This is a genomic window from Pseudoxanthomonas sp. P4_B2, assembly GCF_056402315.1.
On sequence record NZ_JBFUHQ010000002.1, the window covers coordinates 707,134 to 763,710 of the forward strand.

Consider the following 56,577-nt stretch of genomic DNA (forward strand, 5'->3'; position numbering starts at 1 on the left):
GGGCCAGTCGGCGGCGCTGATGGATGTACAGCAGCAGGAAGGTCACCGCCAGCAGGCCGGCGGCCACCGCGAGGGCGACCGTACGCGCCGCGATCATCGAGGATCGGGTGCTGTGCAACAGGTGCAACGTCCAGCCTTGTTCGGGCAGGTTCTGCGAGAGCCAGATCTGTTCGCCCTGGCCGGGCATGCGCACGCGGCGCACGTCCGGGGCGAATGCCTGCAGTTCGCGATAGTGCAGCAAGCGCTGCGGCACGTCGCCGTACTGACGGGTGCGCGCCAGTTCGCTGCGTTCGTTTTCGCGGAGGGGACGCAGGTCGAGATAACGCCAGCGGTCGCGGCCGGATAGAAAGATCACGCCATGCGCGTCGCTGACGAAGACCGGGTCGGGCAATGCGCGCCAGGCCGCTTCCAATTCCGAGAACACCAGCTTCACCACCAGCACGCCCAGCGCCCGGCCCTGCGCATCGCGGACCGCTTGCGACAGGAAGTAGCCGGGCACGCCGGTGGTATAGCCCAGCGCATAGAAATCGCCGGTGCCCTCGGTCATGGCCCGCTGGAAATACGGACGGAAACCGTAGTCGGTGCCGACGTTGCTGTTGGGCGAGCGCCAGTTGCTGGCCGCCACCGCCTTGCCGTTGCGGTCGAGCAGGGTCAGGGTCGAAGTGGTGGCGACGCCGTTGACCTGTTCCAGCTTGCGATTGAGCCGTTCGACGACGGCCGCGTCGGGAGTCTCGGCGGCCAGCGCGTCGCGCACTTCCGGATCCAGCGCCAGCACCGCCGGCAGCATGCGATAGCGTTCGACGATGGCGTCCAGGGTGTCGCGATGCAGGCGCAGCTGTTCGCGGGCCTGGTCGGCGCTGGTTTGCAGGCTGCGCCGTTCGGCCTGCCAGGCGGCAAGCCCGCTCAGCAGGCCGATCGCTAACGCGATGGCCAGCCCGGCCAGCAACTGGCGCAAACGGGGGCGGAAGGACGGAACCATGACGGGCATCTTCACGCGGGGCGCGGCTTTTCTCCAGCGCGGGAAGGCCATTCTGCGGGCTTGCGCCAGACCCTAGTACCAATGCGTTATTGGTGCGGAACCCAGACGCTGCCATTGTCGGCAGCGTCATCGCCACCGGAGCGTTCCGCCATGCTTGCCAAATCCTCGCGGCTGTATCTGTGGGTCCTCTGCGCCATCGTGATCGGCGGGCTGATCGGCCACTTCGCGCCGGCGACCGGCGTTGCGCTCAAACCGCTGGGCGACGGCTTCATCTCGCTGATCAAGATGCTGATCGCGCCGATCATCTTCCTGACTGTGGTCATCGGCATCGCCGGCGTGGCCGACGTGAAGAAAGTGGGGCGGGTCGGCGCCAAGGCGATCCTCTACTTCGAAGTGATCTCCACCTTCGCCCTGGCCATCGGCTTGCTGGTGGTCAATCTGTGGAAGCCCGGCGCCGGTTTCAACGTCGATCCGGCCACCCTGGACGCCGAAGCGGTATCCAAGTACGCGGAAAAAGCGCACGAGCAGAGCACTACCGACTTCCTGCTGCACATCATTCCCAAGACCTTCACCGAAGCCTTCACCGGCAATGGCGACTTGCTGCAGGTGCTGTTGCTCGCCTGCCTGTTCGGCTTCGCCCTGATGGCGGTGGGCGAGAAGGCCAAGCCGGTGCTGGGCTTCTTCGACTCCATGTCGCAAGTGTTCTTCCGCATGATGGGCATGATCATGCGGCTGGCGCCGATCGGCGCCGGCGCCGCTATGGCCTTCACCATCGGCAAGTACGGTGTGGACGCCCTGGGCCCGCTGATGAAGCTGATGGGCGGCTTCTACGCCACCTGCGCCATCTTCGTGCTGGTGGTGCTGGGCACGGTGGCGCGGATCACCGGTTTCTCCATCCTCAAGTTCCTGGCTTACATCCGCGGCGAACTGCTGCTGGTACTGGGCACGTCCTCGTCCGAATCGGCGCTGGTGCCGCTGATGCAGAAGCTTGAAAAGCTGGGCTGCCCGAAATCGGTGGTCGGCCTGGTGGTCCCCAGCGGTTATTCGTTCAATCTGGACGGCACCAACATCTATCTGACCATGGCCGCGCTGTTCATCGCCCAGGCCATGAACATCGATCTGAGCCTGCCGCAACAACTGACGCTGCTGCTGGTCGCCATGCTCACCTCCAAGGGCGCTTCGGGCGTGACCGGCGCCGGCTTCATCACCCTGGCGGCCACCCTGGCAGTGGTGCCCTCGGTGCCGGTGGCGGGATTGGCGCTGATCCTGGGCATCGATCGCTTCATGAGCGAAGCGCGCGCCATCACCAACATCATCGGCAATGGCGTGGCCACGCTGGTGGTGTCGAAGTGGGAAGGCGAGCTGGACGTGGCGCGGCTGCGCGCCGAACTCGATGCCGGTCCAGGCGGCTTGATCGAAGCGCCGGAAACCGTGGTGCCGGGACCTTTCGCCGGACCGGGCCAGGCGGTATTGGGCGACGCGGACTGAACCTTGCGCCACGCGGCCTCAGCCTCAGGTCGGGTGCGATCCCGTAGAATCCTGGTCCAGTCCACGGATGATGTGTCGATGTCGAACGAAGATCAGAAGAACTCGGATTTCAAACAGGCCGCGCTGGAATACCACCGCATTTCGCCGCCGGGCAAGATCAAGATCGCGCCGACCAAGCCGATGGTCACCCAGCGCGATCTGGCTCTGGCCTATTCGCCGGGCGTCGCCTACGCCTGCGAGGCCATCGTCGAGGACCCCAACGCGGCCAGCGAGATGACCGCGCGCGGCAATCTGGTCGCCGTGGTCACCAACGGCACCGCGGTGCTGGGCTTGGGCAACATCGGACCGTTGGCCGGTAAACCGGTCATGGAAGGCAAGGGCGTGCTGTTCCAGAAGTTCGCAGGCATCGACGTGTTCGACCTGGAGATCGACGAGAACGATCCCGACAAACTGGTCGACATCATCGCCTCGCTGGAACCGACCTTCGGCGGCATCAATCTGGAAGACATCAAGGCGCCGGAGTGCTTCATCGTCGAGCGCAAGCTGCGCGAGCGGATGAAGATCCCGGTGTTCCACGACGACCAGCACGGCACCGCGATCATCGTCGGCGCGGCGATATACAACGCGCTGGAAGTGGTGGGCAAGAAGATCGGCGAAGTGAAGCTGGCCACCAGCGGCGCCGGCGCCGCCGGTATCGCCTGCCTGGACATGTTGGTGGCGCTGGGCCTGAAGCCGGAGAACATCCTGGCCGTCGATCGCGACGGCGTGCTCTACACCGGCCGTGCCCATCTGGATCCGGACAAGGCGCGTTACGCGCGCGACACCGACAAACGCACGCTGGCCGACATCGTCGATGGCGCCGACATCTTCCTGGGCTTGTCCGCCGCCGGCGTGCTCAAGCCGGAAATGGTCGCGACCATGGCCGAGCGGCCGATCATCCTGGCCCTGGCCAACCCCAACCCGGAAATCCTGCCGGAACACGCCAAGCTCGTGCGCCCGGACTGCATCATCGCCACCGGCCGTTCGGACTACCCGAACCAGGTCAACAACGCGCTGTGCTTCCCCTACATCTTCCGCGGCGCGCTGGACGTGGGCGCCACGGTGATCAACGAGGCGATGAAGACCGCCTGCGTCAAAGCCATCGCCGCGCTTGCGCGTCGCGAAGCCTCGGACCTGGGCGCGGCCTATGGCGACGAGATTCCCTGCTTCGGTCCCGAATACCTGATCCCGCGCCCGTTCGACCCGCGTCTGTTGGTGGAGCTGGCCGGCGCAGTGGCGCAGGCGGCGATGGATTCGGGCGTAGCCCTGCGCCCGATCGCGGACATGGATGCATATCGCGAGAAACTCGGCCAGTTCGTCTATCGCACCAGCCTGATGATGAAGCCGGTCTACGACCGCGCCCGCGCCGACAAGCAGCGCGTGGTCTATGCCGAAGGCGAAGAGGAAGTAGTACTGCGCGCGGTGCAGACGGTGATCGACGAAGGCCTTGCCTTCCCGATCCTGATCGGCCGCCCGGACGTGATCCAGACCCGCATCGATCGCTTGGGCCTGCGCATGCGCGAGGGCGTGGACTTCGAACTCACTAACCAGGACGACGATCCGCGCTTCAACGACTACTGGCAGTACTACCACGCGCTGACCGAACGTCGCGGCGTGACTCCGGCGGCGGCCAAGAACCTGATGCGTTCGCGACCCACCCTGATCGCAGCGGTGATGGTGGCGCGCGGCGAAGCCGATGCTCTGATCAGCGGCATGGTCGGCCGCTTCCACAAGAAGCTGGGCTACGTGCGCAGCGTGATTCCGCTGGATCCGGGCGTGCAGTCGACCTCGGCCATGACCGGGGTGATCAACAACCAGGGCGCGTACTTCTTCCTCGACACCCACGTGCAGGACGACCCGACCGCCGAGCAGATCGCCGAAGCCACCCTGCAGGCGACCTACCGGCTCAAGCTGTTCGGCATCGAACCGAAGGTGGCGCTGCTGTCGCACTCCAACTTCGGCAGCCACGACACCCCCGGTGCGCAGAAGATGCGCAAGGTGCGCGAACTGCTGCGCCAGCGCATGCCCAAGCTGGAGATGGACGGCGAGATGCAGGGCGACACCGCTTGGGACGAAGTGCTGCGCAAGCGGATGATGCCCAACACCACGCTCAGCGGTCGCGCCAATCTGTTCGTATTGCCGAACATCGATGCGGCCAACATCACCTACAACATGGTGCGGGTGATGACCGACGGCGTGGCCATCGGCCCGATCCTGATGGGCATCTCCAAGCCGGTGCACATCCTCACCAGCTCGGCGACGCCACGCCGTGTAGTGAACATGACCGCGATCGCGGCGGTGGATGCGCAGATTAGGGCGCAGCAAAAATAGCGCTTTGCTTCCCTTCTCCTTCGGGAGAAGAGCCTGCCCCGTACTTGATACGGGGTGCCCGAAGGGCGGATGAGGGCATGGATCGTCCGCTTGTAGTGAACGTTGGAAGGGCTGGGGATTTCCATTTGAAGGTGTGGCGAAGTCATGGTGGTTCACCTTTCATGACTTCGCCGTACCCTCACCCCAACCCCTCTCCCGATGGGAGAGGGGCTCCAAATCACCCCGCATCGCTCCCCTGCAACATCTCCCGCTGCAACTTATCGATATAAGCATCAGCCTCCGCAGTAGTGGCGAAAATTTCGCCCAGCGGCAACGCCTGCACCATGTCCAGCACTTTGCGGATCTGCGCCTGCGGATGGACCGCCAAGACCTTCCCCCCCGGGGCCAGGGCCTTGCGCGCTTGCAGGATCGAGCGGATGCCGGCGCTGCTGATGTATTCCAGCCGGGCCAGGTCCATCACCAGCACCATGGTAGGTTTGGCCGAGGCGAGCAACGGCTCCAGCGTGTCGTCGAGTTGTTCGTAAGTCTGGGTGTCCAGGCGACCGGACAGCACCACGTACTGGTTGCCGTTGACCGGCGGATAGATCTCGATCTCCAGACTCATCGCAGCCGTCCCATGTCCGCATGAGGGTGGGAGCGGCGTCCCGCTGCGAGCTTTTGGGGCGGTCGCGAAAGTGTAGAGCTCGCGGCGGGACGCCGCTCCCACGACCGCTCCCACGGGTGTGCAGTGAGAGCCGGCATCAGTCTTCCTCATCGCCTTGCAGCACTTTGCGCTGCATCGCATCCAGATAAGCGTCGGCTTCGGCGGTGGAGGAGAAGATCTCGTTCATCGGCACCGCCTTGACCACGTCGAATACTTTCTGGATTTGCGCCTGCGGGTTCACCACCAGCACCTTACCGCCATGCCCGCCCAGCGCCTTGCGCGCCTTGAAGATGGAGCGGATGCCGGCGCTGCTGATGTATTCCAGTCCCGCCAGATCCAGTACCAGCGTTTGCAGGTTGTGGGTCAGCACCGGCGCCAGCTTTTCGTCCAGGTCTTCATAGGTATTGGTATCCAGGCGGCCAGCCAACACCACGCGCTGGCTGCCCTTGGCGGGAGGAAGGATCTGGATGTCCAGGCTCATGACAGTGTCTCCGGAGTAGCGATGCGCAGACAGACGCGCAGCAGATTAGCGTCGTCGACGCGGCGGTAGTGGGTTTCCTCGGCGATCTGCCGGATCAGGTACAGGCCCAGCCCGCCGATGGGTCGGTCCATGATGTCGGCTTCCAGGTCGGGTGGAGCGGTGGAAAGCGGATCGAAGGGCGCGCCCTCGTCGCGGAATTCCAAGGTCAGCAGGTCGCCGTCGATGGCGATGTTGACCGACAGTTCGTGCTGGCCCATGCCGTTGCCTTCAACGCCTCCGTAGGCGATCGCGTTGCTGGCCAGTTCTTCCACGATCAGGCGCACGTCGCCGCGCACGCCCGCGTCGATGCCGTGCCGGGTCAGCACCGCTTCCAGCGAGGTGTTGAGGTCTTCCACGCGGGCGTGTTCACCCGGGACGATCAGACGTATCAGCATGCGCGCTCTCCTCGATGGTGGCGGACTGCGTGGTTTCCGGCAGCGTGGTTCTCGGTAATTCCACTTGCTGGCCCAGGCGTATCGCCAGCACAGTGATGTCGTCCGATTGCGGCGCGCTACCGGCGAAGCGGTGCACATCGGCGATCAGCTGCTGGCAATTGTCCTCGGCACTGTAACCGGGACGCAGCGCTGCCAGCAGGCGTTCGCCGCCGAAAGCCTGGTTGTCGGCATCGAAGGCCTCGGTGACGCCGTCGGTGTAAGCCAGCAGGGTGTCGCCGGGCTGCAGACGCCCGTGCCACAGGGGGAAATCAGTGCTGACTTCGAATCCGACCGGCGGGCCGGCGTCGGCCGCGATCGTTTCCACCCGACCGTCGGCATGCAGCAGCAGCGGCGAATCGTGGCCTGCGTTGGCCAGCGTGCACTGTCCGCTGCGCACGTCGATGCGGCCGCACAGCACGGTGGCGAACATGCAGGTGTCGTTGCCTTCCACCAGGCGCCGCGAGGCTTCGGCCAGCACCTGGTCCGGAGAAGAAGACGAACGGGCGGCCACTTCCAGCACGGTCACGGTGCGGGCCATGAACAACGCCGCCGGCACGCCCTTGTCGGAGACATCGCCGATCGCGAACCACAGTTCGTCGCCGCGTTCGATGAAGCTGTAGAAATCCCCGCCCACCGCCTTGGCCGCTTCCAGCATCGCGTGGGCTTCCAGGCGCGCGTCGCCGCGCTCGATCACCCGTGCGGGCGAGAGCATCGCCAGCTGGATATCGCGGGCGATGGAAAGCTCGCTCTCCAGTTTCTGCCGCGCCGCACCCATCTCGCCGATTTCCACCAGCTGCTGCTGGATGGAAACGCGCGCGTGTTCCAGGGTGCGCGCCATGCGCCCGACTTCGTCGCTGCGTCCGGTATGCGGCACCGGCCAGTCGTACTCGCCCTGGGCCAGGCGCGTGGTGGATTCGGCCAGGTGCTCCACCGGCCGGCTGATGCGCTTGGCCAGGCGCCGCAGCACCAGCATAGAGATCAGCGCCAGCAGCAAGCCGACGGCGGCCAACTGCCACAGCGCCTCGTTCAAGCGGGCCACGATCAGCTGGTAGGACTGCGCCACCAGCAGCGACCAGCCGCTGTCACCGATCGGTTCGACCACCGTGTAGCGCCGTTCGCCGCTGCGCGTGTCCCGATGGCTGAACTGTCCCGCCTGGCGCAGTCGCACCGCGTTCGCTGCGCCGGCCAGGTCGGTGCGGCCGCTGCGCCGGATGTAGTCGTCCAGGGTCGTCGTCAACGCCACCCCGGGCTCGGGATTGGCGGCCAGGGTGCCGGCCGGCGCCACCAGCGATACTCGCCAGCCGGGCAGGTTGGCCAGTGATTCGAAATGGTCGGTCAGCGTTGTCAGCGGCAGGTCCAGGCTGACCATGCCGCGGGCGCTGCCGCCGCGGGCGGTCGGGCGCAAGGGCAGGTTGTAGGTGACCATCCACACGCCGCCGGCGGTTTGGTTGCGGTACGGCTCGGACCACCAGCCGCCGGGCGAAGCCAGGGTGCGCTGGTACCAGGCCTTGCTGCGGTAGTCGTAACCGTCGGCCAGCAGGTCGCGGTCCTTGCCGTTGGCGGCGATGTAGCGCGCGTAACCCTGTTCCTGCCGTGGCCCATGCACCGGCTCCAGCACCAGCAGTCCGCCATTGGCGCCGGGGGTGGCCCTGACCATGGCGCGCAGGGTGGTGGTCAGTTCGTCGTGGTCCAGGGTGGAGGCGGCGACCAGGTCGGACAGGCCAGCGGTGGTGATGGTCACCGAACGCATCGCCACGGCCAGGCGCTGCGCGGCTTCCTGCGCACTGGCGCGGGTGTTGCGCTTGGCGTCGTCCAGGATCATGTCGCGCGCGACCCAGGCGATGGCGACGGTGATCAGCAGCAGCAGAATCACGTTGAGCGCCCCGGACCACAGGGCGATACGCGTGCGCAGGCTGCCGCGCCAACGCACAGCGTCGGCAGGCGCTGTGCCGCTGCGCTGCTGTGGAACTGCTCCGGGCATGCCGGTATCCCAATGAATCCCCCGGCCCGATCATATGCTCCCGCTCGCGACTAATGTGAGACGGGACGCGGGCGTTTCCGCGACGGCCGGTGGGCCTGCCTCAGCCAAGGGTGTCGGGCTGTGCCGGCTCCATACGCAGGCGTAGCGAGGCCGAATAACGGGCCCTGCGTTACACTCGCGGGCTCACAAAAAAACGATTACCGCCATGCCCGGCATGGCCCCCACGGGAGTGGCAATGAACTGGTTGAACGACATGTTGCAAAGCGATCCGGATCCGGCGGAAACCCGGGAATGGGTCGATTCCATCAAGGCGGTGATCGAGGCCGAAGGCCCGCTGCGGGCCCACCAGCTGCTGGAAGGCATGGTGGAGCTGACCCGGCGTTCGGGCGCGTTCCTGCCGTTCTCGCCCACCACCGAATACGTCAACACCATCGCTCCGGCGCTGGAAGCCAAATCCCCCGGCGATGCCGCCATCGAATGGCGTTTGCGCTCGATCATCCGCTGGAACGCGATGGCCACCGTGGTCCGCGCCAACCGCAAGCCCGGCGACCTGGGCGGTCACATCGCCAGCTTCGCCAGCTCGGCCACCTTGTATGACGTGGGCTTCAACCACTTCTGGCGCGCGCCCAGCGAAAACCACCCCGGCGACCTGCTGTTCGTGCAGGGCCACTCCTCGCCCGGCATCTACGCCCGTTCGTTCCTGGAAGGCCGCATCAGCGAAGCCCAGCTGGACAACTTCCGCATGGAAGTCGACGGCCACGGCATCTCTTCCTATCCGCATCCCTGGCTGATGCCCGATTACTGGCAGACGCCCACCGTGTCGATGGGTCTGGGCCCGCTCGCCGCGATCTATCAAGCGCAGTTCATGAAGTACCTGGAGCACCGCGGCCTGATCGAGAAGTCCGATCGCAAGGTCTGGTGCTTCATGGGCGACGGCGAATCGGACGAACCCGAAAGTCTCGGCGCGATCGCGCTGGCCGGCCGCGAAGGCCTGGATAACCTGGTGTTCGTGGTCAACTGCAACCTGCAGCGTCTGGACGGTCCGGTGCGCGGCAACGGCAAGATCATCCAGGAGCTGGAAGGCGTGTTCCGCGGCGGCGGCTGGAACGTGATCAAGCTGCTGTGGGGCAGCTATTGGGATCCGCTCCTGGCCCGCGATACCGACGGCGTGCTGAAGAAGCTGATGATGGAAACCGTCGACGGCGAATACCAGAACTGCAAGGCGTTCGGCGGCAAGTACACGCGCGAGAACTTCTTCAACAAGTATCCGGAAACGGCGGCCATGGTGGCCAATCTTTCCGACGACGACATCTGGCGTTTGAACCGCGGTGGCCACGATCCGCACAAGGTCTATGCGGCCTACCACCAGGCGGTCAACACCAAGGGCATGCCGACCGTAATCCTGGCCAAGACGGTGAAGGGCTACGGCATGGGCGCGGCGGGCGAATCGCTCAATCCCACCCACCAGACCAAGAAACTGGACGACGAAACGATCAAGATCTTCCGCGACCGTTTCAACATCCCGGTCACCGACGCGCAACTGGCCGACGGCCAGATTCCGTTCTACCACCCAGGCGAAGACTCGGTGGAAGTGCAGTATCTCAAGGAGCGCCGCGCCGCCCTGGGCGGTTATCTGCCGCAGCGCCGTCGCAAGGCCAGCGAGTCGTTCGAAACGCCCAAGTTGGAAGTGTTCGACCGTCTGTTGAAGTCCTCCGGCGAGCGCGAAATCTCCACCACCATGGCCTTCGTGCAGACCCTCAACATCGCCCTGCGCGACAAGCAGATGGGTCCGCGCATCGTGCCGATTGTTGCGGATGAAGCGCGTACGTTCGGTATGGAAGGCATGTTCCGCCAGATCGGCATCTATGCGCCGTTCGGGCAGAAGTACAAGCCGGTCGATGCCGACCAGCTGATGTACTACCGCGAGGACCAATCCGGCCAGGTGCTGCAGCAGGGCATCAGCGAACCGGGAGCGATCTCTTCGTGGATGGCGGCGGGCACCAGTTATTCGGTCAGCAACGTGCCCATGCTGCCGTTCTACATCTACTACTCCATGTTCGGCTTCCAGCGCGTGGGCGACATCGCCTGGCAGGCGGCGGACATGCGCACGCGCGGTTTCCTGCTGGGCGGCACCGCCGGGCGCACCACGCTCAACGGCGAGGGCTTGCAGCACGAGGACGGCTTCAGCCACGTGATCGCAGGTTCCATTCCCAACTGCCGCAGTTACGACCCGACGTTCGGTTTCGAGGTCACGGTCGTCCTGCAGCACGGCATGCAGAAGATGATGCAGGAGCAGGTGGATGAGTATTACTACCTGACGCTGATGAACGAAAACTACACCCATCCGGACATGCCGGAAGGTGCGGCCGAGGGCATCATCAAGGGTATGTATCTGTTGAAGGATGCGGGCAAGCCGAAGAAGGGCGAGCTGCGGGTGCAGTTGCTGGGCAGCGGCACCATCCTGCGCGAGGCGATTGCGGCGGCGGAATTGTTGGACAAGGATTTCGGCGTCAGCGCCGACATCTGGTCGTGCCCCAGCTTCAACGAGCTGCGTCGCGATGGTTTCGATGTGGAGCGTTGGAACCGCTTGAATCCGGAAGCCAAGGCGCCGCGCAAGGCCTACGTGACCACGTTGTTGGAAGGTCGCCAGGGCCCGGTCGTTGCCGCCACGGATTACGTGCGCGCCTACGCTGATCAGATCCGCGCGTTCGTGCCGCAGAAGTACACGGTGTTGGGCACGGATGGCTTCGGCCGTTCGGATACGCGCGCCAATCTGCGTCGCTTCTTTGAGGTGGATCGCAACTACATCGCGCATGCGGCCATTGCGGCGTTGGCGGCGGACGGCAAGATGACTGGCAAGGATGTGGCCAGGGCGATCAAGCAGTACAAGATTGATGTGGAGAAGGTGAATCCGGTCGGCGTCTGAGTCCGGATTCAACGCCTATCAATCATGAGCCTCGATTTTTAAACCCCTCTCCCGTTTACGGGAGAGGGTGGTCGAAGACCGGGTGAGGGCGCTCTTCGCAGCAAAACTCTCCATCGCAAGGAATGCGAACCCATGCCATCGAAACTCCACAACCAATTCAAGCAAGGGGTGACCATCGGTCACCCCTTTCTTTTGCGTGAAGAAAACAGGAAGCTTGCAGCGCATCGGTATGCTGCATGCTCGTCATGCGCCCCACCTGACACCATGACGAGGTAGTCGTGCTCATAGCAAACAAAGGAATGCGGATCGCGCTCATGGCCCTGGCCTTGTGCGCAATGACGGGTTGCCCACAGCGGCCGCCACCGCAGCAGGCAAGCGAACCCATCGCCAACAAGGAGCCGAGCGACATGCGAACCGCAGTCCCCCTGGTACGCCGTCTGGACCCCAACGAAACCGGCACCCTCGAACTCGATTTCGATGTGCCCGCGCAGGCGGACGACGACACGCCGCCTTTGTTCATCGGCGTGCGGGTGACGGGCAGCGATCCCACTGCGGTTGCCGATGTGGCCGACGGCTTGAGAAGGACCGACGTCTCGGCCGAAGTGCATCTTTATCGTCTGCAGGACTCGGGTCCGGTCGCGGTAGCGCTTGAAAGCAGTCGACGCGTTGAACGCGGTGAAGAGGAACCGGTCACGCTCACTGCCGAGGGTCTGGTACCCGGATTGATCGCTATAGATGCCGACTTCAGTACGATGCAGGCGGCAGGTTTGCTTGCGGCGGGCGCCGTCTACCAGGAGCTCGCCTTCGCCTACGTCCCCAATCTTCCCGCAGGCCGCTATCGGGCTTCGATTCGCTTGGTCCAGCATCGCGAGGCGTTGCTTGCTGCGAAGTCAGAACTTCTCATCGCTTACACCGCAAAAGGCAAATAGGAGCAAAGAGCTATGGATAAGCAGCAAACGCAGGAACAAGAAAAGCGCTACACCGCTACCGTTTATGTGGCCGCGCCAGGCACGCCCTTGGCGCTGTCGGGAGGCACTTCCCTTCCGGGCCACGTCTACTATTCGATCAACGATGGGAAGGTCACCAACAGCTACGGGTTCGCGCCGGCCACGCATGGCGAATCGAGCGGCCCGGGCATGGTGTACGACAAGGACAATAAGGATTACAAAGATCCCCGCTACTCCCGCACCATGGAGATCAGCAAGGAGCAGTACGACAAGCTGCAGGAATTCGGCAAGGATCCGGCCAAGCACAACTTCGACATGAAGTACGACGGGGCCTCCAACAGCTGCATCGATTTCACTTGGAATGCGTTGAACCATGCGGGGTTGCACCGGGAGTCGGTGCTGGGCAAGGACAAGAACTACGAAGGTGCGCTGAAGCCGCTGGACAACATCCGGGACATCAAGAGCATCGAGGCGCCTTTTCCCAAGAGCGAGCTCAACACGGAACAGAACAACAAGATGCCGGAGCGTTCGCCGCTGCAGTGGTTGCTCTCCGAGCAGGAGCAAGGCGGGCCGGCAGGTCCGGGCCGCGACCAGGCGAGCGTCAGCCGTCCGGATCCGCTGGTCTCTCAGGCGGAGGCGGCGGTGCGTCGTCTGGATGCCAAGGTCGGCCGGGAATACGACGGGCAGAGTGCGTGCATGGCGGCCAGCGCGGCCTGTCTGGCCAAGGCCAATGGTCTGTCGCAGATCGACCACGTGGTGCTCAGCGAGGCGCGCGGGGCGGTGCGCGCGGGCGAGAATATGTTCGTGGTGCAGGGCGAGCCGGGCGATCCGGCGCAGCGGCGGGCGCAGATGAAGACCGACGATGCGATCAAAACGCCGGTCGATCAGTCGGTGGCGCAGTTACAGACGTTGAACGAAACCCAGCGGCCGCAGCCGCAGGTGCATGCGATGGAGGACCCTAGAAGGGAAATCAGTGCTCCGCAGATGCGGATGGGTTGAACCGGGCGGCGCCGAACCACGTAGCGTCGCAGATAGTAAATATTTCACACATGCGAGCGGCTGAAGGCCGCTCGCTTCGTATGTGCAATGATGTAGCCCGGGTAGAGCGCAGCGGCTAACCCGGGACGCCGACATCGGAACGCCACCGCCCTAGAGATGCCTGTCTAAGTGGGCCGGTTACACAAGGCATCAGTACGTCAGATCAAAAGCCCCGGGTTTAGCCATGCTCTACCCGGCTACGTCACTTAGAGGCGTCTCCGCTCTCTGCGATATTCAGCACGCGGGGCAGATGTAGAGACCAAGGCGCCGAGCTGGGCGGTCAGTTTCGGACGGTCTGACTGTCTTCTCCCGGCCAAGTAGCAAAGTCGGGATGGCGAGCTTCAAACTGCCCCTGAGGCGTCCTGAGAGCGTGTCTGGAGCTGACACTGCCCTGTCGAGGTGCGGTCCCTATCTATGGGGCGGATGTCGGGCTAAATGACGCTCCAGCGCGCTTTTAGGGGGTAATTGCCGTTGGTCGTACCGCCTTGAATCGCCTATCTCATATAAGCAATGGAGGGGTTGTCGGGCGTGTACTTTGTGGTACCGTTCGTCCAATCAAGGGCTGTAACGCCTTGACTCATGGGGCCTTTTATGAATCCAGTGAATCTGCGGTGATTGAACTTCACCCTTTGTTTCCTGGTCTCGGAGTACATGTCACGTGTAGCGGCCCCTATGTCGTTCTCCTTACGTTGTCCTTAGTATCCCGCCGCCCCGAGTAGGAAGTGCCATGTCGAACGCCCCCAGTAAACTCAATAACTACGCTCAGTCGCCGTCGCGGACGATCGTTGTGAGCGCTGGTAAGGAATGCGTGAAGCAAGTTGATGGCAACAAGACCACACTTGTCACCCGCAATCCGGCTCCCGAAGCTTCCCCTCCTTCCACCCCATCGCGCTCTGAGAAGCTTTTGGTTGCCTGTTGATCTAATCGGCCTTACTCAGTAGCCATGCCGTATTCGGCCCACGACACGTGGATGAATCGCTGTATCTTTCGTAGTTGCACGTCGTAGGCACGTCCCTGTGTGAAGTGTTCGAGTGTCGGCGGATTAACTGACTCGAGCAACGCCACTGAAAATGTGCCTCCGTCATTGCGGATTCCTACCTCTTCGTGAGTGGCGACATCTCTGAAGAGACATGGGACATGAGTCGCTCCTGCTAGACGCGCTCCCAATGCACGGTGAAAGCCGTTGTGCAGATAGCACCTTCCGTTATGTCGAACGACATGAAGCAGAGGAAGCGAAAGACCAAATTGCACCCCCACAACGCTGGGCGCAATGTGTCCTGCCACGGTAGTGCGAACGTTTAGGCTCTCGGCCTTAAGCAGCACTGAGTTTTCAGTAGCAGCAGCAGTGATGGGCTCGTTGATCTGTACCTTTGGAAGGCAGGCGTCGAGTAGCTCATCCAAGGTAGGCGGCTGAGACAGTGCGGCGCAATGGTGATTTGAACGCGCGTTCGAGATGTTGTGCTGGAACGCGAGTAGAGGATCAATTTCCACGAGCGAGAAGGTCGCTCCAGGGAGTTGTGCAAGGACTGGCGCCACCCACGGGAGCTGCGCCACCTCTGCCACGTGCTGCTGACCCTCCGGAGGGATAGGAAGAATTTCGGGATTGCCGGCGCGTGCACTTGGCCCAGCTAGCTTTGCTCGAGCGGCGTTCCATTCGATGTCCAACGCCGCGTCAGAGTCGTCGGCCACTACACAAGCGCCTCGAAAATGTTGGAGCGCCTCATCGCGATCCATGAATCCTATTAGCGAGAGCCCAGGCACTGGCATACAGTTCTCAATTCAAATGTGATCGCTGAAGTATACCGGCGGGGTTCGTTACGTCGGAATTTTGAGAATTCCATAGAAACAATGACTTAGCCCGCTCGGCTTTGGCAAAGGCATACAAAAGATGCCTGTTGGCTGCGGCTATAGCCAATCGAGAGACCCGTAGGATGGGTCGAGCGTAGCGATACCCATCGCTCCTCCTGTCTGAATCGACAGGCCCTCAAACCAATATGCCCGCCCTCCCAACCCCATGGCGACGTCAGGGCGTCAGGCGCCTGGGTGCGTCGCTGCGCTCGACCCATCCTACGGCCCAGAGCTTTTTCTGCCGCTAGTTGTGAAGTTCAAGAAAGGAAGCCATCGACCACGTATCACCACACTATCGAGAGGATTGTTGTGGTCATAGTTGTCGATTTTTTTTTGCGTCAAAATTCGGACTTTATGCTTAAACCCTTTTGTGCCCGCCCGTCCAAGGGGATCCCCACGCCGAGACCACGATACGAGCGGCATTAATTTCACCCAGGGATCATTTGGAGCCACCTCATTCAAAATGCGGCGAACGCCATGATTGCGTTCACTCCAGACAATCTCCGGATCAAGTATCGATCCAATGAGAATCAGGGCTTCGATCGGGATTGGTGGCGGGTCTCTACCCCATCCGGTGAGGTATCTACCAACTATATAGGTCCCGAACGAATGGGCAATTATGGATATTGGATACGGGTGTTCTTGGTGGATCCTATCCAGCCAGTGTTGGAAGCGTGCGACCTCTTTACGTCTTAAAGTCTTGCTTAGGAGTACGAAAGGCGCGGTGAATCCATAGTCGTATGGCGCGACTACCCAGCCCTGATCACTAGCGAGTCGAGTTACCTCAGCATTCCATTTTGCGTTTGTGAGGATCCCATGCACTGTAATCAGGATGCGCTTGTTCTCGGTGACATGATGCATGCCATAAGAAAGCTGAATTGCTTTAACGACCAGAGGGCTGCTTGCCGGAAGTGCGGGCCTTCCCTCCTCCGTCACTAAACCTATCCGAACTATCCCAACCTTTTGCCCATTCCTGCGTGTGGTGAGAAAATCGAGGAACGACGCCAGTATTTCCGGCTCATCATATGAAGCATATTGGAGATCTATTCTTGTTCGTGCCGTATCGAATGACTCAATGCCTTGAGGGATCGTTTCCTTTGTCTTATGTACTACTAAGAGATCCAAATCATTTGGATCTTTCTTGCTAGTTACAAATGAGCCTGCAATAAATACGTCAACGGCACCAAGTTCTTCCGCTCCTTTTAGTAACGCCGGCAACACTTCTACTGCCTCTGCCCTGATTTTGGAGGCGTTGCCGAATAAGGCAGAGAATGCGCCTATGTCTAAGGTTACTTCGCCAGGCGGAAGAAATCCTTCCGCGGACAATTGAATAGGCATGCGGCATGCGTCCTAGATGGTAAGAGAGCTAGAGCGTTCGGGGAGAAGCGTCCCGCGCATAAAGAAGGCCGTATACGGGTAGTCTCACTTTCTCCGCGTCCAATTAGCGAGATAGGTTGGGATGAACGAAGTGAGCGCCAATGTCGACGCAGGAATTGGTTCGCAACCTTAGCTCAACCTATGCACTCATTTAGCGTCTCGTACACACATCAAGATTAAGCGAGCGTACCACTCCAGTCACTTCTTCTTTGGGGTGACTGGCATAGCGCCAAACGGAGGTGTTTTGAACGGTGTGGTCTGGACAGAGACGTGTATCAATTCTTGTTCGAGCGTTGATCTGATTTTATCGAACTGATCGGCTCGAATGCCTAGCTCTGCGACAAACAAGGACGGCATGTCTTTCATCATGGGGACGATGAAAGCAGCATCCCGCACGCCAATCCGATTTAGAAAATGAACTACTTTGACAGGTGCGGAGACTCGGTCCCCGACGACCTTAATTCCAAGGTCGTCGGGGCTCAAGGTCAGGCGCTTGTCTGCCAAGATCTTCATGGAACCAATACTACTCCCGGGCGAGATCCAACGGCTGAAGCCGTCTAAAAGAATGCGTACTCCCACAGATACTCTTCGACGTAGGTAGCCGATACTTGCCCATAGCCAGGCTCAGGTCCGTGCCCAGTGGCATTGGGAAGCATATGACCCCATCCATTACCAGACCAGCTGTTTCTAATAATGAAGTACCCACCGTTCGGCTCTATTGGGTCAGCTACAAATCCCGTGACCGCCACAGCGTGGCCACCCTTCAGAACAGAGGTCGGAGGTGGGTCAAGCACAATGCCAAAACGGACTCCGACTGCCGTCGCCCAGTTATTAATATGGCTGAGAGGATCCTCGGCGACTGGCAAAGAAATAGCGACAGCTTTGCCGAGCTTCAGAAGGGCAAGAATCCGCGCGGCCGAACCAACTTTTACGTCACTGTAATTTCCTGCACTACGTCTGGGAAGTGCAGCCTGAAGTACTGCCGCTGACGGCGCCCCCGCAGCTCCATGACTTTCGTTGCCCGGGATGACATTTGGGTTGTAGGGCCAGTCGATCTCAACGGGAATGCCGTGCGACTGCAGGGCTTCCAGTGAGTACTCTAACAATGTGCCAGCTTCCCCAGGGCGTTTATCGCCAGTCTGAGTCTTCGTCGCCCAGTAAAGGAACTGCTCGGAGAGGTCGGTGCCCTTTTTGTCTAGCTCACAAGCTTTCAGTTCGCACAGTGCGGTCATGGCAAACGAGACACAAGTTCCGCGATCCCCCTGATTTCTGACGGGCCACGGCATGCAACTGCGCAAATCGATCACTTGGCCTGGAGTAGCAGCCTCCGCCTCGAGTAGGGGCGCACTTGCTGAAGGGACCGAGCCTGAATCGAGTAGAGCAACCTCGTGATTGAGGGCCCATTCTGAATTCGGTGGGGGCAGGGCACCCAGGACTCGATTGAACTGACGAGCGATCACAATTTCACGAGCTTCCATCAACGTGACGTATCTAGCGGACGGCTCCACTGTCTTGACTGCGTTACTTACTTGAGCAGCGTTCAATAGTCCTCTCTCGGAAAGAGAAGGAAAACTCTCTAGGAGGCTCAGGATCGATTCTGGTGTTCTAGCTCCAGATTGATCGAGCACGTTTAGAGGCTCGCGCGAGACGCCCTGGTCGGCTAACTCGCGAATCGTGCCCTTCCATTCGGGTTGGGGCGGAAATCCTATTGGCGATGACATTCTAAGTCTCCATTACTAGCTAAAGAGGTTGGTGGCGCTATACGAGCAATTGGACTTAATCTTTCAGCTTGCCTAACGCCTCGAGCAAAGACTGCACATTAGTAAGCGCGTCGACGAAGTTGTCGGCCGCCAGATCACTCTTTGCGCCCGATGCCACCGCTTCGGCGAATTCATCCTGAGACGTTTTTAGCTTAGGCAGAATTTCGCAATCGACGTCGAGGTCAACAAGCTCGTCTACCCTCTTCAAAGTGTCTGCCGCGTACGCAGCAGACCGGACGGCTGCCGCAAGTTCCTGCGGTTTTGCGGAGGACGCATCCACCGATTTGGCACTTAGGTAATGCAGGTAGGCCGTTCGGACGGCCGTGGTTCGTGAACGCGCAACCAGCTGGCCCAATCTTCCATGAGCTTCAGACAGAGCCACAATTTCCGTCTCACTCAGTTCGCCCTCGTTGTTGGCGGCGCCTTCGCGTGTCGCGCATAGTCTTGTGAGGTCAGGATTCAGGTCGGGGCCCTGCCCGGGACTAAGGAAAGGATCGTCGTGGGGAACGCCAGCCAAATAGCGATGTGCCAAATCAAGATCGGGTTTGACCACTAACGCGGTGTATTCCTTAACAGCTTCTGCGCGCGCGGTTTGTTCCGCAAGCTGCGCGAACGACTTGAACACATTGATATAGATAAGAATTGCGTCTAGTGGGCTGCCGGTGGCCGCAGGCCCGCGCGCAATAGGCGGCCTTAGGTCGTGGCCCACTATTGCGCGGCAGCGTTTGGCAGACGCCGCATTCTCCTTTTTAACCTTTTCCGACTGCTCCTTAAAGGCAGCGACCTGCTCGTCCGGTTCGGGCAATTTTTTTCTGGCGTCGGCAACTTTCTTGAATGAGCCAAACAGAGCTCTGAAGCTATCGTCGGCCGGACCTTCGGCAAGTGCATCCAGCTCCTTGAGCCTGGAAGCGTAAACGCCTAATGCGTGCTCCACGACATGCTCACTTTGCTCACCCATGCATGCAAGCTCGATAAAAGCCTTGTCTACTGGTGCCGGTGGCAGCTTAGGCATTACGCTGAAAACCCGTCGGTCGGATACCGATTGGTCCGAAAGTTCATCAAGACTGGACACGGCTTCTCCGAGCTTTTTCGTCATGATCGCTTCGTTGCGGAGAATCTGCTTATTCGCACATCCAACAATCATTGTCGCCGCAATGGAAAGTGCAGCGATGCGCATAACGTGTGCCATTTGAATCCCCTTATGCTCTCGATCGAATGCGAGAGACTCGGCTCATTCAACGTCACGCTATCGCTCGAGCGGCCACGTACTTCAAAGTTGGATCGTAGGATTGGTCATATCGCTCTCTTGTTATGAGAAGTGTGAAGGATTTACGTTGAAGGACTCCTACGTTTGTGCCTAGATTGATGCATGTGTCTCGAAGTCTCCTTACTTCGCAAGGCTTCGAGCCTAGTGCGCAACCCTTCAGGCTCCGAAGCGGGTGCACTTGTGCTTTGCGCGCAAGCCAAAAAGCCTTGCATGCAAGACTCGGAGCTGCACGCGCAAAGCTATTTTCTTTGCGCGCAAGGCGAATTACCTTGCGATTCCGTTTTTCAGCTACGTCCACCGGGCGTCAGAACCGCTTTCGCAACCCTCGGATCTCGGCGCGCAAGCCTCAGCGCTTCGTGCGCGAGCCTTTTTGCTTTGCGTGCGGAGCTAAATGTGCCGAGGCTGACATGCCGAGCCTTGCTCGCGAGGCTCAGAGCTTTGCGAACGAGGCCCAGAGCCCTGCGATTCGTGTCCTGAGAGCCGCTGACGGCCTTCACTCCCCCGACTCTCGCCCTTACAGCCATGCGCAGCAGTCTCAGCCGGCGGCCATCGAACCTTCGAATAGCACAACCGCACCGTCCAGCTTGTCGGTCAGGGAATGGGCAGACGTAAACCGAACGCCACGCTTTCAGCTTCGTTCGCCGACCACACGGACTTGGCAAGCAACTCCGTGACATCCACGGAGAGCGAAGCCGCCAGCCGATCCAACCCATCGATGGAAATATTGGCGACGCATCGCTCCAGTTGAGAGACGTAAGTGCGATGAAACCCTGCCAGTTCCGCCAGTTGCTCCTGGCTCAGTTCCCGCTCAGTTCTCAGGCGCTTCACGCATCGGGCGACACGTTTCCTTGCTTCGCCAACTTTGCGTGGAGAGGATGACTTCCCGGTCATGACGCATTGTCATGCGCAGCGAGCAGTCGTACTACAGCCTATCGATCTACTGCTTTTAACTCTCGCTCAAACGCGCAAGTGGTTGCTATGCAAGGACATTGATTGGGAAGCGGGATACAAGCTGCAAAGCCAGTTTGCGTCACGCAATACCGGTGACGATGATTGAGACGCCTGCTGGAAATTCAGGCGAGTCCGCTCTCACTACAGGAAGTTGCCAATGAACCAGTCCCTGCACTGCCAAACCCCGCCAGAAGAAACCGAAGCACCAGCACAAAACACCGACACCTTCGCGTTCGCCGAAACGCACACGCCGCTTGAGCGGCTTATCCACCTTCTCTCAGGTAGCGCAGACGCCACCCTGGCCGACACCGGCATCACCCGCCTGTCGCGGGATCGCCTGGATGCCGTGTCCGGCAACGCCCAGGAAGAAAGCGAAACCTGCCTGGACCGCGCCTTCCTGCTCCTGCGCCTCATGCAACACACCCTGGAGAACGGCTGCCCACCCGACCCCAGCGAACTCATGACCCTCGCCCAGCACATCACCCAACTACTGCAAGACCACGAACGCTGGCACACCCTAGCCGACAACGCCGCCTACTACCGCGACCATCCAAAAATCGCCACCCGCATCGCCGCGTTGCAGTTCCCGTAGGAGAGGTCGAGCGCTGCGGCTTTCAGCAGCGAAGCTAGTCTGAAAGGGGGCGGAGGCAGTTTCCCGTTCTTTTCTCAGGCCGTCCTCCGCTGCCCTATATGACGTCTTGCAGTTCAGGCTTCTAGCTTTTTGACATTCTCCAACGAAATTAAGGAACTCGTCGCTCAGCAGGCTTTGTAGGTGGTTTGGGAGCGTCATTTTTCTTTGGCGTCTCCTTCTTAAACAGGGCTTCTGAGTCCTGCGCCCCCTTCTTTTCTATCGCTTTTCGAACGTTCTCTTCAGCAGTGGGCGTGTGCTTAATACCGGCTGCTGTCTCGCCAGCCGTGGCTGCTCGTTCTTGAGACAGTGCTGAACCTGCAATAAGTATCAGCACAAGAAATAACAGTTTCATGTATCACCTCATAATGTTATGACTGGACTAGATCTTTAACAAAGCTATACATCTACCAAATAGCTATCCAAGACTCACTCCCATATTTCCCACGACGCGTTCTGTGCAGCAACACACGTCACAGCGACGTAGTTCACAATTACTTCTGGATAGATCCAGCGCATCACCCATTTGGGTGAAATTTCAGTTGTCGCTAAGGCGATCAAGTAGCCGCAGTAGTCGGGCTTGCGTGTTGACGCCGATCTTGGCAAAGACAGCCTTCAGCTGACTACGTATGGTCTCTTCACTTTTGTTGAGCTGTTTCGCCACCCCGCCCACCGTTTCGGCTGAAAGCAAGGCAATGGCTACCCTGGCTTCTGCCTGGGTCAAGTCAAATAGCTTGATGAGCAAGGTGCCCAAATGTGCAGGTCGGGTCGCCAACAAACGTACGCTGACGATCGTGGTCGCGGGCCGGACGACCAGCCACGACTCAAAAGCCTGAGGTGGGATCGGCCTCACCTCGACGACCGCCCATGGAAATCCATATTGGTCGTGAATCACCAATGTTGATGGATAAGCAGGCGCCAGGGAGGTCGCCGTAATCGCATTGGATAAGTTCGTCCTATCCATTGCCGCAGCTGCTATCAGTTTCCCGCCGCGTAGACAGAGTCTACCGCCAGGGGAGAGCGCCAGTTGCTCCGCTGCGACGTTATAGAAAACTACGCTACCTGCCCGATCCAATAACCAAATAGCGCGCGAGTCACATCTCGCTTCTGATACTGCCGTGGTGCTCAGTTGTATCTGGATTGCATGTACATTGCGGACATGTGGGAGAATCCATTGTGCAAGCATCGACTCTTTTGCGGTGTAGTAACCCGCTGACCTGGAACGGCTTAGAGTCAGAACATTGAATCCGTCGGATTCCGAAGAAATTAGAATTCCGAGGGAATGGAACAGATCGAATGGCCGTAGTACGTATTGGTAGAAGTCCGTCAGCTGCAGTTGCGAGGGAGAAAGCAAGCCCTCGTCATGACCTGTCCCGTACTTGATCAGGTTGGTGGCGGCGTTCGCTGCGAACCAAGGGTTGACGAAGGGAGCTATTGCTGCTGCTTCGGTAATACCATCAAACTGTCTTCCTTCACTATCGAAGTGAAGAATCGGGACATGCATGTGCTCTCGCGAATCTCTCTGCGTAGCTATTAGCTGGGACTTAAAGCTAGCTGCCAGCAGGCGCAGAAACCTTCGGTGCGCATCAGGTTCGCCAAGCGACTCGTATAAGTGGCGCAGCAGCTGGTTCTTAGACGAGGATTGGGTCGCCATACTATTCTCCAAAGGTGACCTCACTGGTGCATTACGCGTAAGCAGCGCTTGACCGGCCAATTGCTCAGTACTCTTCATTTCACGATGTGGGGTCTGGGAATCGGGAACGAGCGTGGGGCTCATATCGCTCTTTCCTCTGGGGATCTCGTACCCGGCGTCACGGGGAGTTTTCTCGAGCTGGGTAGTAGCCAACATGGGCGCCCCGTCCGCGGCCTTTGGTATCAGCGGTGGGTCTGGGCGTCGCGGGATTGGTCGCACAGGAGCCTAGCTCGATGGCTTCGTCTGACGGTAACGGCAGGAACATTTCGTTCTTTTGCAGCGCCCGCGTTTCGAGGCGAGTGAACTATTTACGTTGAAGGCCTCTTGGTTCGGACCTAGAGTCAGTGGACGAGAGGTTCTACATGTGTCTCAGCAATAGGCTAGAGCATTGGCGAACCTGGGGACATACATATCAACTGACCGCGAGAGGACCGCTTTCGTAAGCTCAGCTACGTTGCTTATACAGAGCGACCGCAGACTTAAGTGCCAGCCGTTTTAAAAGAACCGGGCAGATACGAGGAGTGGCCAATGAAGCTGACAACGATAGCGAAGCACACCTTCACTTCATTGATAGGCGTGTCGATTCTTAGCTGTAGCTTCCTCGGCTTCGCAAGCGAGCCGCAGTCCTTGCCGAGCATTGCGCCGCCAGCTTATGCAAAAGACGACTACAAAATTGGTTTGGCCCTCTCAGGCGGAGGCTCTCGATCAGGAATGTTCACGATCGGCGTACTTTCCGCACTGGAAGACAGCGGGGTTCTACCAAGGATAGACGTGATATCAAGCGTATCCGGCGGTGGGTACGCTGCTTATTGGTACATGAATCATCGCGCGCTCGGCCTTGCAGGGCCCGCCCTGTTTGCCGACTGCACCCCCCTATGGTGGGGAGACAACGATACGTTGCGTAAGCTTTTGGACAAGTCACCTGATCCAAAATGTATTCACAACAAGCATTGGACCGAGACCGACCCGTATCGTCACCAATACTATTTGGCCCAGAACGCAGATATTTTTGACGATTCTCCTTCGGAAATTGATGGAAGCGCACAACGAAAGCCATCGGTGAAAATCGCAAAATCATTGCTGACCGGAATACTCGGAGGAAAGGAAAGTCCAAAGATTGTTTACGAGAATGGAATCTACAGAGCGTACGGTATGGTTGCGAACCCGCGTCAGATTGCATCTTATGGGCCATGGAGCTACAGGTATAAAGGCAGTGAGGCGGATGCCAGATCCTCGGGCTGGAACAGCATGGGCAATGGAACCCCCGACGTGGAGTGGCTCGTTTCTGTTACAACCAATGGTGTCGCGGAGGACAAGAAGAACGATATTTTCAGATCCATGGAGATTGGCACTCGTGGCTGGGGGAATGAGCGCGCCGGATACTCTGCGGGGGAAATACCAAAACTGTCAGTCGCAAAAACAGTCAGGCTTTCGGGTGCAGTTGTTGATAGAAACGCAAGCATTGAAGGCATTCCAGGTGGGGTCATTACAAAATCCTTGATGAAACTAAGTCGCGCGGAATTTGGCGATAAGGTATTGCTTATGGAGTCGCCAAGGCTCGAGTTCCGACTAAGCGATGGTGGTATGTCGGAGAATCTCGGACTACTGCCGCTGATTAAAAGACGAGTTCCGCAAATAATCTCGGTAGATGCGGGTTATGACAGAGATGGAAACCTGGATGACCTTTGTCGCCTGCGCAAGAATCTGCATGGGCTTGCGGAGATACACCTGCAAACAATTGACCTGGTTGCCATTTGTGATCATGGCATGGCCATAAATGTTCTTGCGCTACAAAACCGAGTGCATACGGGAGCGATCGTGATCTTGGGTGAAACCAAGCTCGAACTCTTCTATATCAAGTTGGGTTGGAACGAGCAGATGGTTCGCAAGGCCTATAACCAAACAACATCGATGATGGAAACTGATGCGCCCGCCGCCTGTGGGGTCGATAAGAAACCTAGTTGTCTTCTTGTGGCTTTCTACGGGCACAACACCACTATAAGAAGCAGAGCGGATAACCATCTGATTTTTCCTCAATACGAGACATTTGCATCCACCGCAAATTCAAGCACTTACATTTTTTGGGGACTGAGGGAGCTTGGCAAATACACGGCGGAAGGAATTGAATTGGTTGATGGAAAGCTGATTGCAGAACCGTCACCAAGCACTGAGCCACTACTGCCCCATTTATCTCGTCGGGCTCCAGGCGCTTTCACCTACGATTGACTCAGGCCCGCAGGGCGGGTTGAACGCAGCGGCTTTCACCAGTGAAGCGGATCGAGAAGGGTCAGAGTACATAGCTGTTTCAAGTGGATATGTACTCTGACCCCTTTGTTGTGGTGAGCTGTAGGCGCACCACATGGTTCGCAGCCGGCACACGCTCGCCGACAACGCCGCCTACTACCGCGACCACCCACAAGTCGCCACCCGTATTCGCCGTGTTGCACCGCTAACCAATCTGGGAAAACAGCGTCAGAGTCACTTCCACACCCCCCCCGACGATGTCCAGAGATCGACCGGGCTTGGTGGCCGCGCTTTTTTTGCCCGGGACCGAATCCTTTGCAGTCCCTCAATCGTTCTTTGGATCGGAGCCAATCGTGGCCCGATTTCAGGAGCGAACACATGCAGGATTTAGCCGACCAACGAGTCATCGTCACCGGCGGCAGCCGCGGCCTGGGCCTGGGCATCGTCGAGGCGCTGGTGGAGCGCAACGCGCAAGTCACCGTCCTCGCCCGCGATGCCGCACGCCTGGCCGCGCTGCAGGAACGACTTGGCGTATCCGTCATCAGCGGAGACATTACGGATCCCGCACTCGCGAAGCGGCTGCTGCGCGACGTGCGGCCCACGGTGCTCGTGCTGAACGCGGGCACGCAGCTGGAGATGGCGCCGCTGCACGAATTGACCTGGGAAAGTTTCAGCGCGGCTTGGGAAGTGGACGTCAAGGCCGGGCTGCACTGGATGCAGGAAGCGATCCGGATGCCGCTGGATCGGGGCAGCCGCGTCCTCGTCGGCTCCAGCGGCGCCGCCTTGACCGGGTCGCCGCTTTCGGGCGGGTACGCGGGCGCCAAGCGGATGCTCTGGCTGATGGCCCAATACGCCAACATCGCTTCGGACAGGCTCGACCTTGGCATCCGCTTCCAGGCCCTGCTGCCGCTACAGATTATCGGCGAGACCGACTTCGGCAGGAGTGCCGCCGTACCCTATGCGCACTGGAAGGGCACCACGCTGAAGGCCTTCTTCGCGGCGTTCGGTAAGCCGATGCCGCCACGCCAGTACGGCGAATACGTGGCGACGCTGCTGACCGATCCCGCCTATGCCGCCGGGACCGCGTTCGGATTCAAGGGTGACACCGGCATCACTTCGTTGGATGCTGTGAGCGCATGACGCCTCGAGACCCACTGCAGGAAGGCCTGTTTGCCAGCCGCGAGCAATTCCTGGCGCGGGTCGCCGACCTGCGCCCGGAGTTGCACCGTTATTGCGCGCGCATGGTCGGCTCGCTCACCGATGGCGAGGACATCGTGCAGGAAGCGCTGGCCCGAGCCTTCTATGCGCTGCCCGAGTACGAGACGCTGCCGCCACTGCGGCCGTGGCTGTTCCGCATTGCGCACAACCGTGCGCTGGATCACCTGCGCCGGTACGAATACCGGATGGGCCAGCCGCTGGTGGAATCGGACGTCGTGGCGGACGAGGCCCCAGGTCCCGAAGACGCGCTGGCACAGGAGCAAGCGTTGCACGCCGCGGTCTCCCGTTTCGTCGCGCTGGCGCCTGCGCAGCGGAGCTGCGTGATCCTCAAGGATGTCCTGGGCCACTCGCTCGAGGAGATCGCGGCCTTGCTGGAGCTGAGCGTGCCGGCGGTCAAAGCCGCATTGCACCGCGGGCGGACCCGCCTGCGGGATCGGTTGGCGAGTGTCGATGAAGCACCGGCACGGCCGGCGTCCCCGATCGTCGCGCGCTACGCGGCACTCTTCAACGCGCGCGACTGGGAGGGCGTGCGCGCCCTGCTGGCCGACGAGGTACGACTGGATCTGGTTGCGCGCTCGCAGCGGGTGGGCCGGCGCGAGGTAGAGGCCTATTTCACCAACTACGAGCGGTTGTTCGACTACTGGTACTTCGTGCCGGCATGGCTCGATGGCAGCGAAGTGCTGGCCGTCTATCGCAGTCCTGCAGATCCGCGCCCCACCTACTTCGTCGAGTTGACGCACGCTGGCGGGCAGATCACAGGCATCCGTGATTTCCACTTCGTGCCTTACGTGGCCGATGAGGCTTCAATCACGCTGTGTCACCCTAGATAGCCCGCGTAGGGCGGAACCCGCATAGCGGATCGACTCAATGCGTCGGCGGCGGCACCGGCTCCCAATCCCCAAACAGGAAAGTCAGCGCACCGGGCAGTCGCTTTTCCCAGGCGGCTTCGGTGTGCTCGGCGTCCGGCTCAATGACCACCCGAAAATTCGTTTCGTCGTAGCCGGCAGCGTGGAAGTTCGATTCGACCTGACGCACGAACCCGATCATCTTCTGGCTGATCGCCGGATCGGACGCCTCCTTGCCGCCGAACGCCACGAACACCTTCCGTGGCATGGCCGCCAGCGGATTCGTATCGCGCACCAACTGGCCCATGCCCACCCACAGCACCGGGCTTTCGATCAGGCCATAGCCAAACGAGTTCGGCTTGGCCAGCAAGGCGTACAGGCTGGCGACGCCGCCGTAGGACGAACCGCCAATGCCGGTGTTGTGCGGGCCCGACAACGTACGGTACTGGCCGTCGACCAGCGGCATGACCTCCTTGGTCATGAAATCGGGAAACTGCTTGCCGGCCGGTTCGTCCATATCGGGGTTGCCGACGAAATCCTTGTACGGCAGATACTCGCGCGCACGGTCCTTGCCGGCGTGATCCACGCCCACCACGATCAGCGGCGGGATCTTCTTGTCCGCAACCAACTGCCGCACCGCTTCGTCCGCGCCCCACTCGTGGTGGCTGACCTCGCTCAGGCACGCGTCGAACACATTCTGTCCATCGAGCAGGTATAGCACTGGATAGCGGCGATCCTTGTTGGCGGCATCGCCATACCCTTCCGGCAACAACACACGGACCTTCCGCTCATTGCCGAAGATCTCGCTTTTCAAGGTATGCACCTGCAGATCGCCGTTGACCGTCGACTTGCACGGCTTGGCCGTGGCAGTCTGGGCCTGGGCCGCGCAGGCGACCGACAAGCCAGCGCACAGTGCGAGGCAGATCAATATCGTACGCATATCAGTGTTCCCTCCGGTTTCATTCCAATAGCGGGCAGGCACAGCGGCCAGGCGGTACCTGCAGTACATCGCAAGTGCGCGCCTTATCCAACCCATCCTACGGCACATGCCCTGGCGGCGCGGACCGGCTTAAATGGGGGGCGCAATCAATAGCCAGGCCGCCTGCTCACGTTCACCGCGTTGGGCAGGCAAGGCAGCCAGTGGTTCGTTTGCCAATGCCACGACACCCGAACCCATCGAACCTCTTGAGGCTGCTGCCATGATCCGTACCCTGCTCGCGTTTTTCCTCGTCGTCTCCCCCGCGGCCTTGCAAGCCGCCGAACCCGCACGCGTAGTGATCGTGGGTACCTATCATTTCAGCAACCCGGGCCAGGACCAGGCCAACGTGGAGGCCGTGGATGTCACCGTGCCGCAGCGGCAGGCCGAACTGCAGGCCGTTGCCGATGCGCTGGCGAAGTTCGAGCCGACGCTGGTCGGCGTCGAATGGCCGGCCGACACCGCAAGCACCGAATACGCGCAGTATCTGGACGGCAGCCTGCCGCCTTCCACCAATGAAGTAGTGCAGCTCGGCTTCCGACTGGCCAAGCAACGCGGGCTCAAGCAGGTCCACGGCCTGGATGTGTCGGGGGATTTCCCCTTCGAAGCCGTGCAGGCGTGGGCCCAGGCCAATGGCAAGACCGATGCGCTCGGCGCACTCATGACGCAAGCGCAAGCCATCACCGGGCGCATCACCGCACTACAGGCAACGCATTCCATTGGCGGCGTACTGCATGAAATGAATACCTCGCAGGCCATCGACGAGAGCGCGAGCTTCTATGCCGAGTTCCTGCGCTACGGGAAGGGCGAGGAGCAGCCCGGCGTCGCGCTCAACGCGGCCTGGGCGCAACGCAATTTCGCCATCTGCGCGCGCCTGCTGCAGGCGCTGCAACCCGGCGACCGCGCCGTGGTGTTCTACGGCCAAGGCCACGTCCATCTGCTACGCCAGTGCCTCGGCGTGGCGCCGGGCGTCGAACTGGTGGAAGCGAATGCGTTTCTTCCGACGAAGTGAGCAGAGCTGTCGGTCCCGGCGCGCGTAGGACGAAACCCGCGTAGCGGATGAACAGCGAAGCTTGTCATCGCCTGCGGCGGTTCCGCCCTACGAGGCCTGCAGGCAGGACCATAGGCCATGGTCAGCATCACTCACCCACCGTCTCTTACCGGGAGGCGGAAATGCGTCGACGCAAAGGAGCGTGTGCCGTATTGGCGCACCCACCAAGGTCTCCGTTGACAAACTACGAAACTCATCGTATTTGACGGATCAGCGAAAGCGATGCAGCGAAGGGGTTTGTCGATGTCGTTAAAGAATTCCGTGCTAGTCGCTTTGGCCCTGAGCGCATCTTTTGCCGTTCACGCCCAACCCGAAACATCGTGCCCTGCCGGTGACGGCGAGCAGACCGCACTGGCCGGCGAGTTCGGACCTCAAGGCATCGATGTGAGGGATCGGAGCAAGACGGTCAAGCCCGGCGACGACTTCTTCGCTTTCATCAATGAAGGTTGGAATACCTCGACCCCCATACCCGACGGCTACTGGGATTACGGGCAGACCAACATTCTGGCGACTACCGTCGACGGACAAGTCAAAGGTCTGCTCAAGCGCAGCCTGACAAGCCGGTCGCCACGCGGAACCACCGAGCGACAAGTCGGCGACGCCTACGCCAGCTTTCTCGATACGGCGGAAATCGAACGCCGCGGCCTTTCCAGCCTCAAGGCCGACGTCAAAGCTATCCTGAAGAGCACGACGCGCGAAGACATCGCACGCTGGATGGCCAATCCGACTTCCAGCTCGATCATCGCCATCAATGTCTTTCCTGCCGAACGACGATCGCGCGTCCACCTGGATCAGCAGAATCTTAGTCAGCCGATGCTGGGGCTGTCGTCGCCAGATTCCTATTCCAAGACCGATGGTACGTATCCGGCAGGGCGGGAGGCCTATCAAGCGTACGTCGCGGCGGTTCTTGAAAAGGCTGGTGTCGACCAGGCCACCGCCCGTGCGCAGCGAGTGCTGGCGCTTGAGACGCGAATCGCCGGCAACTTCTGGTCGCTCGAAAAACTGCGCGACCGCAAGGCGAACTATCACCCGATGACGGTCCGGCAGCTGGCTACCTATGCGCCCGGTTTCCCCTGGCGCGCGTTTCTCGCGGCCCGAGGGGTGGCCGGGGAATCCGATATCGTGCTTGGCACCGACACCGCGGTGCAGCAACAAGCAAAGTTGTTTGCCGATACGCCGCTCGATGACTGGAAGTCCTACCTAGCCTTCCACTGGGTCCAAAATCAAATGGACGTATTGCCGGAGAATTTCCGGCAGGGGAGTTGGGACCTATACGGCAAGACTCTGTCGCAAGCGAAAACACCGCCCGCGCGCGAAGAGGTCGCATTGCGCTTGGTTAGCAGCGCCCTAGGACAACAGGTGGGGCGCCTGTATGCCGAGCGTTACGTCAGTGAACGAACCAAGACATCGGCGGACGAAATGATCGCCTATCTACGCAAGGCATTTGCCGAGCGGCTGGCAAAGGCAACGTGGATCGATGAAGAGACGCGCAACGAAGCATTGGCCAAGCTAGCGAATTTTTCGTTCAAGGTCGGTTATCCGAAAATCTGGCGCGACTTTTCCGCCCTCGAGATCCGACACGACGATGCGGCGGGAAATCTGCGGCGCATTCGCGAGGCGGACTGGGAGTACCAGCGGCACCGGTTGGACCCCGCGTTCAAGGACGAGCCCTGGTATCAAACGCCGCAGACGGTCGATGCCAGCTACAGCGTACTTCTCAATACTATCGAACTGCCGGGCGCATTCTTGCAGCCGCCTTACTTCGACGCGGACGCCGACCCTGCGGTCAATTTCGGGGCCATAGGCGCCATTATCGGCCATGAAATGGGGCACGGCTTCGACGATCAGGGAATCGTCTACGACAGCCGCGGACGGATGCAGAAATGGTGGTCGGACGAAGCGCTCGAGCGGTTTCACAGCCGCGCCCGCGGGTTGGTCGATCAGTACGACGCGTTCGCCCCGTATCCGGACGTCCACGTCAACGGCCAGCGCACGATCGGCGAGAACATCGCCGATCTCTCCGGCGTGTCGTTGGCCTATAGCGCTTACCGCCTGTATGTCGCCGATCATCCGTGTGCGGGCCGAGTGTCGCTGGATGGGTTGACAGGAGACCAGCGTTTCTTCGCTGCCTGGGCGCAGGCATGGAGATACAAGGCGCCGGAAAGCGCCGTTCGATATGTCATCGACTACAGCTATCACGCACCCACGCCTTATCGGGTCAACGGAGTCGTGCAGAATCTCGACGAGTGGTATTCGGCGTTTGGCGTCATGCCCGGCGACAAGCTCTATCTTCCGCCCGAAAAACGGGTGCGGATCTGGTGAGGCAGGGTAGGACCCGTAGGATGGGTTGAGCCCGCGCAGGGCGGCGTGCGTAGCGACCGTTGCTTACCGGCCACGGAAGTGCGAAGTCTGTAGAAAACGCAACGCCGCAATTATTTGATCCACCCGCTGGTGAGAGAGCGACCCAATGCGCTCTCCCAAGCGATCCTTGCAGAGGCTTGAAACCTGCGATGCAATCACGACACTTTGCCGCTCCAAACCGCCCTCTCCTGCGTCCAGGAGGACAACCCCAGGCTCAGATACCCGCTTAAGATTGGAGCTGAGCGAACAGACCACAACGGTTGAAATCCTGGAATGGTTAAAGACGTCGCCTTGGACCACGACCTGCGGATGTGGCGATCCTGAAAGGGAGCCAATCGATTCGTCTGCCGCAACCCAGAAGATGTCTCCGTAGTTGATCAGCGGCCGTGTTTCTGGTTGTTGCATCTTTGCTTCTCGATCCGCACTCAAGACTGCTTGGACTGGAATGTGCTTGCAATGCCCCACATCAGCCAAAAATTCAGAACAGCCAGCAAAGGAGCTATCGAGATGAAACCGGTAATCCAAGGGTTGCGTCCCTGATACTTAGCTGCCTGAGCCAAGAACCAAACGGCTGGCAAGTTGGCAATCCAAATAAACAGTAGAGCCGGCGCCCGATCTAAGCCGAAAAAGGGGAGCGCGACGCCAAGTAAGATGCCGCCAAAAACCATTAGCAGCAGAGTGACGCCGGCTCTGCGGAGATTTACTTCGAGCTGCGAGAACTTGAGAGACATGAGGCCTATCGCCTGATTAGTTGAGCCGCGAAGCGGATTCGGCTTGAATGAGTTCTTAGGTTGCACCCAGGTGCGTGCCTAACCACCAAAGATTGCCCTGCGGATCACGGATGCCCGCGCTGCGGTCGCCGTAGGGAAGATCTCGAGGCTCAGAAAGGCTTGTGGCACCAGCGCTCAACGCCCGGCGATAGGTCTCATCGACGTCGGGCACATAAACGTGGATAGACGCTGGAAGAGCGGCTGAGGCACGTTCGCCCATCATGAGCACTGAGTCGCCAATGCGTGCCTCCGCGTGCCTTACCGAGCCGTCCTCGTTTGCGACACGCTGGAGCTCGACTGCATCGAATGTGGCTGAGAGAAACGCCAACGTATCGACAACTGAAGGAACGAGCAGATAGGGCGACACCGTGTTGTGGCCTAAGGGTGTGAACTGAGTAGTCATAGTTTGTCCGTACAATCTAAGGCCTTATTTAGCCGACCGGCGAAGCGGGTTCGACTTGAATGAATTGTCAGGTGGCGGCACTTGGGTTGATGTCGAAGTGCATGACGTCTTCCCGAATGCCAAGCTTTGTGTAGAGAGCAACTGCTGGATCGTCACCGTAATCTGCTTGTACATAAATTGCATAAACGCCCAACTCATTTGCCTCTTGTTTGAGCTGATTGATCAGTGCAGTTGCGATTCCTTGGCGCCGATGGTCGCTCGCCACCGCTAGATCATAGATGTAGATCTCGCTGCGCGCCTGCTCAAACTTGGGCAAGAGATAGGCCGCCAGGCCACCCACGACAATTTCATTGTCAAAGGCGGCCAGCGCAATGAAGTGTTGGTTGCGCAACAGGTTTACCAGGTACTCGTCGCTAGGCTGGCGATCGGAGTAGGTGGGGACGTCCTCGAACTCTCTGCCGAATAGATCAAGAACGGACCGCATTGAGGAAACCTGATCCGGATCGAGCCTACATGTTGTGGTGATGGTCATACTTGGGCCGCCTAGCGCCTGAACTAAGCCGACCCGCGAATCGGATTCGACTTGAATGGATTGCTAAGTGCCATCTCTATGTTCCCGAAGGAGCCGAATCGAGCACCCGCTGGGGTTGTTGAATTAGATCCGACTTATGTTTCGTCATGACTGCCATGCCTGGATTTGCCGCGGGCTTGCCACCAAAGCACCCAAGCGATTAACGCATAGAGCCAAATAAGAACAAAGGTAATCGCAGCAGAAGCCGCGGCTATCCGAAAGCCAGATTCCATGGCCCACCAGCCGACAGCCGCCGTAGCGAACCCGGCGAGTAATGCGCCGGCAAAGCGAATCTGATAGTCACGGGACCTGAGTTGCGGCATAGCTCGATGCGTAACCCTACGATTAATCCCAAAGCAGGACGTGGCGCGGATTGTGAGTGTGGTCCGGGAGGCCAGTCAATCGGACTTCGCAAACGCGACAGTCCCGGAGGATGCGGTAAGCCGTAGGAGCACCGCATCGTTCGCGCGGTGGTACTCGCGATTGATGCGGTTCGCCGCGCTCACCACCTCCCGCGAGCTCTACAACCGCCGTAAGCGATTTACCTACCGCGTCTCGGTCGTGTGGTCAATGACCGCGATCGCATCGATCTCGATCAGGTAGCCGGGGGACATCATCGCTATTCCGACCACTACGTTTGCTGGCTTGTGATCTCCGAACAGCGCTATCTGGGCCGCTTCGATGATCGGCACGTGTTCGTCGCGTTTGTAATCGACGACGTAGATTGTGATCTTGCAGACTTGCTCGGGCCGGGCGCCTGCAGCGGCGAGCGCACGGCCGAGATTGCCAAACGCCAGGCGCGCCTGAGCCGCAAAGTCACCCTGACCAACGAGCTTGCCGTGTATGTCTTCTGGCTGCTGGCCCGAGATGAATACCAATTTGCTGCCCGTGGCGATGACGACCTGGCTGTACATTTCTGGAATCGGCAGGTCATCGGGATTGATGCATTGGAGCGTCATTGATTAGGTCTCCGGTTTATGGGTGGCGGCCCGTAGGCTGGGTTAGCTCCAACCCAGCGTTTTAAGCCTGCGACCGCGAGATGCTGGGTTGATGAAGCCACCCCAGCCTACCGTGCTTGAATGAATTGTTAGGCGCAATGCGCGTCATTGTGTAAGCGAGGATTGAATGCAGGGGGAGAATGGCATTGTGGTGTACGTGTGTCCGTCCGAATCCTCAATACGAATCCTAAACATGGTTGCGTAGTCTTTCTGGCTGATCTCATAGACGGCAGCTGAGATTGTTGTGGTATCACCTGGCCCAACCTTGAGTGTATTGGAGGGAACTACACCATGGCCTCCCGGCCCATGATCGTAGTCGACGCCGTCACCGTCGCTCCCATTGAGCACGTCGAAGTCGAGCCAGCTCACTTGGAACGGAGGGCCGACTTTGTCCCGGACGCTGATCTCAAATGCCCCGCGGCTTCTGTTCTCTATGTGCAGGATTACAGGAATCTTGCGATCGTTCTGGCCGCACGGGATCGATGTTGGTTGTACGGACACGCTGATCATCGCCGGATCAACGGGGTAGCTTGCACAGCCTGAAACCAGACCTATGGCTAAGAGGATCTTTCTCATGCGCCTAACTGTGATTAGACCCCAAAGTGGGGTGTAGCGTGGATTGTGTGTATGGCCTGGAAGGCCCGTCAATCGGACTTGCCTACACAACACAAGGGATCACTGCGATATCGCGGGACGGCAGAGCATGCAACATTGTGGGTGCTTACCGGCACGGAAGCCGTCTAATGCTCCTTGGATCGCGGGCGAACGTGCGCCGTGGGTTGCGGATTTAACCGGCCGGTCACAATCGCGAGCGCCGCTCGGCGAGGTTAACGGTAAAAAAACAAGTGACGCCGGAGACCTGAGTGCGTCGATAGTTGCTGATCCATGACTTCTTGCATGCATTGGGCCCGCCATCCAGGAAGGTATAGTACGTTGGCTATGGCGGGTACGTTGCCCGGCCACGAATCACGGAGAGATGTCATGGGTCTTGTTCAAGCAGTGACGGGTGCGGTCGGTGGCATGCTCGGCGACCAGTGGAAGGACTTCTACACGGTGCCGGACGGCCTGCCGTCGACGGCAGCCCTGTTCGCCGCGGTGCCGCGCGGCACCAATGCCGGACGTGGCTCCAACACGCATGGCTCCTCCAACATCATCACCAACGGCTCCAAGATCGTGGTGCCCGAAGGCTACGGGCTGCTGCTGTTCCAGGACGGCAAGATCACCGGCTTCGCTGCGGAACCGGGTGGCTACGAATGGCGCTCGGACGACCTCAACTCGCAGTCGATCTTCGCCGGCGACGGTGTTGTCACGCCGCTGATCAAGCAGAGCTGGGAGCGTTTCAAGTTCGGCGGCCAGCCGGGTTCGCAGCAGGCGGCCTTCTTCGTCTCGCTGAAGGAACTGCCCGACAACCGCTTCGGTACCCAATCCGAAATCTACTGGGACGACGGCTTCCTGAGCACGCAGGTCGGCGCGGTGACGCGCGGCTCCTACACGTTGAAGATCGTCGACCCGATCCTGTTCGTGAAGAACTTCGTACCGGCTAGCTACTTGCAGCCCGGCCAGGTCTTCGACTTCACCGACCTGGACAATGCCGCCGCCGCTCAACTCTTCAACGAAGTCGTCGGTTCGCTGGCGCCGGCCTTCAGCCTGTACTCCAACGATCCGGCCAAGGGCAACCGCATCACCAAACTCCAGCAGGATTCGCTCGGTTTCGCCAAGAGCCTGTCCGATGCGGTGGAGAGCGGCTACCAGTGGAAATCCGAACGTGGCCTGGCCATCGTCAAGACCGCCATCGTGTCGATCGAATACGACGCCAACACGCGCGAGCTGCTCAAGACCGTGCAGCGTGCCGACGCATTGGCGGGTTCGCGCGGCAATTCCAACCTGCAGGCCAGCGTCGCCCAAGGCATCCAGTCGGCGGGCGAGAACGGTGGCGCCGCGGGACTGGTCGGCGTGGGTATGGCTTCAGGCATGCTCGGCGGCATCGGCAACCTGCAGCAGTCGGTTGCGCCGGCCACACCGGCCGCCGAAGATCCGGTCGCCAAACTGAAGAAGGCCAAGGAGATGCTCGACCTGGGCCTGATCACCCAGGGCGATTACGACGCGCTCAAGGCCAAGGCGCTGGGTCTCTAAATCGCGCACCGCGAACCGCACAACTCTTATGTCGAACGCCAATAGTCCTCCCCCGTTGCCGCCCGTCACAGGCCCGGGATCGCCGCAGGACGTGCCACCACTGCCAGGCAGCGTGCCGATCGACCCGGCCACGCTGCCCGAAGCGATCCGCGAGGAATTGCTGGCGCCCGACCCGGTCGCCATCGACACGTCCGCCGCCGAGTTGAAGGACGGCCTCAACCGCTGCCCGAAATGCGGCGCGACCGATATCCGGCACAAGCCCGGCAGCGATCTGCTGGTCTGCCTGTATTGCCGCAACGAATGGCAGGGCGCGCGGGTCGAGGAGGAATTCGGTTTCGGCGAGGGCATCGCACAGCTCAAGGGCACGGTCATCGCGTCCGGTGCGCGCGACATCGCAGCCGACGTCGCCAGCCTGATGAGCTTCAAGTGCACCGGCTGCGGTGCCGAGGTGACGGTCAATACCGACAACGCGATGACGGCGCGCTGCCACTGGTGCCGGCACGTGCTCGGCGTCAACGAACAGGTGGCGAACGGCGCGGTGCCCGACGCGGTGCTGCCCTTCCACATCAAGAAGGACGACGCGGTCGCGCGCATCCGCCAGTTCGTCGACAAGCGGCGTTTGTTCGCGCTGAAGGCATTCAAGGAACAGTTCACGCCCGAGAACGTGGTCGGCGTCTACCTGCCCTACATGATCGTTGACGGCAACGTCAGCGTGGAGGTCGCCGGCCAGGGTGAGATACAAACGCGCGAATACACGCGCGGCACTGGCGACAAGAAGAAGACCTACTACGACGCCGATGTGTACCAGGTGGAACGCCAGGTGGACTTCACCGTGGACGACCTGCCGCTGGAATCCTCCACCGAACGCGGCAACCTGGATACGAAAACCAACACCAACAACATCATCAACACGATCCTGCCCTTCGACACCAAGAACGCGGTGAAGTGGAACGCTTCCTACCTGTCCGGTTTCACTTCGGAGAAGCGCAACACCGATGTCGAACGCCTGCGTCCGCGCCTTGAGGACCAACTGCTGTCGGTCGGTCGCGCCCAGGTCGAAGCCTCGGTGAGCCGCTACGGTCGCGGCGTGCGCTGGGAACAGGAACGCCTCAGTGTCCACGGCACGCGCTGGGTATCGATGTACCTGCCGGTCTGGCTGTATTCCTACCATCAGCCGGGTTCCAATGGCGGCATGCTGCATTACATCGCGGTGAACGGCCGCACCGGCGAGACCATGGGCAGCGTGCCGGTACAGCAGTGGAAGCTGCTCACGGCCGCGCTCACGGTAGGCACGTTCCTTGAAGGCATCGCACTCTGGATCATGGTGGGCACCTCATGAGCGACGACAATGGACTCTGGCTGCTGGCCATCGGCCCGGCCGGCGCAACAGCGCTGTACTGGGCCTTGTACCGGTATTACCGCAACACCGACAAATCGCACGCCTTCGAACGCGAAACGGCAGTCGAGGCACAGCCGGTGACGGGCTCGGACGAGAAAATAGGCGAGAACAACGGGACGCGAGAGACGAGCATCTCCGGCAATAACGTAAGTGCGTATCGCACGCGCGTGGAGCGCATGCGGGACGATGCCGGATAGCGGATCCGCGGAAAGGCCCGACGTAGCCCGGGTAGAGCGCAGCGAAACCCGGGGCGCCAACATCGGAACGCCACGGCTCCAGCGATGCCTGTCGAAAATGGACCGATTACACGAGCTGTACGCAGATCAAAGGCCCCGGGTTTCGCTACGCTCTACCCAGGCTACGTCACTCGCTCGGCGTCGAGTCGCGCGCGCGACTTGGCATCGCCTAGCGCCACCGTGCCCGGACTGTAGGCGATACCTACGACGCTGTGGTGTTGCGGTAGTATCGGAATCCTCACTCAATAGCGTCGGCGAAATAGACGCTGACTCGCATGTTCGAACACTACCGAAGGAGAAGTCCATGAAGGCTTTGATCGCGCTCGTTGCTGCTGCGCTCGTGGCGTGTCCAGTGGCGGCACAGGTGCCGACCGGCAAGATGGGGGAGCTGCGTCCGGACCAGAAGCAATTCTTCGAGCTCTACAAGGAACTGGTCGAGACCGACACCACGGTCACCAACGGTAGCTGCACCCAGGCCGCGGCGCAGATCGCGGCGCGATTGAAGGCGGCCGGTTTCGCTGACGACCAGATCACTCTGTTCTCCGTGCCCGAACATCCGAAGGAAGGCGGGATCGTGGCGATCTATCCCGGCACGTCGACCACGCTCAAGCCGATCCTGCTGCTGGCCCATATCGACGTGGTGGCGGCCAACCGCGCCGACTGGGAGCGTGATCCGTTCAAGCTGGTCGAGGAGAACGGCTACTACTACGCCCGCGGCATCGCCGACGACAAAATGATGGCAGCGACCTGGGCCGATGCCCTAATCCGCTTCAGGCAGGACGGCTACAAGCCGGCGCGTACCGTCAAGATGGCCCTGACCTGCGGCGAGGAGACCGACACCGCGTTCAATGGCGCGCAGTACCTCGCCAACCACAAGCGCGACCTGATCGATGCGGCCTTTGCGCTCAACGAAGGCGGCGGCGGCGATACCGACGGCAAGGGCCACCTCGTGGCACAGTCGATCCAGGTCGGCGAGAAGATCTATCAGGACTATAGGCTGGTCGCCACCAATCCGGGAGGACACAGCTCCCAGCCGGTGCGCAACAACGCGATCTACGCCATCTCCGACGCGCTGCTGAAGATCCGCGAGCACGAGTTCCCAGCCGAGTTCAATGCCACCACCCGCGTCTTCTTCGAGCGTGCCGGTGCTGCGCGCAAGGACGCCATGGGAAAGGCGATGGCGGCGCTGGCGAAGGATCCGGGCGACGCCGACGCGGCGGTGGTGGTCAATACCGACAAGGGTTTCCATTCGATGCTGCGCACGACCTGCGTGGCGACCATGATCGACGGCGGCCACGCGGTCAATGCGTTGCCGCAACGGGTGCAAGCCAACGTCAACTGCCGCATCTTTCCTGGCCATACGCCGGCCGAGATCAAGGACCAGTTGGCCGGCATCATCGGCAACCCCGACATATCGATCGAGCTGGCGCGCAAGGACAAGCCACTGGCCAAGTCACCGCCGCTCGATCCGGCCATCATCGGCCCGATGGAGGCGCTGAGCGCGAAGTACTTCCCCGGCGTGCCGGTGATCCCGTCGCTCTCGACCGGTGCGACCGACGGGCTCTACCTGTCGGCGGTGGGAATCCCGACTTACGGCGCGCCAGGCATGTGGGGCGACCCCGACGGCAACGGCGCCCATGGCCTCAATGAACGTCTTGAAGTGCGTTCTGTCTACGTCGGCCGCGATTACCTGTTCGACCTGGTCAAGGCGTTGGCACAGTAAGGAGAACGCCGTCAGTCGCAGGCATAGGACGGAACCTGCACAGCGGGTTCCGCCATTGCCTCGTCTGGGCGCTCGATACCGTAACGGGAAATGAGGGGCGGCTCATTCTGACCTCCCCCAATTCCTAAGGCGGGATTCTTTCTTCAGCCTAGACGCAGCTCCTGCCTGCCGCCGGTTCTACAGGCGGCATAGATGGCATCGATGATCTTCAGGTCTTTCAGTCCTTCTTCTCCGTCGACCGGGACCACGGGTGTGTTGCCGTCCAGCAGGATGCCGGCCATCTCGTCCATCTGAATGGTCTGGTGCATGGCGTGCGGCTGCGTGAGTTCGCCTTTGTGGGTACGGCCTTCGATGGGGCCATAGCCGGTGGCGGGCTGCAGTTCGGCGAATCCCTGTTCGCCGGTCATGAAAAAGCGGTCCAGATGGTTCATCTGATAGGTGGACAGGCAGGAAGCCACCGCTCCGCTGGGGAAGCCGAGCTGGAACTGGATGGTTTCATCCACCCCATCCTTGAATTTGATCGGATCGGTCTTGGTTTGCTGCGCAGTTACCCATACCGGATCTTCGCCCACCATGTAACGGGCGCCGTTGATGGCGTAGATGCCGATATCCATCAACGACCCACCGCCTGCCAGCGCCTTATTGAGCCGCCACTGTCCGGGATCGCCGATGTCGAAGCCGCTCAGCCCCTGGAAGAACAGGATGTTTCCGAAATCGCCTGCCTTGCGCATGCGGATTACTTCCAGCGTCTTGGGCTCGAAATGCAACCGATAGCCCACCAGCAGTTTCACGCCGGCGTCGGCGCAGGCGTCGATCATCTCACGCCCTTCCTTGGCGTTGATCGCCATTGGTTTTTCGCAGATGACATGCTTTCCCGCCTTGGCGATGCGGATCACCTGGTCGCGATGCAGTGCATTGGGGGTGATGACGTAAACCGCATCGATGTCCGGATCGTCTTTGACGCGGTCGAAATTCTCATAGTTGTAGCGGTTCTTTTCCGGTACGCCGAATTTCGTTCCCCACTCCTGGAGTTTGGAAGGCGTTCCGCTGATGAGCCCGGTCACTTGGGCGCGCTTGCAGGATTGCATGGCTTCCGCCACCCGGGCGGCATAGCTGCCCAATCCCATCAGCGCGACGCGCAGCGTCTTACCCTGGTGGCTGCCGGTGCTGGCGCGATCCGTTTGAGCGAGTGCCCGATGTGACGACAACATCGGCACGACTACGGTCGAAGCCATCAGCTTCTGCAGGAAATTGCGACGAAGATGATCCATTGTCATGACGGTGACCTTTCTGACTACGCGGTCGAACAACTGTACAGGCAGATTGGCTTCGCAAAAAAGGGCGCAAGTCCGTTTATCGGACTTCGCAGGTGGGTTAGGCCTATCGCGCTTCGTTCCAGCGTCAATGGTGGGCAGGGGTCCACTCTTTCCTGGTCATGGGGTCCAACGCCTGATTCAACCTTCCTCACAGATTCTGCGCCTGGTTTTAACCAGGATTGTGCAAGGGTCGCCAACACAGATTGCGAGTGCGCTCGCGTGATGATCTAGAGGAGGTAGCAGCATGGCATCTGTTAGATACATTGCGAACGATATCGATAAATCCGTGGATTTTTACCGTGACCGCCTGGGCTTTGAGGTCGAGAAGCACAACCCAGGAAAGTTCGCCGAAATGACGCTTGAGGATTTGCATCTTTTCCTCAACGCGCCCGGAGCGGGCAGCGCCGGGAAAGCAGGCGGGAATCCCCAGCCAGGTGGGTGGAGCAGATTCATGGTGGTAACGGATGATCTCGACGGGATGATCGACGAACTGCGTAACGCGGGGGCAAGTTTCCGTGGCGAAGTGGCCGAGGCGGGTGCAGGACGGCAAATCCTGCTGCAAGACCCCTCGGGGAATGTCGTCGAGTTGTTCGAATACGCAAAGCATTCAAGTGAAACAGCAGCAGCGAAACGGGCGGCCCACTAACGCCTGGATTAAAGGGAATGGACATAACTAGGCTGAAGCTTGACGGTAGAAAAAACGTGTCAGGGGCCACGTCTGACGCGACAAATTGTTCCTGATACTCTTTCGCCCGAATAACGACCTCGAGCGCGGGGAGTGGCGGACATGGCGACCTTCGTGTTGATCCATGGCGGCGGAGACGTCGGCTGGTACTGGCATTTGCTGGAGGCGGAGTTGCGTTCGCGCGGTCACGACGTGGTCGCTCCCGACCTGCCGTGCGACGACTCCTCCGCGGGCCTGAGTGAGTACGCGGACGCCGTGGTCGAAGCTGTCGGAGATCGGAGGAATCTGGTGGTCGTGGGCCAATCGTATGGCGGCTTCACCGCACCGCTGGTGGCCGATCGGCTCCCGGTCGATGTGCTGGTTCTGCTGGCCGCGATGATTCCGGTTCCCGGGGAGACCCCGGAGGACTGGTGGACCAATACCGGCTACACGGAAGCCGCGCGGGAGCAGGCGGAGCGCGACGGCGGAAAGACCGGCAGCGACGACCAGATCGTCAGTTACTACAACGGCGTTCCGCGCGCACTGGCCGAGGAGGCTTTGAGCAGGGCACGCGAGGAGTCGATGACCGCCTGGCGTACGCCGTGGCCGCTCGATGCGTGGCCGGACGTGCCGACGAAGTTCGTGCTGTGCAAGGACGACCACCTTTTCCCGCCCGACTTCTTGCGCCGGCTTGCGGCAGAGCGCCTGGGCATCACCCCCGACGAGATTCCCGGCTGCCACTGCGTTGCGCTGAGCCATCCGAAAGAGTTGGCCGACGTCTTGGTGGGTTACATCGCCGGCTGATGCCGTGCGAAAAGCCTTTACGCTCCGGGGGGTTACTTTCCGCGGTGTAAAGTTATCCGGCTGATGGAGACTAAAAGGTGATTGAGCTCCAATCTCTCGGACAGCCGTCGTAGGCCCGTATAGAAAAAGGAGTCGGGGTTCGTTAGCCGTCATGCGCAAAGTGGAAGCGTACGATGGCCATACATAACGCAAACAGATAACCGTAAGAAAAACGGTCTATCCTGAGAGTTTGTTGTCCACGCCGAGCGCGCCATGAACCCATTGCCGCCATGGCCAGGCCGGCCAGTACAGGTGTCACGGCTAGATTAACCAAGCGCCAAGTCTCCTCCTGCACCAAGGGCTCTGGTAATACGAATAGGCTTAGGCCACCGGCCGTCGCGCCAAAGATGGCGTAGCCGATGGCAGCGAGCCATGGGTTGGGCGGCTTGCGGAATGGTTCGGTAGTGGAACGCAGCCCAATCTCCGCTAGGAGCTCGACGACGATCTGCAGCAGGAACTCGGCAAAGAACTCAAAGAGAAGTTCGAGCAATTGAGATCTCCGTGATGATGGCTAATGCCTGACGCGGACGACCCACGAAGCGGTGTTGGCTTGGATGAATTGCTAGGCCTGCGTGCTATTAGCCTTGAACGCACGATAGTTGGTCAGGAAGAGGACTGCCGAGTAAGCGATGAACCCCAAGCCTAAGATCGCGGTGAAGGTGCTCGGGCCACGGGGTGAGAACAAGCCATAGCCGGCGAAGACCAACCCCATGAACGCTGTGAAAGTTGGAACTACATACCAAATTTTTGGAGCCATGCGCTGCGCTTGGCTGTTGCGAGTAATTAGGGTGTTGATGCTCTCAACAGCCTGCTCGTGCGTATCTCGGCAGGCAAGCCCATGGCCAAGATCCGTGAGGCAGGCGGGGCACAAGCCCTTGCCACAGTGCTTGCAGGAACCGACCGAATCTTTGTCTTGATGGTTGAAGCAGCGCATATGTATCTCCGCAGGCGTACGCCTGACACAGCTTGCCCGCGAAGCGGGTTCGGTTTGAATGAATTGTTAGGGCCCGCCCGCAATGCGATTTAAAGGAATCTTTGGGATCAGGTAGTAGCCAATTGAGAGGCACAAGCCGAACGTAGATAAAAGACTAAGGACATGCAATGTTGCCGACTCCAAGACTTGAAACTGCATCAACAGGATGGATGTGCGAGGAAAGCCACTCATGAGATCCCAGATTACAGGCGCAAATACTGCGCCCCAGCCAACCGGAACGACGACGGGTGTGAGAATGACCACTCCTGCGATTGAAACTGAGAATGCTTTTGCAGTCCTAGTCATTGGTACGAATAGCAGCACAAAAACTAGGAGGACAAAAGGCAGTAACGCCAACAAATACAGCTTTATGTAAAGGAGTAGTAGTCCGTCCATGGGGGGCTAACGCCTGAATTAAGCCGACCCGTGAAGCGGGTTCGGCTTGAATGAATTGTTAGCCCCTAAACTGGACTCCCCAAGTGTTGTCCTTTGGAACTCGATGACTTTGTCAAACGTGAACTTGCCTCGCTGAGTGGCCTGATCCCAGTTGAACCGCCCGGTAGCCTTGACTTCAAATACTCGCAACGTCATATCTCGACTGTCGCCCCACACGGCATCATCAAACCTCGCAACAGTGGGGTCGATAAGCGTATCGGGGAAGTAAGGGTCAATATAGGTGGCTTTGCATCTGGAATCTTTGAGCGATGAGGAGTGCCTAAGATCAGTTATGTAAATAGCACTTAGATCGATCGCTTTCCCGTCGAACGAGCCTGGCGAGGCAGATAGGGCACACACTGAAACCACTTCGCTTTTGATCGAGCACCCGTTTATCAGCGCGGAAGCGAGAGTCGCCGCAAATAGCGTAAAACGTCTCATAAGGCTAACTACGATCAGACCCCAAACGGGGTGTAGTGCGGATTGTGGGTGTGGCCTGGGAAGCTCGTCAATCTGTACACACAACACAAGGGGTTACGGCGATATCGCGGGTCGGCGGCGCATGCAACATTTCCTGACTGGCTCGCCGGTCGTCGCGCTCGCCGAAGCCGCCGGCGGCTTCCACGGCTATGCCCCAGTCCGCGGGCGGCCATTCCTGGGTGATGCAGCCCATCCTCACGCCGCCAGTACGGACGCCACCTACAATCGCAGCGTCTACAGACAGGAGGCACGCACATGTCATCGTTAGCGATCTATATCTTGGGTATGGTGGTGTTGATCGGTGGTTTGGCCTATGGCGCGCATCTGGCCGGCCTGGCCCCGCAATGGATCGGAGTGGGTGCGATCGTGCTGCTGGGCATCGGCATCGTCACCGCGGTGTCCCGGACCCGGAGCAAGGATCCCCCCGTCGAACCAGGTCCTTGAGCCCCAAGCCCCGCCGCCGGCATCAGATTGGCGTAGGCCAACACCAGGCTCCGTAGGACGGGTCGAGCGCGGCGGCTTTCAATAGCGAAGCTGGTCTACCCACTGCGCCATAGATTGCGTTAACTCCACTAGCCAACGCCTTTGCCCTGAGACTGCTAGATGCCGGGTTGACGAAACCAAGCCAGCCTATGGCACTTCACGCACCGGACTCGCGTTGCAGGCTTGTGCCTGATCTCTCTGGCAAGGGCCGATCGCTATCTGACGGCGGCGGACCGTCGCAACCCTTCGCGTGCTCGGTAGACGGCTTGCCGCCGCGGAGGCGGCGGCAAATAGCTCGCTGTCGACACCGGGGCGGCGAGGGTTGCGGGCAGTCCGTTGCGTAGCATTGGTTGTGAGTTTCCGCCCGTATACCTTGGACGAATGCTGCAGCCTGAGCCATGCAATACGGTCATGGCATGCCACTGGGCCACCACGACCGCATCGGCGCAGCCATCTCCGTTCAAGTCACCGATGGCCTGGCTGGTCGGGCCGATGCTGGGGCCCCCGCCCCCGGTGTAACGGAATACTTGGTTCTGCAGGCCGTCCAGGCCCTGCAGTAGGTAGCCAATGCGATCCTGGTTGGAATGTGCAACCAGAAGGTCGTTGTAACCATCGTTGTCGAGGTCGCCTACATCGAGCGCGGTCGCTGAGTGATAGGAAGATTTGACTCTGGCGGTGCTCTCCAGCGTTCCGTCGGGCTTTTGTGCATACACATGCACCTCGGTGCGCAGGACGCTTTCGGCAGTCGCCACCAGGTCATCGAGCCCATCATGGGTGAAATCGGCCACAACCAGTTTGTTCAGCATCAGCAGTTCCATGCCTGTCGTCAGCACCGAGTTGATCTTGGTGACGGGACGGTAACCCTGCTGGCCGTCGTGGAGATAGATAAGTACAGGATGCCGCTGGATTTGCGCCTGATAGTCGTATTCGGTTACCCGTAGCGCCAAATCCGGAAAACCATCCGAATTGAGGTCGCCAGTGGTAAGCGAGTAGGCCTTCTCGCTGTCATGTTCGACCGAGCCGAACGTATAGAGGCTTGTATGGGCGGCAATGCCACCAAACCCGTCCCCGTAGTGGATGACGAGACGACTACGCGGATCACCGATTTCGCCATAGGCCAGAGCACTGTGCGAAACCACATCGAGATGCCCATCTCGATTGACATCAAGCACGACCGAAGGCACGTCGAAGGCGCGATCGGCTGTGTATGAGCTGTTCCGGAATCCTCCTTGGCCGTCCGCGACCAGCAGCGAAATGCCACGTCCGCGCGTCAATACCAAGTCCTTGATGCCGTCCTCATTGAAGTCCCCAACCGCCGTAGCGAAAGGGATGTTGTAGTAAGGCCCGTTATCCGCGGCGCTGAGTGGGTACGGGATGGCCCCACCCAGCTCGCCAGAGGGGAGTTGTGGAAGCAGGTACAGAAGATAGTGATTCTCGGCGGAGGCGCCGGCGATAATGGTCGCGATGTCGTCACGGCCATCCCCAGTGAAGTCGGCAATCTCTGCAGAAACGAATTCAGGGCCGATGACCCCGCCCTCCAAAATCCACTCTGGCGGCGGCGCGTACTGTCGGAAAATATCCAGGCTGTATGCGCCAGCTGCCTTGATTGCGGCAGGTCCGAAACTACTGACCCTCAAAGCAGGTTGGACCGCCTGCTCGGCGCTCATGCGCTCTTTTGATAACGATACCGGCGTGGCTGCAGGTAACGCCTCGAAACGAGACGACCGCAGTCCCAGCGCAACCAACGCGCCTATCAATGCATAAACCGCAAACTTCAATATTGTTGCCATGCTTCCCCTGTCACAGCTTCGCCCCTGGTGCAATCTAGTGTAGCCGAAGCTCGATGGGCCGCTGGGGAAAGTAGGAGCGTGGGACAGTGGGCTAGTGCCACTAAGCCTTTGGTCCTTGTGTTTCTTCTATTTCACAGCCCCTGCCGCGCAAACAGTTCGAACGCAACCGTTGCCCAAAACACGGCGGCCGCCAAAACCAGCCACCGGCTAATTCTTCTATGCAATGCGCTTCCCCAAGCGGAATGAAAAACATTTTCGCGCCAGAGACCGCGTGCGCCACCAGCGCTAACGTCTGGTGGCTCCTTCCCTGGAGCCGTTAACTCGTTATTGTCTGTAGATGCGTCGGTTCACGGCAACGTAAATAATTCACATAACAACCTCGTTGGAGGCCTTTCGCTACACCGCACATGCATGACCAACTATTTTTGACAAAACTAACCAAATCTTTCTCGATGTTGCAGATTGCGGCCTCGCCCAGGAGGCCGGCGATGCCTGCCGAGACGCTTCACCTCCTGCACTTTCGTCTTGCGCTAAGGTGGCCGGGCCGCCGATATCGTGGGCATCGCCCGCGTCAACGGCGGACGACGCGAACGAGGAGGCGAACATGACCATGAAGATCAAGGCGACGAAAGTGAACCGCCGGCTACGCGGCATGGCGACGGGGGCGCTACTGGCCATGGCTGCCGTGTCGGCGCTGGCGCATCACGGCTGGTCCTGGGCGGAGGAGAAGCAGGCCACTCTGGAGGGAAAGATCCTGTCGGTGTCGATGGCGCCGCCGCATCCGCAACTGCAGGTCGAGGCTAACGACGGCAGCCGCTGGCAGATCGATCTGGCAAATCCTTCGCAGACCGAGCGCTCCGGCTTCACCGCGAAGAGCGCCAGGGCTGGCGACAAGGTTACGGTGTTGGGCAACCGCAGCAAAGAACCGGGCAAGCGGCACATGAAGGCAGTGCGCATCACCATCGACGGCCGCAACTACGACCTGTATCCCGAGCGGTTGGTCGACATGCCGTGAACACGGCCGCGGCTATCGGCCCGACGGTGGTGGACTGGATCGGCAACTGGCCGGGCGCGCACTGGCTTCAGCAATCGGGTACCGCCTACCTGTTCGTCAATGCCGCGCATATTCTCGGCCTGAGTCTGCTGCTGGGTGCAATCCTGCCGCTGGACTTGCGTTTGGTGCTGGGAAGGACACAGGCTGCGTTGTCCGTACTGGCGCCAGTAGCGATACGAACCGCCGCCGTGGGCCTGGTGCTGGCCCTGCTCACCGGCGCATGGCTGTTCTCGGTGAATCCCGGCGACTACCTAGAGAACACGGCCTTCCGCTGGAAGCTGTTGCTGCTCTCGCTGGCGCTATTCAACGTCGCAGTCCAGCACCGGCAATGGCGCTCGCTCGGACTGCCGGAGGCGACGCGCGCATTGCCCATGCGCGTACGCGTGTTGGCGGGAGCATCGGCGCTACTGTGGATTGCGACGTTGGTCGCGGGGCGGTGGATCGGATTCGTTTGATTGTTCTGCGCGCATAGTCGAGCGGCAAGCCACCTGCCGGACAGCCGGCTCCCCCCATGCAGACCATCGCAGCCATACGCGGATTCCTCGACACACCCTGAAAGCCTGGCTCGAGCCACTTCCCGGATAGATCTTTCAATGCTCAACCACCCTGCGGCTGAGACAGCGGTTCGCAGATGGCGCACTGGAATTCGTACGGGTCGTTCGCTTGTGCTTTGGCCAGGGTGCGTCGGATGAAAGCCCTGCGCTCCTTCATCAGAGCGTCCTCGCTTGCGCCATAGGTGACGGCAAGCTTGTAGAGGGCATCGGCGTTCTCGATCGGGCCTCCGGCGAGATTCAGCGTTGCCCAATCCTGTAGAAGATTGGCAATCACGGCGTCCTTGGGGCCGACGAACTGCGTGCGTTCGAACAACTGATAGCTGAGCGCCTGGTTGAGCGCCCACGGCTTCACCGGCTTGCCGTCGTTGCCCGCAGGCAGTTCCGCGGGTAAGGCGGGGACTACGGTCGTAGCGAAGCGAACCCCTGCGACCGAGTAATCCTTCAAGAACCCGGGGTTCTTCGCCAGTGCGAGCTTCGCCTCCAGAATGCGCGCATGAAGCCATTCCGTGCGCAGGTGTTCGTCCTGGTTACGCGCGATGCCGATCCTGATCCAGCGCAACGCCGCTTGGTCCTGGCCCATCAACTCCAGTGCGGTGCCCAGATTGGCGGCCGTTTCGTGACGGCTTGGGAAAAGCCGCTCGATGGAAAGAAACAGCCGGGCCGCTTCGGTGTACTGGCCTTGATAGACGAGCAACACGCCGAGATTGGTCAGATTCCCGAAATCGGGTTGGGTGCGGGCCTGGTCGATGATCGATGAAGCGGAGGACAGCAGATGGTCGCGCTGGGACTGCTTGGCCATGGGGTCGGCCATGTCCTCGCCGATGTACCAGTCCGCATGGAAGCGCCGCCCCGCATGGTCGGTGCCAATGCTGTTGACGCAGGCATGAGCCGCAGGCGCGCACGCCATCGCTACCAACATCGCCATTGCTTTGATATGCATGACTCATCCCCCGATTCGAGTGAACTCTTATTGCGCGGATGCGGATGACTCGTCAAGCCTGCGTGGACACGCTGTCATCACCGTGCTGCGGGCGGCGTCCGCGCGCCGAGGCTTGCCTGCATGCTGTCGCCATCACCAGATTGCCGGAAGCGGGTGCTGGCTACGGCGTGAACCCTTTCCTGCCGCAGCGGCCGGCATGGCCGCCTTCCGCAGGAGCACACGTTTTTTGGAGTGAAGGCGCCGGATGTGGCTGGCAGGCGGTCCAACAGGGGGGACGCCTCACGCATCCGGCGAAGAAGGGGGATAAGCGCCCCGGCTGCCTGCGGGTCTTTCAACGCATGATCGGCGCAGGTTGTCGGGGAACTCGGCCGCAGGCAAGCCCGCGGGCATGCTTGCTTTCCCAAGGGGTATGCGCACCATGAACGACAACAACGGCATCGCAATCCGTGAGGCGGCACTGGGACCGCTGGCCTTCCTTTCGCTGCAGCATCCCGCGCGCTACCGCACGCCCGATGCGCCCAGCAACGAAGAGCGTATCCGCGCCTATCGCAACCTGCTGCCGGTCATGCTCGGCAACACCTATACCTGGGCTTTTCGCCACGCCGTCCTACACCTACACAACACGGACGGGTGAGCACGCGGCGCCCGCGGTGCCAGATCGTGCACCGCGGGCAGGGCCTATGCATCGTGCTGGCTTCGTAGCCTTGCTGCGCTCATTCGACCTTGCGTAGCAGGTGCTTCGATTGCTCGCACACCACCAGTTCGCCCGGTGCGGTTATCGTGCCGACGGCCTGCACGCGATCGCCTGGCTTGAGCGCCTGCACGTTGTCAGGGGACGGTGCTTTGCACAGATTCCAGCGTGCGGGCAGTTGCACGTTGATTGTGCCTGCATCGGTGGAAACCGTGATCACAGCGTTTCCGTCGTAGGCCCACGGGTCGGTGTCGACGCGAACCACTTCGCCTTCGATCATGGCCTGCTGCCCGACCACCAGCGCGGTGCGTGTGGGCGCGGCAGCGCAAGCGGATAACGCGATGAGAATCGAGGCGACTGCGAGCAGACGCGCGCGAGGCACCGTACGGATGCAATGGATCATTGGTGGGGCTCCGGGAGGAAAGGTTTTCCGTTCCGCTTCTTTTTACCGCATCCCGGATTTCGATGCTCAAGTGCCGCAGGCTGGATTGGCCTCACCAATCCAGCCCACTCGATCCGTTTGTCGCCAGATCTATCCTCGCTTCTCGCTAGTCGCTTTGGCCGCCGCTTGCTTGCGTCCCGACTGCTGCCGACCAAGCGCTTCCGGCTTGGCTTGCTGCGCGGCGGCCGCCAATGCTTTCAGACTGCCGGTGAGCTGCCGCGTGGCCTTGATGCCTTCTTCAAGCTCGGCGGCGGCCAATTCCAGATGGCGCGGCAGCAGTTCCAGCAACTGCTTCTGTACGTTGAAGTACGACTTCTCGTCGGCTTCTCCATAACGCTCCAACTGCTGGGTCGCGGCGATGGCCAGCGTGCCCAGCAAGACCTGCCGGCGCAGCTGCGCATCGGGCAGCAAACCCTGTCGCCAACTGTCCAGCGGCTTGATCTTGCGCGACAAGGCTTCGGATACCGGATCCCACGGATCCAGCTCCGGCATCAGGTCTTCCCAGATGCGCGGATCGAATTTCCAGATCGGGTAAAGAATGATGGGCAGCAGGTGGAACTGCACGCAGAAGCCGCGCACGCTGTTGAAATAACCCTCGGCCAGTTGCGCGAAGCCCAGGATATGGCGCAGGTCCAGCGTCTGCAGATACTCGCCATGGAAGCGCGAACCCTTGAATTCCTCCCAACGCGGGTTCAATCGCACCGCCTGCGCCAGTTCGTTCAACCACAGGAATCGCGTGCGGTGTTTGGGAATCAACCAGTACACCAGATTGCGGTAGTACCACATGATCTTTTCGTAGGCCGGCACCGGCGTGTCGCCCGGACCGGAGTAGAAACCCTTCGCCTTGCTGGGATTGAGCCCAGCGAATGACGAAGTGGTACCGATCAAGTTGATGTTGACGAAGTGGTGCCAGGTGGCGTCCACCACCGCACGTCCGATGTTGGCGCGATGCCCGTCGTAGGCCGCGATGACGCCGAAGGAATAATTCCCGCTCATCGGTGAGATGGTGAACGGCGCGCCGAATTCCTGGTTGTAGGTCTCATGCGGCAGCACCTTGGCGTCGGCGATGACTTCCGGTTCCACCTGCACGCCATCGGTGCCCAGCGGGTATTCCGGCTTGCCGCTGCGCCCGGGCAGGTCTTCGTTGCGCGACAGATCGCTGGGGACTTCGCACCAGCCTTCATGCATGTGATCCGGAAGAACATTCACCCGGCCCAGCGGCGAACATAGCAGCGGATGCGGCAGGGTTTTGCGAAACCAGCGGCTGGAGTACACCGTATAGGAACGCGTGCTGATCGGCTGCGGCTCGCCATCGGACTGGTCGTTGAACTGATACGGATAGACGATGCCGTTGTTCGTGCCGCTGTCGGTACCGCGCTGCAAGGTGTCGTGGCGGTCGGCCTCGGTGCCGCTGGGCGCTACGGGTCCGCCGTGCGGTCCAGCGACCGGCGAGGCCCAGCGACGCATGCTGCGCACGCGCGGAATATGCTGATTGATGCTGGCGCCCAGGTCTTCGTGATCGCCCACGGCCAGGAAGCCACCGCCCGCTTCCATGAAAGCGGCCACGGCCGCGGCTTCCGCCTGGCGACTCGCATCGGAGCCAACCGGATCCTCTGCCTTGGACGCGATCGACAGGAAGAAACACATGTCGAAGCCCGCCAGACTGGCCGCGCTGAAGCGGAAGCCATAGACGTCAGCGCCGATCGGATGGGTCGCCTGCGGTGTGCCGGGAGAAGGATTGGCGCTGCGATGCGCGCGCGTGATCTGCAGAGTGAAACCTTGCCAATCGGTGTCGTTGAGTACCTTGACGAACTCGCCGAGATGGAACTTGTGTGCGGTCGAATTACTGCGTTGGAAGCCGCCGTCATCGTCGGTGACGATGAGGACCTTGACGATAGCCATGAATGAATCTCCTTGGGATAGCCTGCGCCCATGGCGCGTGAGTGCAGGCCTCCATCGTCGCCCCTGTCATCCTGGTGGGGGTGTCTGCTTATGGACAAACGCAGCCGCTCCGATGAGGCGGCCACACTTTTTCTCGAAGTCGTCCAGCTCAGAAGCGGAAGCACGGCAAAGCATGATCCGCATCACATGCGACAGAGGTTTTCTGGCCGTTAAATCCGTCCGGGAAGGAATTTGTGCGCTACGACATGCGGCACAAAAAAGCACGTTCATTATCCGGAAGCGTTTCATGGGGAAACGCATCAATCGAAGGAATGAATCATGAAAACCTATGCAACCCCGTTGTCCATGGCCTTGATCTCGTTGGGGCTCTTCAGCGCTGGCACAGCACAGGCAACTTGCGAAGACACATGCAGGGCCAATTTCCGCGCTTGCAACCAAGCGGGAAATCCGCCTCAACTTTGCACGATCGTGCTGGAGGACTGTTTCAACCAATGTTCGTTGGTGAGGTCCCCGCCGTCCTTGATTTCTCAGGAAGCACAGACGGAAAAAAAGGAACCGATTACGCAATCTGAGTCCGAGACCGCTGGACAGACCCAGGCCGACCTGGTGGCGACCCACTGACAAAACGGCTGTTACGACGTTCGTGCAAGATCGCGATCTTGCACGAACCTGCGACTAAGCAAGGCCGCTCAAGGCCAACGAAGCGAACGCCGGAGCCTGATGGGCCGGAGTTCATAAGCGCTGCGTCAAACCAGCACTTGCCTCGTACTCGCAAGGAACTGGTGGATCTCCTCTTCGGTGCGCCGGTCGATCATGTAGACCGGGCGCATGCCATTCGGGCAAAGCAGGCTGGGCGTCGTCCCGAACAGCCGGCAGATGAGGGGGCGCTCGCTATAGACCTCGCAACCATGCTCGCCCAGGTGCGGGCAACTCAATTCCGCCAGTGCGGCTTCATGCTCGGCTTCGGTTTTGACGGGAAGCCTAGCCATCTCTTCGGAGGAAGCGGTCACCGGCCCGCAGCAATCGTGACAGCCCACGATGCACCTGAAGCTGGGAATGCGCGCGCGCAACTCTTCGAGCTTGCGGTTATTGCTGTCCACGCTGCGCGCCCTCCCGACAATGGCTGCCACCAACGGCATGCTTCATCGACAGTGTATTGCAAGCGGGTGGTGTGGACCGCTTCCTGCATCCGGGAGTCGACACGGAACACGCGCGCGCGACCGGTTCAGCCGAGTATCGGCACACTGTCCCGTCAGCGCTCGCTTCCCACACTCCCTGCGATTGACTATCGTGCCTGCTCGCTTCCTACCTGCGGGACCGCATGAGTCGTAATACCTGGTTGTGGGCCGCGGGCGTTCTGATTGTCGCCGCGCTGGCCGCGATGTTCTTTTTCGCATCGAAAACTTCCGGTCTGCCAGAAGGCCCCGCACCGACGCCGTTCGGCTGGACCGCACAGCTGCAGCTCGTGGCCGGCGATGGCGTGCGCGGGATGCGCAACGGGCCGGTCGCGCAGGTGCGTTTCGACGATCCCTATGGTGTCGCGATCACCGAAGACGGCACGCTGTACGTGGCCGATGCCGGCGACAACAACCGCATCCGCAGGATCGGCAGCGACGGTGTGGTCACCACGCTGGCCGGCTTCGCCGAAGGTTTCGCCGATGGCGACGGCACCGCGGCGCGATTCAACACGCCTTCCGGCCTGGCGTTGGACCGCGCGGGCAATCTGTATGTGGCCGATACCGGCAATCACGCCATCCGCAAGGTCACGCCGCTGGGCATGGTCAGCACGGTGGCGGGCACCGGGGTCGCCGGGTTCCGCGATGGCGCCGGGACGCAGGCGCAGTTCAACGGCCCCATCGGCGTGGCGGTGGATGCGCATGGCAATGTCTACGTTGCCGACACCTACAACGACCGCATCCGCAGGATCGACCCGCACGGACAGGTCAGCACCCTGGCCGGCGGCGACCGGCCGGGCAATCTGGATGGCGTTGGCGCCGCCGCACGCTTCGATACACCCACCGCGTTGGTGGTGGATGCGCAGGGCATCGTTTGGGTCGCCGACACCCGCAATAACGCCATTCGCCGCGTCGCGCCCGATGGCACGGTGGTGACGCCGTACTACGCCGGACAAGATGCGCTGTACCGACCGATGAGTCTGGCGCGGACCCACGACGGTCTGCTCTACGTGGGCGAAATGTCATCGGGGCGGGTGATCCAGCTGTCACATGACGGACAGCCGCACGTGTTGACCGGTGCCACCCAGGCGCAGCGGCTCTCGCGTCCGACCGGTCTGGTCCTCGACGCCAAGGGCGCGCTGCTGGTCGCCGATGCCGGCAGCCATCGCCTCCACCGCATCGCGGCCGTGGATGCGGCGACCGGCATGACTGCGCCGACGCTGGGCGCGGTGGGTCCCGCGCCGAACGATCCGCTGCCCATCACCGGTGGACGCTGGCCGCTGCATCCGCAGGACGGTTGGCACGAAGTGGTCGGCACGCTGGGCGAAGTGCGCGGCAACTACGACAACGAAAGCCGCGACCATCTGCACGGCGGGTTGGACATCCGCGGCGACGTGGGCGCGCAGGTGCTGGCGATCGCCGACGGCAAGGTCAGCAGCCCGTCCGGCGCCTGGGGACTGGAAGAACTGGGCGAAGGCATCGCGATCGACGGTCTCAGCTACCTCCACATGCGGGTGGGACGCGATGCGCGCGGGGTGGCGTCCGATCCGCGCTTCCAATTGCTGCGCGATGAAGCCGGCGAACCCGAACGCATACGCGTGCTGCGCGGCACGCGCTTCAAGGCGGGCGAAGTGCTGGGCACCCTCAACCGCATGGCGCATGTGCACCTCAGCGTGGGCGCGAACGGTTTCGAGCGCAACGCGGTGGCGCTGGGCTTCAGCGGATACGCCGACCACTATTCGCCGCGCATCGAAAGCATCGAACTGTTCGACGCCAGCGAACGACCGCTGGCCAAGCGGGCCGATGGCCGCGTGCTGGTGCCGCGCGGTATGGACGTGCAGATCGTGGTGGACGCCTGGGACCAAGTGGATCGCAATCTGCCGAGACGGCGCTTGGGCCTGCACGCCGTGGGCTACCAGCTACTGCGCGCCGACGGCACGCCGCCGCCGGGCTACGAAACGCCGCGCATGAACATCGAATTCAATCGCATGCCCGCCGACGGCGGTGCGGTGAAGGTAGCCTATGCGCCAGGCAGCGGCATCACCGTGCACGGCAGCGCGGCGACGCATTTCAAATACGTGGTCAGCAACACCGTGCGCGACGGTGAGCTCGTCGCCGGCGCCTGGCGACCGGACGGCCTACCTGCTGGCGACTACACGCTGCGCATCACGGCGCGCGACTATGTTGGCAACGTGGCCAGTTCTGGGCGCGATCTTAAAGTGGCGCTGGAATAGTGGGATCGCCGTGAGTCGGAAGCCATCAGGGCCCTGAGACTGGCATCATTGCCCCATGCCTTTGACCCTGAGCCACCTGCGCCGTTACGCCATCGCCCGTTCGCTGTTCAAGCCGACCACGCTGATGCGGGCCATCGAAAAACTCGGCTTCGTCCAGGCCGACCCGATCCGTGCGCCGGCGCGGGCGCAGGACCTGACCTTGCGCCATCGCGTGGTTGGCTACCGTGCCGGTGATCTGGAACGGCGCTATCCGCGGCTGGCTCTGGAAGAGGATTTCTTCGTCAACTACGGTTTCCTGCCGCGCGCCCACCACGCGCTGATGCATCCGCGCATCGCGCGCCAGACCTGGACGCCGGCGCGCTGGAAGCAGGCGCGGGCGGTGCGCGAGTTCATCGCCGAACGCGGTGCGATGCATCCGCGCGAAGTGGACGCGCACTTCGCTCATGGCAAGACCACCAACTGGTTCGGCGGCTCCTCCAACGCCAGCACCCAGCTGCTGGACGGCATGCACTACCGCGGCCTGTTGCGAGTGGCGCGGCGCGACGGCGGTACCCGCGTCTACGCCGTGCGCGAAGACGCCGCGCCGGTGGACAAGGCCGATATCGACGCGCGCCTGGATGCGTTGATCGATCTGATCGTAGAGAAATACGCACCGCTGCCCGATGCCAGTCTGGGCCAGTTGGTGAGCTATCTGGGCAGTGGCGTGCCGCAATGGAACGCCGCGCGTAAACCGGCGCTGTTGCGCGCGCGGCAACGTCTGCAGCGCGCGCGCGTGGAAGGCGTGGATTGGCTATGGCCTGTGGACGAGCGCGCGCAGAGCCGG

Annotated in this window: 51 protein-coding genes (2 of these 51 cut by a window edge); 23 read left to right on the top strand and 28 right to left on the bottom strand. The window is 60.7% G+C overall.

Features of this window, described 5'->3' with window-relative positions; all coding sequences use genetic code 11:
• Positions 1-979: the start of a hybrid sensor histidine kinase/response regulator gene (locus AC1DTQ_RS07680; RefSeq protein WP_477848919.1), read on the bottom strand. The gene continues 1,661 nt to the left of window position 1, outside the view; 979 of the gene's 2,640 nt are visible here — the first part of the coding sequence; its start codon is at positions 977-979; its stop codon lies beyond the left edge, outside the window.
• Between the two features lie 150 nt (positions 980-1,129).
• Here AC1DTQ_RS07680 and AC1DTQ_RS07685 point away from each other — a divergent pair, with 150 nt between their 5' ends.
• Both AC1DTQ_RS07685 and AC1DTQ_RS07690 read left to right on the top strand, forming a co-directional pair.
• Positions 1,130-2,467, top strand: a complete 1,338-nt coding sequence (locus AC1DTQ_RS07685; RefSeq protein ID WP_477848920.1) for a dicarboxylate/amino acid:cation symporter — start codon at positions 1,130-1,132, stop codon at positions 2,465-2,467.
• 78 nt (positions 2,468-2,545) lie between these two features.
• Positions 2,546-4,837, top strand: a complete 2,292-nt coding sequence (locus tag AC1DTQ_RS07690) for an NADP-dependent malic enzyme (RefSeq protein ID WP_477848921.1) — start codon at positions 2,546-2,548, stop codon at positions 4,835-4,837.
• Positions 4,838-5,054: 217 nt separating this feature from the next.
• Here the strand turns inward: AC1DTQ_RS07690 and AC1DTQ_RS07695 are convergent, their stop codons facing one another.
• The 4 genes from AC1DTQ_RS07695 to AC1DTQ_RS07710 all read right to left on the bottom strand — a co-directional run bounded on the left by AC1DTQ_RS07695 (position 5,055) and on the right by AC1DTQ_RS07710 (position 8,415).
• A complete protein-coding gene (locus AC1DTQ_RS07695) occupies positions 5,055-5,441 on the bottom strand; it encodes an STAS domain-containing protein (protein ID WP_477848922.1) in 387 nt (128 codons plus the stop codon).
• Between the two features lie 136 nt (positions 5,442-5,577).
• Positions 5,578-5,961: an STAS domain-containing protein gene (locus AC1DTQ_RS07700; protein ID WP_477848923.1), complete on the bottom strand. Its 384-nt coding sequence runs from the start codon at positions 5,959-5,961 to the stop codon at positions 5,578-5,580.
• Complete coding sequence (locus AC1DTQ_RS07705; RefSeq protein ID WP_477848924.1) at positions 5,958-6,395, bottom strand: ATP-binding protein; 438 nt, start codon at positions 6,393-6,395, stop codon at positions 5,958-5,960. Before AC1DTQ_RS07705 ends, AC1DTQ_RS07700 begins: the two co-directional genes overlap by 4 nt.
• On the bottom strand, positions 6,367-8,415 hold the full coding sequence (locus AC1DTQ_RS07710; protein WP_477848925.1) for a SpoIIE family protein phosphatase: 2,049 nt from the start codon (positions 8,413-8,415) through the stop codon (positions 6,367-6,369). Before AC1DTQ_RS07710 ends, AC1DTQ_RS07705 begins: the two co-directional genes overlap by 29 nt.
• A gap of 235 nt (positions 8,416-8,650) precedes the next feature.
• Here AC1DTQ_RS07710 and aceE point away from each other — a divergent pair, with 235 nt between their 5' ends.
• The 3 genes from aceE to AC1DTQ_RS07725 all read left to right on the top strand — a co-directional run bounded on the left by aceE (position 8,651) and on the right by AC1DTQ_RS07725 (position 13,287).
• On the top strand, positions 8,651-11,341 hold the full coding sequence (aceE, locus tag AC1DTQ_RS07715) for a pyruvate dehydrogenase (acetyl-transferring), homodimeric type (RefSeq protein WP_477848926.1): 2,691 nt from the start codon (positions 8,651-8,653) through the stop codon (positions 11,339-11,341).
• Positions 11,342-11,748: 407 nt separating this feature from the next.
• Positions 11,749-12,270, top strand: coding sequence for a hypothetical protein (locus tag AC1DTQ_RS07720; RefSeq protein WP_477848927.1), 522 nt, complete (start codon positions 11,749-11,751; stop codon positions 12,268-12,270).
• A gap of 12 nt (positions 12,271-12,282) precedes the next feature.
• Positions 12,283-13,287 carry an XVIPCD domain-containing protein gene (locus tag AC1DTQ_RS07725; RefSeq protein WP_477848928.1) on the top strand — a complete coding sequence of 335 codons (1,005 nt, stop codon included), beginning with the start codon at positions 12,283-12,285 and terminating at the stop codon, positions 13,285-13,287.
• Positions 13,288-15,393: 2,106 nt separating this feature from the next.
• Here AC1DTQ_RS07725 and AC1DTQ_RS07730 read toward each other — a convergent pair.
• From AC1DTQ_RS07730 to AC1DTQ_RS07750, 5 genes are all read right to left on the bottom strand, one after another.
• On the bottom strand, positions 15,394-16,512 hold the full coding sequence (locus tag AC1DTQ_RS07730) for a DUF6932 family protein (RefSeq protein ID WP_477848929.1): 1,119 nt from the start codon (positions 16,510-16,512) through the stop codon (positions 15,394-15,396).
• Positions 16,513-16,749: 237 nt separating this feature from the next.
• Positions 16,750-17,064, bottom strand: a complete 315-nt coding sequence (locus AC1DTQ_RS07735; RefSeq protein ID WP_477848930.1) for a hypothetical protein — start codon at positions 17,062-17,064, stop codon at positions 16,750-16,752.
• Positions 17,065-17,108: 44 nt separating this feature from the next.
• Entirely contained in the window at positions 17,109-18,272 is a 1,164-nt protein-coding gene (locus tag AC1DTQ_RS07740) for a C1 family peptidase (protein WP_477848931.1), read from the bottom strand.
• A gap of 55 nt (positions 18,273-18,327) precedes the next feature.
• A complete protein-coding gene (locus AC1DTQ_RS07745; protein WP_477848932.1) occupies positions 18,328-19,500 on the bottom strand; it encodes a hypothetical protein in 1,173 nt (390 codons plus the stop codon).
• 669 nt (positions 19,501-20,169) lie between these two features.
• Complete coding sequence (locus AC1DTQ_RS07750; RefSeq protein ID WP_477848933.1) at positions 20,170-20,406, bottom strand: helix-turn-helix domain-containing protein; 237 nt, start codon at positions 20,404-20,406, stop codon at positions 20,170-20,172.
• A 280-nt stretch (positions 20,407-20,686) separates the two neighbouring features.
• Here AC1DTQ_RS07750 and AC1DTQ_RS07755 point away from each other — a divergent pair, with 280 nt between their 5' ends.
• On the top strand, positions 20,687-21,121 hold the full coding sequence (locus AC1DTQ_RS07755) for a hypothetical protein (RefSeq protein WP_477848934.1): 435 nt from the start codon (positions 20,687-20,689) through the stop codon (positions 21,119-21,121).
• A gap of 148 nt (positions 21,122-21,269) precedes the next feature.
• Here AC1DTQ_RS07755 and AC1DTQ_RS07760 read toward each other — a convergent pair whose 3' ends face one another.
• Positions 21,270-21,512 (bottom strand): hypothetical protein, encoded by a 243-nt coding sequence (locus AC1DTQ_RS07760; RefSeq protein WP_477848935.1) that lies wholly within the window; start codon positions 21,510-21,512, stop codon positions 21,270-21,272.
• 183 nt (positions 21,513-21,695) lie between these two features.
• On the bottom strand, positions 21,696-22,811 hold the full coding sequence (locus AC1DTQ_RS07765) for a helix-turn-helix transcriptional regulator (protein ID WP_477848936.1): 1,116 nt from the start codon (positions 22,809-22,811) through the stop codon (positions 21,696-21,698).
• A gap of 567 nt (positions 22,812-23,378) precedes the next feature.
• On the opposite strand from AC1DTQ_RS07765, the gene AC1DTQ_RS07770 reads away from it, so the two are divergent.
• The 3 genes from AC1DTQ_RS07770 (at position 23,379) to AC1DTQ_RS07780 (ending at position 27,142) form a co-directional block, all read left to right on the top strand.
• Positions 23,379-25,076 (top strand): patatin-like phospholipase family protein, encoded by a 1,698-nt coding sequence (locus AC1DTQ_RS07770; RefSeq protein ID WP_477848937.1) that lies wholly within the window; start codon positions 23,379-23,381, stop codon positions 25,074-25,076.
• A gap of 396 nt (positions 25,077-25,472) precedes the next feature.
• A complete protein-coding gene (locus tag AC1DTQ_RS07775; RefSeq protein ID WP_477848938.1) occupies positions 25,473-26,234 on the top strand; it encodes an SDR family NAD(P)-dependent oxidoreductase in 762 nt (253 codons plus the stop codon).
• Entirely contained in the window at positions 26,231-27,142 is a 912-nt protein-coding gene (locus tag AC1DTQ_RS07780) for a sigma-70 family RNA polymerase sigma factor (RefSeq protein WP_477848939.1), read from the top strand. Before AC1DTQ_RS07775 ends, AC1DTQ_RS07780 begins: the two co-directional genes overlap by 4 nt.
• A 34-nt stretch (positions 27,143-27,176) precedes the next feature.
• Here the strand turns inward: AC1DTQ_RS07780 and AC1DTQ_RS07785 are convergent, their stop codons facing one another.
• Positions 27,177-28,097, bottom strand: coding sequence for an alpha/beta hydrolase (locus tag AC1DTQ_RS07785; RefSeq protein WP_477848940.1), 921 nt, complete (start codon positions 28,095-28,097; stop codon positions 27,177-27,179).
• A 259-nt stretch (positions 28,098-28,356) separates the two neighbouring features.
• On the opposite strand from AC1DTQ_RS07785, the gene AC1DTQ_RS07790 reads away from it, so the two are divergent.
• Together AC1DTQ_RS07790 and AC1DTQ_RS07795 are read left to right on the top strand one after the other, a co-directional pair.
• On the top strand, positions 28,357-29,145 hold the full coding sequence (locus tag AC1DTQ_RS07790) for a DUF5694 domain-containing protein (protein WP_477848941.1): 789 nt from the start codon (positions 28,357-28,359) through the stop codon (positions 29,143-29,145).
• A 312-nt stretch (positions 29,146-29,457) separates the two neighbouring features.
• Entirely contained in the window at positions 29,458-31,506 is a 2,049-nt protein-coding gene (locus AC1DTQ_RS07795) for a M13 family metallopeptidase (protein ID WP_477848942.1), read from the top strand.
• Positions 31,507-31,569: 63 nt separating this feature from the next.
• Here the strand turns inward: AC1DTQ_RS07795 and AC1DTQ_RS07800 are convergent, their stop codons facing one another.
• The 6 genes from AC1DTQ_RS07800 to AC1DTQ_RS07825 form a co-directional block, all read right to left on the bottom strand.
• Positions 31,570-31,950, bottom strand: coding sequence for a type II toxin-antitoxin system PemK/MazF family toxin (locus tag AC1DTQ_RS07800; protein WP_477848943.1), 381 nt, complete (start codon positions 31,948-31,950; stop codon positions 31,570-31,572).
• Positions 31,951-31,970: 20 nt separating this feature from the next.
• Complete coding sequence (locus AC1DTQ_RS07805; RefSeq protein ID WP_477848944.1) at positions 31,971-32,276, bottom strand: hypothetical protein; 306 nt, start codon at positions 32,274-32,276, stop codon at positions 31,971-31,973.
• A gap of 55 nt (positions 32,277-32,331) precedes the next feature.
• Positions 32,332-32,718: a VOC family protein gene (locus tag AC1DTQ_RS07810; protein WP_477848945.1), complete on the bottom strand. Its 387-nt coding sequence runs from the start codon at positions 32,716-32,718 to the stop codon at positions 32,332-32,334.
• Between the two features lie 67 nt (positions 32,719-32,785).
• Positions 32,786-33,250 carry an AAC(3)-I family aminoglycoside N-acetyltransferase gene (locus AC1DTQ_RS07815; RefSeq protein WP_477848946.1) on the bottom strand — a complete coding sequence of 155 codons (465 nt, stop codon included), beginning with the start codon at positions 33,248-33,250 and terminating at the stop codon, positions 32,786-32,788.
• A 584-nt stretch (positions 33,251-33,834) separates the two neighbouring features.
• A complete protein-coding gene (locus AC1DTQ_RS07820; protein WP_477848947.1) occupies positions 33,835-34,248 on the bottom strand; it encodes a RidA family protein in 414 nt (137 codons plus the stop codon).
• A 144-nt stretch (positions 34,249-34,392) separates the two neighbouring features.
• Positions 34,393-34,863 carry a hypothetical protein gene (locus AC1DTQ_RS07825; RefSeq protein ID WP_477848948.1) on the bottom strand — a complete coding sequence of 157 codons (471 nt, stop codon included), beginning with the start codon at positions 34,861-34,863 and terminating at the stop codon, positions 34,393-34,395.
• 405 nt (positions 34,864-35,268) lie between these two features.
• On the opposite strand from AC1DTQ_RS07825, the gene AC1DTQ_RS07830 reads away from it, so the two are divergent.
• The 4 genes from AC1DTQ_RS07830 (at position 35,269) to AC1DTQ_RS07845 (ending at position 39,778) form a co-directional block, all read left to right on the top strand.
• The gene (locus tag AC1DTQ_RS07830; protein WP_477848949.1) at positions 35,269-36,420 is read left to right on the top strand and encodes an SPFH domain-containing protein; all 1,152 of its coding nucleotides are present in this window, start codon (positions 35,269-35,271) and stop codon (positions 36,418-36,420) included.
• 28 nt (positions 36,421-36,448) lie between these two features.
• Positions 36,449-37,759 (top strand): TFIIB-type zinc ribbon-containing protein, encoded by a 1,311-nt coding sequence (locus tag AC1DTQ_RS07835; RefSeq protein WP_477848950.1) that lies wholly within the window; start codon positions 36,449-36,451, stop codon positions 37,757-37,759.
• Positions 37,756-38,016 carry a hypothetical protein gene (locus AC1DTQ_RS07840; protein WP_477848951.1) on the top strand — a complete coding sequence of 87 codons (261 nt, stop codon included), beginning with the start codon at positions 37,756-37,758 and terminating at the stop codon, positions 38,014-38,016. Before AC1DTQ_RS07835 ends, AC1DTQ_RS07840 begins: the two co-directional genes overlap by 4 nt.
• A gap of 343 nt (positions 38,017-38,359) precedes the next feature.
• Positions 38,360-39,778 carry a M20/M25/M40 family metallo-hydrolase gene (locus AC1DTQ_RS07845; protein ID WP_477848952.1) on the top strand — a complete coding sequence of 473 codons (1,419 nt, stop codon included), beginning with the start codon at positions 38,360-38,362 and terminating at the stop codon, positions 39,776-39,778.
• 143 nt (positions 39,779-39,921) lie between these two features.
• Here AC1DTQ_RS07845 and AC1DTQ_RS07850 read toward each other — a convergent pair whose 3' ends face one another.
• Positions 39,922-41,055 (bottom strand): Gfo/Idh/MocA family protein, encoded by a 1,134-nt coding sequence (locus AC1DTQ_RS07850; protein WP_477848953.1) that lies wholly within the window; start codon positions 41,053-41,055, stop codon positions 39,922-39,924.
• A gap of 283 nt (positions 41,056-41,338) precedes the next feature.
• Between AC1DTQ_RS07850 and AC1DTQ_RS07855 the strand changes: the two genes are divergently transcribed.
• Positions 41,339-41,740, top strand: coding sequence for a VOC family protein (locus AC1DTQ_RS07855; RefSeq protein WP_477848954.1), 402 nt, complete (start codon positions 41,339-41,341; stop codon positions 41,738-41,740).
• 141 nt (positions 41,741-41,881) lie between these two features.
• Complete coding sequence (locus AC1DTQ_RS07860; RefSeq protein ID WP_477848955.1) at positions 41,882-42,562, top strand: alpha/beta fold hydrolase; 681 nt, start codon at positions 41,882-41,884, stop codon at positions 42,560-42,562.
• Positions 42,563-42,704: 142 nt separating this feature from the next.
• On the opposite strand, the gene AC1DTQ_RS07865 is transcribed toward AC1DTQ_RS07860, so the two are convergent.
• The 3 genes from AC1DTQ_RS07865 to AC1DTQ_RS07875 form a co-directional block, all read right to left on the bottom strand.
• Positions 42,705-43,091, bottom strand: coding sequence for a hypothetical protein (locus tag AC1DTQ_RS07865; RefSeq protein ID WP_477848956.1), 387 nt, complete (start codon positions 43,089-43,091; stop codon positions 42,705-42,707).
• 72 nt (positions 43,092-43,163) lie between these two features.
• Positions 43,164-43,535, bottom strand: coding sequence for a hypothetical protein (locus AC1DTQ_RS07870; protein ID WP_477848957.1), 372 nt, complete (start codon positions 43,533-43,535; stop codon positions 43,164-43,166).
• Between the two features lie 982 nt (positions 43,536-44,517).
• Entirely contained in the window at positions 44,518-44,682 is a 165-nt protein-coding gene (locus AC1DTQ_RS07875) for a hypothetical protein (protein WP_477848958.1), read from the bottom strand.
• 62 nt (positions 44,683-44,744) lie between these two features.
• Here AC1DTQ_RS07875 and AC1DTQ_RS07880 point away from each other — a divergent pair, with 62 nt between their 5' ends.
• Entirely contained in the window at positions 44,745-44,933 is a 189-nt protein-coding gene (locus tag AC1DTQ_RS07880) for a hypothetical protein (RefSeq protein WP_477848959.1), read from the top strand.
• 254 nt (positions 44,934-45,187) lie between these two features.
• Here the strand turns inward: AC1DTQ_RS07880 and AC1DTQ_RS07885 are convergent, their stop codons facing one another.
• Positions 45,188-46,762 (bottom strand): FG-GAP repeat domain-containing protein, encoded by a 1,575-nt coding sequence (locus AC1DTQ_RS07885; RefSeq protein ID WP_477848960.1) that lies wholly within the window; start codon positions 46,760-46,762, stop codon positions 45,188-45,190.
• 604 nt (positions 46,763-47,366) lie between these two features.
• On the opposite strand from AC1DTQ_RS07885, the gene AC1DTQ_RS07890 reads away from it, so the two are divergent.
• Both AC1DTQ_RS07890 and AC1DTQ_RS07895 read left to right on the top strand, forming a co-directional pair.
• Complete coding sequence (locus AC1DTQ_RS07890) at positions 47,367-47,777, top strand: DUF6152 family protein (RefSeq protein ID WP_477848961.1); 411 nt, start codon at positions 47,367-47,369, stop codon at positions 47,775-47,777.
• Positions 47,774-48,271 carry a DUF6644 family protein gene (locus AC1DTQ_RS07895; protein ID WP_477848962.1) on the top strand — a complete coding sequence of 166 codons (498 nt, stop codon included), beginning with the start codon at positions 47,774-47,776 and terminating at the stop codon, positions 48,269-48,271. Before AC1DTQ_RS07890 ends, AC1DTQ_RS07895 begins: the two co-directional genes overlap by 4 nt.
• A gap of 142 nt (positions 48,272-48,413) precedes the next feature.
• Here the strand turns inward: AC1DTQ_RS07895 and AC1DTQ_RS07900 are convergent, their stop codons facing one another.
• On the bottom strand, positions 48,414-49,310 hold the full coding sequence (locus tag AC1DTQ_RS07900; RefSeq protein WP_477848963.1) for a tetratricopeptide repeat protein: 897 nt from the start codon (positions 49,308-49,310) through the stop codon (positions 48,414-48,416).
• A gap of 418 nt (positions 49,311-49,728) precedes the next feature.
• Here AC1DTQ_RS07900 and AC1DTQ_RS07905 point away from each other — a divergent pair, with 418 nt between their 5' ends.
• The gene (locus AC1DTQ_RS07905) at positions 49,729-49,944 is read left to right on the top strand and encodes a hypothetical protein (RefSeq protein ID WP_477848964.1); all 216 of its coding nucleotides are present in this window, start codon (positions 49,729-49,731) and stop codon (positions 49,942-49,944) included.
• Between the two features lie 79 nt (positions 49,945-50,023).
• Here AC1DTQ_RS07905 and AC1DTQ_RS07910 read toward each other — a convergent pair whose 3' ends face one another.
• From AC1DTQ_RS07910 to AC1DTQ_RS07920, 3 genes are all read right to left on the bottom strand, one after another.
• On the bottom strand, positions 50,024-50,404 hold the full coding sequence (locus AC1DTQ_RS07910) for a hypothetical protein (protein WP_477848965.1): 381 nt from the start codon (positions 50,402-50,404) through the stop codon (positions 50,024-50,026).
• Positions 50,405-50,533: 129 nt separating this feature from the next.
• The gene (locus AC1DTQ_RS07915; RefSeq protein ID WP_477848966.1) at positions 50,534-52,345 is read right to left on the bottom strand and encodes a hypothetical protein; all 1,812 of its coding nucleotides are present in this window, start codon (positions 52,343-52,345) and stop codon (positions 50,534-50,536) included.
• Positions 52,346-53,091: 746 nt separating this feature from the next.
• Positions 53,092-53,445, bottom strand: coding sequence for a YkgJ family cysteine cluster protein (locus AC1DTQ_RS07920; protein ID WP_477848967.1), 354 nt, complete (start codon positions 53,443-53,445; stop codon positions 53,092-53,094).
• A gap of 221 nt (positions 53,446-53,666) precedes the next feature.
• Between AC1DTQ_RS07920 and AC1DTQ_RS07925 the strand changes: the two genes are divergently transcribed.
• Together AC1DTQ_RS07925 and AC1DTQ_RS07930 are read left to right on the top strand one after the other, a co-directional pair.
• Positions 53,667-55,754 (top strand): gluconolaconase, encoded by a 2,088-nt coding sequence (locus AC1DTQ_RS07925; protein ID WP_477848968.1) that lies wholly within the window; start codon positions 53,667-53,669, stop codon positions 55,752-55,754.
• 55 nt (positions 55,755-55,809) lie between these two features.
• A protein-coding gene (locus tag AC1DTQ_RS07930) for a DNA glycosylase AlkZ-like family protein (protein ID WP_477848969.1) crosses the window boundary here: on the top strand, positions 55,810-56,577 show its 5' portion. 321 nt of this gene lie beyond the right edge of the window; the window shows 768 of its 1,089 coding nt (coding positions 1-768); the start codon lies at positions 55,810-55,812; its stop codon lies beyond the right edge, outside the window.

Excerpts from the sequence above, each read along its gene's own strand:
- AC1DTQ_RS07695 (WP_477848922.1), bottom strand. The coding sequence starts at position 5,441 with ATGAGTCTGGAGATCGAGATCTATCCGCCGGTCAACGGCAACCAGTAC.
- AC1DTQ_RS07860 (WP_477848955.1), top strand. The coding sequence starts at position 41,882 with ATGGCGACCTTCGTGTTGATCCATGGCGGCGGAGACGTCGGCTGGTAC.
- AC1DTQ_RS07870 (WP_477848957.1), bottom strand. The coding sequence starts at position 43,535 with ATGCGCTGCTTCAACCATCAAGACAAAGATTCGGTCGGTTCCTGCAAG.
- AC1DTQ_RS07705 (WP_477848924.1), bottom strand. The coding sequence starts at position 6,395 with ATGCTGATACGTCTGATCGTCCCGGGTGAACACGCCCGCGTGGAAGAC.
- AC1DTQ_RS07830 (WP_477848949.1), top strand. The coding sequence starts at position 35,269 with ATGGGTCTTGTTCAAGCAGTGACGGGTGCGGTCGGTGGCATGCTCGGC.
- AC1DTQ_RS07760 (WP_477848935.1), bottom strand. The coding sequence starts at position 21,512 with ATGAAACTGTTATTTCTTGTGCTGATACTTATTGCAGGTTCAGCACTG.
- AC1DTQ_RS07845 (WP_477848952.1), top strand. The coding sequence starts at position 38,360 with ATGAAGGCTTTGATCGCGCTCGTTGCTGCTGCGCTCGTGGCGTGTCCA.
- AC1DTQ_RS07840 (WP_477848951.1), top strand. The coding sequence starts at position 37,756 with ATGAGCGACGACAATGGACTCTGGCTGCTGGCCATCGGCCCGGCCGGC.
- AC1DTQ_RS07880 (WP_477848959.1), top strand. The coding sequence starts at position 44,745 with ATGTCATCGTTAGCGATCTATATCTTGGGTATGGTGGTGTTGATCGGT.
- AC1DTQ_RS07820 (WP_477848947.1), bottom strand. The coding sequence starts at position 34,248 with ATGACGCTCCAATGCATCAATCCCGATGACCTGCCGATTCCAGAAATG.
- AC1DTQ_RS07730 (WP_477848929.1), bottom strand. The coding sequence starts at position 16,512 with ATGCCTATTCAATTGTCCGCGGAAGGATTTCTTCCGCCTGGCGAAGTA.
- AC1DTQ_RS07825 (WP_477848948.1), bottom strand. The coding sequence starts at position 34,863 with ATGAGAAAGATCCTCTTAGCCATAGGTCTGGTTTCAGGCTGTGCAAGC.
- AC1DTQ_RS07835 (WP_477848950.1), top strand. The coding sequence starts at position 36,449 with ATGTCGAACGCCAATAGTCCTCCCCCGTTGCCGCCCGTCACAGGCCCG.
- AC1DTQ_RS07810 (WP_477848945.1), bottom strand. The coding sequence starts at position 32,718 with ATGACTACTCAGTTCACACCCTTAGGCCACAACACGGTGTCGCCCTAT.
- AC1DTQ_RS07735 (WP_477848930.1), bottom strand. The coding sequence starts at position 17,064 with ATGAAGATCTTGGCAGACAAGCGCCTGACCTTGAGCCCCGACGACCTT.
- AC1DTQ_RS07805 (WP_477848944.1), bottom strand. The coding sequence starts at position 32,276 with ATGTCTCTCAAGTTCTCGCAGCTCGAAGTAAATCTCCGCAGAGCCGGC.
- AC1DTQ_RS07710 (WP_477848925.1), bottom strand. The coding sequence starts at position 8,415 with ATGCCCGGAGCAGTTCCACAGCAGCGCAGCGGCACAGCGCCTGCCGAC.
- AC1DTQ_RS07770 (WP_477848937.1), top strand. The coding sequence starts at position 23,379 with ATGAAGCTGACAACGATAGCGAAGCACACCTTCACTTCATTGATAGGC.
- AC1DTQ_RS07890 (WP_477848961.1), top strand. The coding sequence starts at position 47,367 with ATGACCATGAAGATCAAGGCGACGAAAGTGAACCGCCGGCTACGCGGC.
- AC1DTQ_RS07885 (WP_477848960.1), bottom strand. The coding sequence starts at position 46,762 with ATGGCAACAATATTGAAGTTTGCGGTTTATGCATTGATAGGCGCGTTG.
- AC1DTQ_RS07925 (WP_477848968.1), top strand. The coding sequence starts at position 53,667 with ATGAGTCGTAATACCTGGTTGTGGGCCGCGGGCGTTCTGATTGTCGCC.
- AC1DTQ_RS07905 (WP_477848964.1), top strand. The coding sequence starts at position 49,729 with ATGAACGACAACAACGGCATCGCAATCCGTGAGGCGGCACTGGGACCG.
- AC1DTQ_RS07850 (WP_477848953.1), bottom strand. The coding sequence starts at position 41,055 with ATGACAATGGATCATCTTCGTCGCAATTTCCTGCAGAAGCTGATGGCT.
- AC1DTQ_RS07745 (WP_477848932.1), bottom strand. The coding sequence starts at position 19,500 with ATGGCACACGTTATGCGCATCGCTGCACTTTCCATTGCGGCGACAATG.
- AC1DTQ_RS07915 (WP_477848966.1), bottom strand. The coding sequence starts at position 52,345 with ATGGCTATCGTCAAGGTCCTCATCGTCACCGACGATGACGGCGGCTTC.
- AC1DTQ_RS07780 (WP_477848939.1), top strand. The coding sequence starts at position 26,231 with ATGACGCCTCGAGACCCACTGCAGGAAGGCCTGTTTGCCAGCCGCGAG.
- AC1DTQ_RS07690 (WP_477848921.1), top strand. The coding sequence starts at position 2,546 with ATGTCGAACGAAGATCAGAAGAACTCGGATTTCAAACAGGCCGCGCTG.
- aceE (WP_477848926.1), top strand. The coding sequence starts at position 8,651 with ATGAACTGGTTGAACGACATGTTGCAAAGCGATCCGGATCCGGCGGAA.
- AC1DTQ_RS07720 (WP_477848927.1), top strand. The coding sequence starts at position 11,749 with ATGCGAACCGCAGTCCCCCTGGTACGCCGTCTGGACCCCAACGAAACC.
- AC1DTQ_RS07785 (WP_477848940.1), bottom strand. The coding sequence starts at position 28,097 with ATGCGTACGATATTGATCTGCCTCGCACTGTGCGCTGGCTTGTCGGTC.
- AC1DTQ_RS07900 (WP_477848963.1), bottom strand. The coding sequence starts at position 49,310 with ATGCATATCAAAGCAATGGCGATGTTGGTAGCGATGGCGTGCGCGCCT.
- AC1DTQ_RS07725 (WP_477848928.1), top strand. The coding sequence starts at position 12,283 with ATGGATAAGCAGCAAACGCAGGAACAAGAAAAGCGCTACACCGCTACC.
- AC1DTQ_RS07775 (WP_477848938.1), top strand. The coding sequence starts at position 25,473 with ATGCAGGATTTAGCCGACCAACGAGTCATCGTCACCGGCGGCAGCCGC.
- AC1DTQ_RS07875 (WP_477848958.1), bottom strand. The coding sequence starts at position 44,682 with ATGGGCTGCATCACCCAGGAATGGCCGCCCGCGGACTGGGGCATAGCC.
- AC1DTQ_RS07910 (WP_477848965.1), bottom strand. The coding sequence starts at position 50,404 with ATGATCCATTGCATCCGTACGGTGCCTCGCGCGCGTCTGCTCGCAGTC.
- AC1DTQ_RS07740 (WP_477848931.1), bottom strand. The coding sequence starts at position 18,272 with ATGTCATCGCCAATAGGATTTCCGCCCCAACCCGAATGGAAGGGCACG.
- AC1DTQ_RS07685 (WP_477848920.1), top strand. The coding sequence starts at position 1,130 with ATGCTTGCCAAATCCTCGCGGCTGTATCTGTGGGTCCTCTGCGCCATC.
- AC1DTQ_RS07700 (WP_477848923.1), bottom strand. The coding sequence starts at position 5,961 with ATGAGCCTGGACATCCAGATCCTTCCTCCCGCCAAGGGCAGCCAGCGC.
- AC1DTQ_RS07855 (WP_477848954.1), top strand. The coding sequence starts at position 41,339 with ATGGCATCTGTTAGATACATTGCGAACGATATCGATAAATCCGTGGAT.
- AC1DTQ_RS07755 (WP_477848934.1), top strand. The coding sequence starts at position 20,687 with ATGAACCAGTCCCTGCACTGCCAAACCCCGCCAGAAGAAACCGAAGCA.
- AC1DTQ_RS07815 (WP_477848946.1), bottom strand. The coding sequence starts at position 33,250 with ATGACCATCACCACAACATGTAGGCTCGATCCGGATCAGGTTTCCTCA.
- AC1DTQ_RS07790 (WP_477848941.1), top strand. The coding sequence starts at position 28,357 with ATGATCCGTACCCTGCTCGCGTTTTTCCTCGTCGTCTCCCCCGCGGCC.
- AC1DTQ_RS07800 (WP_477848943.1), bottom strand. The coding sequence starts at position 31,950 with ATGCAACAACCAGAAACACGGCCGCTGATCAACTACGGAGACATCTTC.
- AC1DTQ_RS07765 (WP_477848936.1), bottom strand. The coding sequence starts at position 22,811 with ATGGCGACCCAATCCTCGTCTAAGAACCAGCTGCTGCGCCACTTATAC.